Raw genomic sequence first — 56117 nt, 5'->3', positions numbered from 1 at the left:
TCGGCGGTACCCACGACTCCAGTCGCCGGACCACTTCGGCGATGTCGTCCGGGTCGAAGAACGCCGACTCGGCGAAGAACAGCACGCGCGGGCTGCGCAGCTGGCGCGCGTACCGGACCACCTCGTCCAGCAGTTCGTTCGGCGAGGGGAGCAGCACCACCAGCACCACGTCGTCGTTGAGCGCCCGGCTGAGCCGGGGGAAGATGCGCTGCGGGTTGTCGCGGTCGCCGCGCAAAGCCTCCTCCGCGTCCTGCCGCATCGCCCGCGCGTCGACCAGCTGGTCGAACAGCTGGTCGCACACGTGCACGGTGCGCTCGTGGATGGACAGCTCCTCGTCCTCGGGCAGGCACCCCGTCAGGTCCACCACGACGCCGCGCATCCCGCGCCTGCGCAGCTCCAGCACCGTCCAGTCGGCGCACCGGTTGACCAGGGCGGTCTTGCCGCACCCCGAGTCGCCGGTGACCAGCACCAGCCGGCCGTCCTCCAGCAGGCCGGTCAGGTCGCCGATCTCCTGCTGGAACTCCTGGAACGCGCTCGCCGCGCCGTCCACGTCCACGTAGTAGTCGCGGTGCCCCTTGCGCTCCCACGGCCGCAGCGGGCGCATCGGCGTGCGCTCCCAGCCGGGCAGCGGGAACGGGTTGATGGGCCGGCGCGACGTGGTCATGTCGCCCTCGGCCCGGACCGGCGGGTCGGCGGGCGGGGGGCGGGAGTGGCCGCGTCGTCGCGCGGGGTGTGCCGGAGGCCGCTGCCCCCCGTGCGCGGAGCGTGACCTGCGCGGCCTGGGATCACCCGTTCGTGCCGGATGACGTGGGCGAACGCGCTCGACCGCCCGGTGTCGAGCAGAGCGGTGCGGAACGCCGGCGCGCCGGTGAACGGGTCGTGTTGAGGGGTGCCCACCGCCGCGAGCCGCACGGTAGCCGTCCGGTCACGGACGGCTGAGCGGAAAGCCGGGGGAGTCGACGCCGCACGGGATAACGAGGTCACGCACGGCAGGATGACGGCGCGACCCGCCCGCCCGCGACCCATGCCCACCCCCACGCCCGGCGAATCCCGTCAGCCTACCGACGGAGAGTCGCACGCGGGGCCGAATTCGTCGCCGGCCGTACCCGGATGGCCCAGACCCGTTGCTACTTTCCACAGTGGACGGAATCACCACGGCGCGGGCGCGTAGTCCTTCAGGAAGCAGCCGCGGATGTCCTCGCCGAGCTCGCCGCGCACGATCGGGTCGTACACCCGCGCCGCGCCGTCGACCAGGTCCAGGGGCGCGTGGAAGCCCTCGGCGGCGAGCCGCATCTTGGTGGGGTGCGGGCGTTCGTCGGTGATCCAGCCGGTGTCGACGGCGGTCATCAGGATGCCGTCGGTGGTGAGCATCTCCTCGGCGCTGGTGCGGGTCAGCATGTTCAGCGCGGCCTTGGCCATGTTCGTGTGCGGGTGGCCGGGGCCCTTGTAGGCGCGGCTGAACTGGCCTTCCATCGCGGAGACGTTCACCACGTACTTGCGGCGGGCGGGCGAGGCGGCCATCGCCGGGCGCAGCCGGGAGATCAGGATGAACGGCGCGGTGCTGTTGCACAGCTGCACTTCCAGCAGCTCCAGCGGGTCCACCTCGTCGACCCGCTGCACCCAGCTGTTGACCGGGTGCTCGTCGGGCACCAGGCCGCCCGCGTCGATGTCGGTGGACCCGGCGGTGAGCGCCAGCGCGGTGACGTCGGGCAGGGTGTCCCGGACCGCCTCGGCCAGACCGCTGGTCAGCGCGATCGGGTGGGCGGACACGGTGTGCCCGAAGGTGACCAGCTCCGGCAGCGGACCGGACGGCAGCGGGGTGCTCTCGGCGGCGACCAGCGGCGCGTAGGAGCCGGCCGACCGGCGCACGGTCTGCGCGGCGTTGTTGATCAGGATGTCCAGCGGTCCGGCGGCGGCCACCGAGTCGGCCAGCTGCACGACCTGGCCCGGGTCGCGCAGGTCGATGCCGACCACCCGCAGCCGGTGCAGCCAGTCGGCGCTGTCCGGCATCGAGGCGAACCGGCGCACGGCGTCGCGCGGGAACCGGGTGGTGATGGTGGTGTGCGCGCCGTCGCGGAGCAGCCGCAGCGCGATGTACATGCCGATCTTCGCCCGGCCGCCGGTGAGCAGCGCCCGCTTGCCGGTCAGGTCGGTCGTCGCGTCCCGCCTGCTGCGGTTCAGCGCGGCGCACGGCGGGCAGAGCTGGTGGTAGAACGCGTCCACCTCGGTGTACCGGCGCTTGCACGTGTAGCAGGACCGCGCGCGCAGCAGCGTGCCCACGACGGTGCCCGGTGCGGGCTCCTCGAGCAGGATGCCCTTGGTCTCGTCGTCGATCCGGGTCGGCGAACCGGTCGCGGTCGACTCGGTGACCGCGCGGTCGGCGGTCGTGACGGCCTCCCGGCGGGCGGCCTTGCGGCGCTTGCGCACGCTCTTGTAGATGCTGGACGTGGCCCGGCGGATGGCGACCACGTCGGGGTGCTCGGTGGGGAGTTCGTCCACCTGGGCGAGCACCCGCAGGGCGATTTCCATCTCGGCAGGGTCGATTTGCACGGTGAAAAGCCTACCCGGCGAAAAACCGCCACCTGGACGGGTGATATTCGCGTGAGCCGGCGCTAGGGTCGCCCGCATGTCAACCGCGGGACCGCGGGTGCGCCGGCTGGCCCACCCCGACGCCGACATCAGGCCGCGAGCCCTGGGCCTGCCCCGGTCGCGCCCCGTCCTCGCCCTGCTCGGCACCACCGGCGCGCTGGAGACCGGTCTCGCCGCGTCCGTGCTGCCGGTGCTGCGGGCGGTGCTGTCCGCAGCCGCGCAGCGGGACGCCGTCGTGGTGACGGCGGGCGCGGACACCGGGATCACCCACCTGGTCGGCCTGGCCACCGAGGCCCTGGACGGCCGTCGGCCCCGGCTGGTCGGTGTCGCGCCGTCGGGCAGGGTCGCGGCGGACGAGGGCGAGCCCGCCGAGGGCGAGGTGCGGCTGAACGCCAACCACGACACGGCGGTGCTGGTGCCCGGCTCGCACTGGGGCGAGGAGGTGCCCGCGCTGTTCCGGACGGTCGACGCGATCGCGGGGGCCCGGCGCCCCGCGCTCGCGCTGCTGATCGGCGGCGGGGACGTGGCGCGGGCCGCGTTGGTCGACCACCTGAGCCGGGACCGGCCGTTGCTGGTGCTGGCGGGGACGGGCGGGCTGGCGGACGAGGTCGCGGGTGGGAGTCCCGGTGCGGCTGAGCGCACGAGCGCGGGCACGGGTCCGGGTACGAGTGCGGGCGTGGGTTCGGGTGCGGCTGCGCGTACGAGTGCGGGGTCGGGTGCGCGTGCAGGCGCGCGTTCGGGCGACGCTGTGGGTGGTGCTGCCGGGGCGGATGGCGCTGTGAGTGTGGGTGCTCATGCGGCTGTGGGTGCCGATTCGACTGTGAGTGTCGCTCCGGCTCCGGCTTCGAGTGCGGGTGCGGGTGCGCACGCGGCTTCGGACGCAGGTGCTGCTTCGGACGCAGGTGCTGCTTCGGCGGACGACCTCGCCGTGCTGGTGCGCAGCGGGCAGGTGGCGGTGGTGCACCTGGACGAAGGGCCGGACCGGGTGGTCGCGGTGCTGCACCGGGTGTTGGGCGCGAAACCCGGTTCCGAGCTGCACGCCGCAGTGCCGCCCCTGGCGGTGTGGCCGAAACTGCGGTTCCGCGCGCCGGAGCCGCACCCGGTGATCGACCCCGGCTACGTGCTGGACTACCCGTTGCTGGCCGACGCCATCCACGAGGCCAACCAGGTCGTCGCGCCCGTGCTGCACGAGCAGGAGGTGGCGGCGCTGCGGGAACGCGAGCGCGCCCGGCTGCTGGTGGTGCTGGCGATCGCGGCCGGGTTCGCCACCACGTCGTTCGCCGCGTTGCAGGTCTGGCTGCGGGACGTGCCGTGGCCGGGTGTGCTGCTGGCCGTCGCCGGAGCGGGGGCCGCGGTGCTGGCGGTGCTGTCCCGCAACGGCGAGAACCCCGAGGCGCGGATCCGCGCCGAACACCTGCGTGCCCTGTACTTCGACCACCTGGCCGCGCCGCCGGCCGCCGACAGCGCCGAGCGCGAGGAGCGCCTGCGCGAGTTGGCGACCGAGGTGGCCCGGCACCGCCACGAACCGGTGAAGCAGCCATGAGCCTGGTCGACGACCACCGCGAGCAGTTCCTCCGCGCCTACCTGAGGCACCGGGTCGGTGAGCGGCTGGCCGGGTTCGAGCACGCCCAGGCCCGGTACTCGTCGGCCCGGCGGTGGACCACGGTCGGGACCGTGCTGCTGTACACCGGCGCGGGGGCGCTGGGTGCGGTGGCGGTGGCGGATCCCGGTCGGCGTGCGCTGTGGGGGTTCCTGGCGACCGTGGCGGCGGCGCTGGCCACCGCGATCGCGGTGTACGAGGCGGCGTTCTCGTTCCGCGCGCTGGCCCACCGGTCGGCGAACGGCGTGGCGCTGCTGCACCTGCTCCAGGCGCACGGCGCGCCGGCGGGCGAAGACGGCGTCAACGCTTTCCGGACCGAAGTGGAAAGCGTGCTGCGGCATTCGGAGTAGCTATTGCCCCGGCTTATGGATGCGGAATGAGGACTCTGCTCTTCCGGGCTTTTCGGGGCTAAAGTCGGCCGCTCCGCGCCGTTTTCCGTGGAGGTTCCGTGCCACCGAGGATGAAGAAGATCAGGATCCGCCTGTCCGGACCCGTCCCGCCGGCCGAGGTCGGCTGCGTCTTCCCGCCACCGGCGGGCTGAGATGGCCGACCACCTGTGGGTCCGGGGCCGTTGCGCCGCTGATCGGAGGCGTGCCCGCGCCGGGATGGAACTGCCGCCGTTGTTGGCGGCCGTGGACGCGCACCGGCGTTTGCGCGGTCCGTACACCGCCGGCGGATCGTTGTTGCGCGCTGTCGCGGAGGATGCGTTCACGCGCTGCCCGGAGCTTGCCGCACGGCACAACACCGAGATCGCCACGGTCGCGCCCGAACTGGCGGTGAACGTGCCCACGGCGTGGGGCACGTTGGAGTGGACGGTCGGGGACGCGCAGCGGATGCGCTACTACTCGCGGCTGCACACCCGTGACATCGCCAACGGCATCGCGGACTTCCTGCGGGTCTACCTGGCCTCGTTCGGGGATGTGCCGCGGACCCTGGTCGTGGACAACGTGCACCACGCGGACCCGACGGACCGGGAGTTGCTGGCGGTCCTGTTGCGGCGTCCGGACCTTCCCCGGCTGACGTTGGTGTTGGGCACCGACTTCTCGCCGCTGGTGGATCCGCCGGGGGAGGTGGCGGTGTCGCTGACGGAGGTGTTGCCGACGTTCGCCCGGCTGGTGGACGTGGCGGCGGGTCCGGCCGATGGCGGGGACTTCGTCGGCAGTGACGGTACTACCGACGATCCGGGAGCGCCGGCGGCGTACGAGGCGTTGTCGGTCGAGGAGCGTGCGCGGCGGCACGATGCGCGGTGTGCGGAGTTGTACGCGTTGGGGGAGCAGTCTTTGGCGCTCGGCGCGATCCCGTTCCACGCGGCGCGGGGCAGCAGGCCGGGTGTGTCCGGGGTGCAGGCGGTGAAGCACGCGCTGGGGCACTGCCGGAAGGTCGGGCTGTACCACGCCGCGGCCGAGTTGGGATTGCGCGGTCGGTCGCTGGTGGCGCCGGGATCGCCGGAGTGGTGGCATTTCACCGAAGCCGCCGGATCGTCGCTGAGCGCGGCGGGACGGGTGGAGGAGGCGGGCGCGGTCTACGACTCCGCTCGTGCGTTGGCGTCGAACCCGTTGCAGGACCTGCGTTTGGCCTACGGCACGGCGATGCTGCACGTGCGGGGGCCGCGGTTCGACCTGGCGCGGGAGTGGATGAAGAGGGCGGTCGGCCTGGCGGGTGCGGACGGGGGCGGCTTCCAGGCGGCTTTCGTGCGCAACGGGATGGCGTTGGTGGAGCTGGGCGACGGGCAGGTGGAGGAGGCGCTGCGGCTGCTCGACGAAGGGCGGCGGGCGTTGGATCCCGGTGAGCACCCGTTGCTGCGGTCGGTGTTGCGGGTCAACCGGGGGTTGGCGTTGGCGGCAGCCGGGTTGTTGGAGGAGGCGTTGGCGGAGCACAGCGCGAACACCTCGGTCGATCCGGGGTTCTGGGAGCACGAGTTCCACCGCGGCGTGGTGCTGCGGAGGTTGGGGCGGGTGGAGGAGGCGGTGGCGGCGTTCGAGCGGGTGATCCTGCTGTCGCCGCCGTTCCCCGAGGTGCACTACAACCTCGGCGACGCCTGGGTGGAGCTCGGTGACGTGCGGCGGGCGCTGGCGGAGTTCGACCGGGTGGTGCGACTCGACCCGGGTTTCCTCGCGGCGTACGTGAACCGGGCCGGGCTGCGGTGCGAGGTGGGGGACTCGCACGGGGCTTGGGACGACGTGCGGGCCGGGTTGGCGATCGACCCGGAGAACGTGCACCTGCTGTGCGTGCAGGGGCGGTTGTCGGCGGAGGGCGGGGACTCGGGCCGGGCCGTCGATGCGGTGTCGGCGGCGTTGCGGATCGATCCGGGGTTCGCGGCCGGGTGGGCGTTGCGGGGGCAGCTGCGGTTCGAGGCCGGGCAGGTGGAGGGTGCGTTGGCGGACCTCGACCGGGCGGTGGCGTTGGAGGACCGGGCCGAGGTGCGGGCCGAGGTGCGGTTCAACCGGGGGGTGGTGTTGGAGGAGGTCGGTCGGTTCGGGGAGGCGGCGGTGGAATACCGGAGGGTGTTGGCGGTGGTCGAGGACGCGGATGCGCGGGAGCGGCTGGGGGTCTGCCTGCGGAAGGCCTGATCGGCGTTCCGTCGAGCGGGATAGGCTTTTCCGATGGGCTGTTCGGGTACGAACTGTTGCCGCCGGGTCGGCGCGTCGCGATAGTCTGCGCGGCGATTTCCGGGATGTCGCGGGGAAGTGAGAGGAAGAGGGAAAGAGCGCATGGGATCGTCGGCAGTGCCCGCGCGGACCGCGTAGGCCATGGAGATCCGCAGGCTCGACCCGGACGAGCCGGTCCGCGACCAGGGCTTGGTGGCGCGGCGGCTGATGCCGTGGCCGTTGGTGAACGCCCCGTTCGACGGGTCTTGGTGCGTGGTGCGGCCGGGTGCGGAGTCGGGTACCCATGGGCACCGGGAGCACGAGGTATGGGTGGCTGTGGCGGGTGTGGCGGAGATCGTCACGGCGGACGGCGTGGTGCCGTTCGCGGCCGGGGATGTCGTGCACTTCCGGCCGTACGAGGAGCATCAGGTGGTGAACCGGTCGGAGGAGGACTTCCAGTTCTTCGCCGCCTGGTGGGATCTGGAGATGGCGGAGCGGTTCGCGGCTCGGGATGAGGAGTGAAGCGCTGCGGGGTGGGGTGTGGGCGGCGTCCACAAGCGTAAAAGCGTCCTCGCCGGACGGGCAGGCCGCCAAGGATCCTGGAAGGGCCTTCAAGCTCTGCGAGCTTGAAGGCCCTTGAGCTGGGTGGGCAGGGGTTGGGGTGTGCGCGTGGCGCGGCCGGGCCTTGGCGTGTGCTGTGCTCGGCGGGGTCGGCCGAGGTGGTCAGCTGGCGGCTGCGGTGAGTCCTGTGTTGGACAGTTTGCGGGTTTGGGCCCAGACGCGTTCCTGGTAGGCCCTCAGCAGTGCCGCGTGGATGTCCTCAATGTACTCGGCGGCGGCGCATTGTCGTTGCCACACCAGGTTCACCCGGCGTTGGACGGGGCTGCCGACGATCGGTTTCAGGACTACGCCGGGTAGTTCCTGGCCGGTGGGGAAGAAGCAGGCCACGGTGTGCGCGGAGCGCACCAGTTCGGCGGCCGAGGTCGGGTCCACGCCGAAGTGCACGCAGCGGGGGGTGAAGCCGGCGGCTTCGCAGGCGAGGTGGAGGTTGAGCCTCCCGCCGCCGTAGTTCTCCTCCGGCACCGCCCATTCCTCGTCGGCCAGTTCGGACAGCCGGATCTCGGTGCGGGCGGAGAGCCGGTGTCCTGTCGAGATGCCGACCAGCATGGGTTCGGTGACCACCGGACGGCAGTCCACGTCTTCGGGAATCCGCAGAGGACTCTGCGGGAACTCCACCACCAGCGCCACGTCGAGCTTCCCGGAACGCACCAGTTCCAGCACCGCGTCGCAGCTGCGCTCGATGTGCGTGGTCTGCGGCTGGCTCGGCAGCAGGTCGCGCACCACCCCCACCAGCAGCGGGGTCAGCGAGCCTGCCACGCCGCCTAATCGCAGGCCGAGGCTGCCGCTCTCGGCGGCGATCCTGCGCGCCGTCGCCAGCAGGTCGTCGAACCGTTCCACCAGGTCACGTGATCGCTGCACGACGTGGCGGCCGAGTTCGGTCAGCTCCACCCCGTCGGTGCGCCGCAGGAACAGCGGACCGCCGAAGCCGCGTTCGATGCGGCGCAGCTGCGCGGTCAGACCGGCCTGTGCGATCTTCAACGAGGAAGCGGCCCGGCTGATGCTGCCCGCTTCCGCCACGGTCAGCACAACGTGGAGGTGCCTGAGCTCCATGTGCACTTCCGCAGCCTAGGGCAAACCCGCGCGCCGAACACCGACCGAGCGTGTGTGTGGGGTTGACTCTGCGTCGAGGATCCGGTGCCCTCCGATGCTCCAACAGGTGCATAACTGAGGAGTTATCGCCAGGTGCCACCTCCCCGCAAGAGTCGGGTTACACCACGCTGCTCCATGGCCGCCGCCACGACGCCCCAGGAGGTGTGAGCGACATGAGGAAAGCGTTGCGGTTGCGACGGCTTTCCCGCCCGCGTGACGACAGGTACCTCTTCGTCCCGCTGGACCACAGCGTTTCGGATGGTCCAGTGGTGTCGCGCGACCGGTGGCACGACCTGATCCGGTCGGTCGTCGTCGGCGGGGCCGATGCCCTGATCGTCCACAAAGGACGGGTACGCACGATAGACCCGCTGCTGCTGGGCGGTTGCGCGCTCGTCGTCCACCTGAGCGCGGGCACCGCGCACGCGGCCGACACCAACGCCAAGGTGCTCGTCGGCGAGGTGGAGGAGGCGCTGCGGCTGGGGGCGGACGCGGTCAGCGTCCACGTCAACATCGGCTCCGACACCGAGGAGCGCCAGCTCGCCGATTTCGGTGTGATCGCCAACGCGTGCGACGCGTGGAACGTCCCCCTGATCGCCATGGTCTACCCGCGCGGACCGCGCATCGCGGACCCCAAGGACCCGGTCCTGCTCGCCCACGTGGTCAACATCGCCGTCGACCTGGGCGCGGACATCGTCAAGACCAACCTCGCGCTGCCCGTGCCGCGGATGGCCGAGGTCATCGCGAGCTGCCCGATCCCGGTGCTGGTCGCGGGCGGCCCGGCCACCGGCGGCAGCGTCGTCGACCACGCCCGCGACGCCATGGCGACGGGCTGCGCCGGCCTCGCGGTCGGCCGTCGCGTGTTCACCTCGCCATCGCCGAAGTCGCTGGTGGCCGAGCTCGCGTCGGTGATCCACGTGGACCACCACGCCGACCTCGTGCACGCCGTGGCCGGCGTCGTGTCGTGACCCCTCTCGTCCCCCTTCATTGGAGTCTGGCGTGAAGTTCGCCTGGATCGACCTCCGAACCGTCCCCGAGGCGCACCGCGAGTCCGTGGTCGACGCCGCCGTGCACGCCCGCCTGGCCGGGATCGTGTCCGACGACCCCGCCCTGCTGGACACGCTGCCGCCGACGGTCACCCGCGTGCTGGTCACCGACCAGCCCGCGGAGAGCCCGCACCTGGTCGTCGCCGTCGTGGACGACCAGGACCGGCTGGACCGGCTCGCCGCCACCGCCGCGTTCGTCCAGGTGCGCGACGACCGCACGCTGAAGCTGGCCTGCGCGGCGGCGGTGAAGCTGGAGCACACCATCGTCGCGTTCACCGACCCGACGAAGATCCCGCTGGAGATCGTCATCGCCGCCGCCGACGGGGCGGCGGGCGAGCTGGTCACCGTGGTCGCGGACCTGGAGGAGGCCGCGATCGTGCTGGACGTGCTGGAACACGGCTCGGACGGCGTCCTGCTCGCGCCCCGTGACGCGGCCGACGTGTTCAACCTGGCCCGGCTGCTGGAAACCAGGACCGCGCCGCTGACCCTGACCACGCTGGTCGTGGACGGCATCACGCACAACGGGCTCGGCGACCGGGTGTGCGTGGACACGTGCTCGCACTTCCGGGAGGACGAGGGCATCCTCGTCGGGTCGTACTCGTCGGGGTTCATCCTGTGCTGCAGCGAGACCCACCCGCTGCCGTACATGCCGACCAGGCCGTTCCGGGTGAACGCGGGCGCGTTGCACTCGTACGTGCTGGGGCCGGACAACCGCACCAACTACCTGTCCGAGCTGCGTTCCGGCGGCACCGTGCTGGCCGTCGACTCCGAGGGTCGCACCCGCACGCTCACCGTGGGCCGGGCCAAGCTGGAGTCCCGCCCGATCCTCACCATCACCGCGCACTCGCCGGAAGGCGTGGAGGTCAGCCTCACCGTGCAGGACGACTGGCACGTGCGGGTGCTCGGCCCCGGCGGGAAGGTCCGCAACGTCACCGAGCTGCAACGGGGTGACGAGCTGCTCGGGTACGTCGCCACCGAGCAGCGGCACGTCGGCATCCCCATCGGCGAGTTCTGCAAGGAGACCTGACCGATGCGCGAGTTCGTCACCGACCTGTTGCGCCGCCACGGCGACGACGTGCCGGTGTTCAGCCACGACCACACCGTGACGCACGGCAGGCTGCGCGCGTCGGTGGCCGCCGAGGCGGGCCTGTTCGCCGCTTCCGGTGTGAGCGACGGCACCACGGTCGCCGTGCAGCTGCCGCCGAGCTTCACCCAGCTGGAGGTGGTGCTGGCGCTGTGGACGCTGGGTGCGCGGGTGATCTCGCTGGACCACCGGTTCACGCCCGCCGAACGAGCGGTCGAGCACGCCCTGGCCCGCCCGCAGTTCGTGGTGCGCGCCGGCGGCCGGATCGGCCCGGTGTTCCGGGAGCGCCACGAGCTGGTCACCGAGCACCGGCCGGACGGCCTGCCCGCGCTGACCCGGCACCGCTTGGTGCAGTTCAGCTCGGGTTCCACCGGCACGCCGAAGATGATCGGCCGCAGCACGGAGTCGGTCATCCGCGAGGTGGTGCGCTTCGGCGCGGCCGAGGGCATGGTCCGGCACGGCGAGCGGATGATGCTGCTCAACAACACCTCGCGCAGTTTCGGCCTGATGGGCGGGCTGCTGCACGCGCTCGCCGAGGGCGTGCACCTGGTGTTCCCGAAGGGCGACACGGCTCAGGACATCCTGCGCACGGCCGTGACCCACGAGGTCGACTTCATCACCGGCCTGCCGTACCACTTCGTCCGGCTGGTGAACGTGGCGGACCGTTCGGCCCTGCGCACGGTCCGCGCGGCGTTCGCCGGGGCCGAGCCGATGTCGCCGGAGGTGGCCGACGGGTTCGCCCGTGCCTACGGGTTCCGGGTGGGGGAGTGCTTCGGGACGACGGAGACGGGGGCGCTGACCCTGGACGTGGGCGGTGCTTCGCGTCCGGCGGTGGGCCGGCCGCTGAGCGACACCACGCTGCGCGTGCGGGACGGGATGGTGGAGGTGGCGCTGGACGAGTCGCCCTACCTGTGCGACGACGGCGTCACGCGGTACGCGGACGGTTGGCTCCGCACCGGCGACCGCGGCGAGTTCGACGCGCGCGGGAACCTGCGGCTGCTCGGGCGCGGCGACTCGCTGGTGGTCGTGCGGGGCAACAAGGTCGACCTGACCGAGGTGGAGGCGGCGCTGCGGTCGCATCCACTGGTCACCGAGGCCATCGCGGTGCACGACGGGGTCATCGAGGCCTACGTCGGCACGGAGAGCGACTCGCTGTCGACCGAGGACATGGTGCGTTGGTGCCGGCAGCGGTTGACCGGGTACAAGCTCCCGCAGCGCGTCCACGTGCTGCCGGCGCTGCCCCGGACGTCCAGCGGCAAACTCGTCCGCAACCCGCGGACCCTCGCCGCCGCGCGCTGACCGCAGGCGGTGTGGCAGGGTGATCCGCGTGGAACAAGTCGTGCTGCTGGACGAGTCGGGGACCGGGATCGGCGTAGCCGACAAGGCAGACGTGCACCACGCGGACACCCCGCTGCACCTGGCGTTCTCCAGCTACCTGTTCTCCCGGGACGGGCGGCTGCTGCTGACCAGGCGGGCGCTGCACAAGAAGACCTGGCCGGGCGTGTGGACGAACTCCTGCTGCGGCCACCCCGCGCCGGGCGAGGACGCGGCCTCGGCGGTGACCCGCCGGCTGGCGGACGAGCTGGGGTTGACCGACGTCGGACTGGACCTCGTGCTGCCCGCGTTCCGGTACCGCGCGGTCATGGAGAACGGCGTCGTGGAGAACGAGGTGTGCCCGGTGTTCCGGGGCCTGCTCGACCACGACCCGACCCCGAACCCGGACGAGGTGGACGACTTCGAGTGGGTCGACTGGTCCGACTTCGTGCCGGCGGTGCTGGCCGGGGTGCGCCCGATCTCGCCCTGGTGCGCGTTGCAGGTGGAGGAACTGGCCACCCTCGACCCCGACCCGTGGGCCTGGCCCGCCGCGTCGGCGGAGGAACTGCCGCCTGCCGCCAGGCCCGCGTGAAACCGGTCTTCCGGGGCCGCTCCGATCAGTAGTCGTCGCCGCCGAAGAACTGCTCCTCCAGCTGGTCCGCCGTGCCGGCGAGCAGCGCCAGGGGGTCGGTGAACTCGTGGATGTCCAGGTCGACCAACGGCAGCGAGTGGCGCAGCACGACGTGGTCGCCCATGATCGCCGCGCCGCACGCGATGGTCGAGTTGCCGACCTCCTCCAGCAGCGCGCGCAGGTCCACGTTGGCGGCCAGGCCGATCGGCGACGCGATCTGCACCCACTCGTGCAGCTTGTCCAGCATCTCGCGCACCAGGATGATCACCTGCGTGCGCTCGTCGTCCTCGTCGAACTGCTCGAAGTTGAACAGGATGCGGATCTCGTCCTCCTGCTCGGAGATCACGTCGTAGGTGTCGCGGATGTACGCGGCGAGGTCACCCCAAGAAGCCATGCGCTCACCCTAGAGGCGCGACCGTCCCCCACACCGCATCAGCCACCGCATCGCGTGCCCCGGCCAGGTCGAGCACGCCCAGCAGGTACCGGCGCGCGCACTCGTGCGCGGGCCCCATGACGACCGGGTCCAAGGCCCACAACGGGAACTCCCGGACGGAGCCGTCGGCGACGCGCTCGGTGAACCACCGCGCGATCGGGGCGAAGGCAGCCGCTTTCGCGGCCGGATCGGCGGTCAGCGGCGCGTCGTAGAGGAACCTGGCCCGGCCGGGGTTCCCGGCCACCCAGTCGAGGTAGCGGACGGCCAGGTCGCGCACGACCTTCTCGGTGTCCCCCGCCGCCAGCGCGGGCGTCATGGCGGCCACGCAACGCGCGAAGCTGTCGCCGTAGAGCACCTCGAACACGCCCGCCCGGCTGCCGAAGTGGTGGTAGATGCTGCCGTTGGACACCCCGGACCGCGCGGTCAGGTTGCTGATGGTGACCGGTTGCCCGGCCTCCACCAGCGCCAGCGCCGCGTCCAGCACCGCCTGCTGACGATCCGACCGCACGCCCACTAGAGTAGCGCTCTAGAGCACCGCTCCACCGCCTGGAGGTCGCCATGGCCCGTTCGATCCCCGATCTGCTGCGCGAACGCGTGCGCGCGACCCCCGGCTCGGAGGCGTTGCGCCACCGGGTGGACGGCGAGTGGAAGTCGCTGAGCTGGGCGGAGGTCGACGCCGCGGTGCGCGCGCACGCCCTGGGGTTCCGCCAGTTGGGCGTCCGGGACGAGGCGCGGGTCGCGATCATGGCGCAGACCAGCGCCGAGTGGATCATCGCCGACCTGGCCGTGCTCGCCGCGGGCGGCGTGACGACCACCGTCTACCCGAGCAGCACCCGTGACGAGGCCGCGCACATCATCCGCGACTCGGGCAGCGTCCTGGTGGTCGCGGACCCCGGGCTGGTAGACAAGGCGGGCGACGTCCGGGTGGTCACCACGGACGCCCTGCCGACGTCGGACGTCGGCGACTACGACGCGATGGTGGACGACCTCACGCCCGAGCGGCTGGCCACGCTGATCTACACCTCCGGCACCACCGGCGTTCCCAAGGGGGTGGAGCTGACGCACGACAACTGGCTCTACACCGCCGAAGCCGTCGCCGAGCTGGGTGTGCTGCGCGCGGACGACCTGCACTTCCTGTGGCTGCCGATGTCGCACGCGTTCGGCAAGGTGCTCCAGATCGCCATGATCGCGACCGGTTCGCCCACGGCGGTGGACGGTTCGGCGGACCGGATCGCGGACAACCTGAAGGAGCTGCGCCCGACGATCGTGGCGGGCGCGCCCCGGATCTTCGAGAAGATCCACAGCCGGGTGGTCGCCGCGGTGCGCGCGGAGGGCGGGGTGAAGGAGAAGCTGTTCAACTGGGCGGTGGAGGTGGCCGGCCATCCACAGTGGACGGTGCGCCGCAAGATCGCGGACCGCTTGGTGTTCGGCAAGCTCCGGGACCGCGTCGGCGGGAACATCCGGTACTTCATCTCCGGCTCCGCGCCGTTGTCGCCCGAGGTGGGCCGGTTCTTCGCGGGCGCGGGCATCCACATCCTGGAGGGCTACGGCCTGACCGAGTCGTCGGCGGGGTCGTTCCTCAACCGCCCCGGCGAGCAGGAGTTCGGCACGGTCGGCGAACCGCTGCCGGGGACGGAGGTCCGCATCGCGGAGGACGGCGAGGTGCTCATCGGCGGGCGCGGCGTCATGCGCGGCTACCACGGCCTGCCCGACGAGACCGCCGCGACGCTGGTCGACGGGTGGCTGCACACCGGGGACATCGGCGAACTGGACGACCGGGGCCGGCTGCGCATCACCGACCGCAAGAAGGAGCTGATCAAGACCTCGGCGGGCAAGTACGTCGCGCCGCAGTCGGTGGAGAGCAGGCTCAAGGCCGCCAGCCCGTACATCGGGCACGTGCTGGTGCACGGCGACCAGCGCAACTACTGCGTCGCGCTGGTCACGCTCGACCCGGACACCACCCCGGAGGGCCTGGACGCCGACGCCGAGGTGGGCAGCGCGGTCAAGGCGGTCAACGACACCCTCGCCCGGCACGAGACGATCAAGAAGTTCGCGGTGCTGGACCACGACTTCACCGTCGAGGACGGCACCCTGACCGCCAGCCTGAAGATGCGCCGCCGCGAGATCGAGAACCGCTACCGGGACGTGTTGGACCGCCTGTACGAGGGCTGAGCCGCCGCGATCGCCCACACCGCGACCACCAGCACGGAGACGACCTCCACGAGCACCAGCAGCCGCTCGATGTAGCCCAGCGGCAGCACCCGCCACCACGACGTGCCCACCAGCACGTTCACCAGCACCGCGTACAGGATCGGGGTGAAGCTCAACGCGGACAGCAGCCCGAACCGGAACGTCCGGCGGGCGTGCGCACCCCACACCGCGTCGCGCAGCCACGGGCGGGCCAGCAGCAGGGCCGCGATCGGCAGGCTGATGAACGCCACCAGGCTCGCCACGCGGTGGATGCTGCCGCTCATGCTGGGCCCCACCGACCAGTCGTGCTTCGGGAAGACCACCACCAACGTCAACCCCACCGACCAGGCGATGAACGCCAACGACCCGCCGGACGCCCACCGCGTGATGCCCTTGCGCACCAACACGGCCAGGATCGCCAGCGACCCCGCCGCGAGCAGCACCACGGCCGTGTCGAAGACCCAGCGGTACGGGCCCAGCGCGTACTCGGAGATCGTCCGGCGCAGCCCTACCGCGGTGGTGGTCAGCCGGTGCAGGTCGAGCGACCCCACCATGACCACGGTCAGCAGCACCGCAGCGGCACCGCCGAACGCGACGAAGCGGGCCGGAGAACGGGTGGAGGCGGGTCCGTCGGTCAGCACACCGGTCAAAACGGACCAACCCCGAGCCGTGTTCCGCCGTTCAGCGAACCGACAGGTTTCACCGCCGTCCGCCTCGCCCACCCCCGGAGGGCCTCCGCGCTCCTCACGGGTTCGCGGATCGGCAGCCTGATCACCCCCTCGGCTGACCCATTCGGAAGGTGAATCGTGTGACCTCTGCGCCCGGTCGAACCACGCCTACGCTGTCCGCTGTGTACGAGTCGATGACGGTGCAGGTCCGGGCGGGCCTGGGGGAGTGGCGGCTGGTCGAGGCCGTCCAGGTGCTGTCCGGTCGGTACGGGGTGCTGCGTGACGCGGTCGCCGCCGTCCGCCGGGTCGCCAAGCCCGACCTCGCGGCCGTGACGTCGCAGGTGATCGCCGACGCGCCCGGCCTGGCCGCCGCTTTCCAGGCCGTCTGGCTGGACGCCGACGACGAGGGCCGACTGGTGCTGCTGGCCCGCCAGGAGGTGCTGGCCGAACTGCCCTGGCACGTCCTGCTGCCCGAACTCGTCGCGGCCTGGAAGGCCCACGCCCCGATCCTGATCCCGGTCCAGTCGCGCTGAACCCGCGCAATCCGGTTCCCACGACCCTCCAGGTCGCAACCCCCGACAACTTTCGACCAGCCAACACCCACCGCCTGCGCGCGCCGCGCATACTCCTGCCTGCTGTGTGTCATCCCCGTACGGCCTGCGCGCAGCGAACCACCCTTGCCTGGGGTATGCAAGCACGCTTTACCGCTTGCATACCCCAGGCAAGGGTGGTTGTCTTTTGACCAGGCTGTACGGGGATGACACACAGCGCCACGCCCGCAAAGCTCGAAGAGCTTTGCCCTCATCCTTGGTGGTCTGCCCGTCCGGCGAGGACTCTTTTCAGGCTTGATTCCGTGCGGATCCTAGGAATAAAAGCGACGCTCGCCGCTTGGCAGACCTCCGGGGAGGAAAAACGGAAGGGCGTCGTGTTCTCCCCGCATGGCCTGTCAAAGACGACCACCCTCGGTCGGGGAGTGCAAGCGAAAAGCGTGCTTGCGCTCCCCGACCGAGCGCGGTAGCCCTCCGGGCAGGCCATACGGGGAGAACACGAGGCGACAGGTTTGTGCGGGCGCGCACGTGCGTCCGTGCAGCAGGTGCAAGCGCAAGCGGAGGTGGGGTGGGCGGAGGGTAGAAGTCAGGAGACGGGCCAGGTGTGCACGGGTTCGTTGCTGTGCATCAGGTCGCGGTAGGTCCGGAGCATTCGACGCAGCGCTTCGGGGCGGTCCAGGGAAGTGTGGTCGTAGTGTCGGTGGAACGTCCGCGCCTGCCAAGTCGCGCCGTTCACCCCGTTCAGGCACCGGGCCTCGATCACCCCGAGCAGTCGGTCCCGCTCGGCCTGCTCAACCCGGAGCTTCACCAATCCCTCGTGCGCCAACGGCAACAACCGCCGCAGCACCAGTTCCGCCACCGGCACGGTTCCGAGACCGGGCCAGTACACGTGCGCGTCGATGCCCTGCCGCGCGCCGGAGATGAAGTTCTCCTCGGCCGCGCTGAACGACATCTGGGACCAGAGGGGACGTTCCTCCTCGGCCAGCATCCGCACCAGCCCGTAGTAGAACGCCCCGTCGGCCAACGTGTCGACCACGGTCGGCCCGGCCGGCAGCACGCGGTTCTCCACCCGCAAGTGGGGCTGGTCCCGCACGACGTCGTACACCGGTCGGTTCCACCGGTAGATCGTCCCGTTGTGCAGTCGCAGTTCGGCCAGCGACGGCGTGTCGCCGCGCTCCAGCACCTGCACGGGGTCTTCCTCGTCGCAGATGGGCAGCAACGCCGGGAAGTAGCGGACGTTCTCCTCGAAGAGGTCGAAGATCGACGTGATCCACCGCTCCCCGAACCACACGCGAGGCCGGACCCCCTGCTCCTTCAGCTCGTCACTGCGGGTGTCCGTGGCCTGCTGGAACAGCGCGATCCGGGTCTCCCGCCACAGTTCCTTCCCCATCAGGAACGGCGAGTTCGCGCCCACCGCCACCTGCACCCCGGCGATGGCCTGCGCCGCGTTCCAGTACGCCGCGAACGAGTCGGGCGAGACCTGCAGGTGGAACTGGGCGGACGTGCACGCGCCTTCCGGCACGATGGAGTCGGCCGTCATGGCAAGCTTCTCCACCCCGTCGACGGCGATTCGCAGGTCCTCCCCGCGCGCGGCCAGCACCTGCTCGTTGAGCAGCGCGTACCGGGGGTTGCCGGACAACGCGTCCAGCGCCATGTGCTTGGCCTGCAACGTCGGCAGGATGCCGATCATCACCATGTGCGAGCCGACTTCGCGGGCCTTGCGGTCGGCCTCGTTCAGCGACTCCCGCACCACCGACTCGAACTCGGCGAGGCCGCCCGCCGTCAGCTGCCTCGGCGCGACGTTGATCTCCAGGTTCCACTGCCCGAGCTCGGTGACGAAGTCGGGGTCCGCGATCGCCTCCAGCGCCTCCGCGTTGCGCATCGCCGGGTCGCCGGCGTCGTCCACCAGGTTCAGCTCGATCTCCAGCCCGGTCATGGGCCGTTCGAACTCGAACCGCGACTCGCGCAGCATCCGGGCGAACACGTCCAGGCACCGGCGCACCTTCGTGCGGTACCGCGTGCGGTCCTCGCGGGTGAATTCGTGCTTTGCCACCTCGTCGCCCATGATCGCCTCCTAGGTCGTCATGGCAGGTACCGCGATCGCGGTCACCACAAACCCCTCCCGCGCCAGCCAGCGCCCGGTGAACCCGTCCACCGGCACGCCGTCCACCACCGGAGGCTCGACGAGGATGCGCGCGCGGAACGTGCCGTCGTCCGGGTTGATGGTCAACTCCGCGTCCTCGAACCCGAGCCACGCCTGCGTCAGCGGGAACCACGCCTTGTAGACCGTCTCCTTGGCGCTGAACAGCAGCCGGTCCCACGCGACCTTGTCACCCGCCGCGGCCAGCTCCGACACCATGGCCAACTCCGGCGGCAGCGCGATCGCGTCGAGCACGCCGGTCGGGGTCGGCTCGTTCGGCTCGGCGTCGATGCCGATGGTCCACACCTCGCTGGTGCGCCCCACGGCCGCCGCCCGGTAGCCCTTGCAGTGCGTGATGCTGCCCACGACCCCCTCGGGCCACGTCGGCGCCCGCCGGGGCCCCGGCGGGAGCGGCACCGGGGCGAAGCCCAGCCGACCCAGGGCCGTGCGCGCGCAGTGCCGCCCGGTGGTGAACTCCCTGCGGCGTTTGTCCACGGCCTTCGCGATGTGCTCCTCCTCCTCGGGGAACAGCTCCACCTCGTGGTCCTCGAACGTGTCGACGGCCGCCACCGGCTCGGGCAGGATGTCGGAGATCACCTGGCGTCCCCTTCCCTCAGCACGTCCAGCAACGGGGCCTTCGTCCAGCCGCGGGGCTGCCACTCGCGCGGGTATCCCAGCGACACCTCGTCGAACCGCACGCCGTCCTTGCGGATCGTGCGCGGGATGTGCAGGTGGCCGTACACCATGACCGCCGCCCGGTACTTCACGTGCCAGTCGGCGGTGCGCTCGGTGCCGCACCACAGCGCGAACTCGGGGTACCGCAGCACGAACGTGGGGTCGCGCACCAGCGGCCAGTGGTTGACGAGCACCGTGCGCAGCGTCGGGTCGACCGCGTCCAGCCGCCGCTCCGACTCCGCGATCCGCGCCGCGCACCACGCCTCACGGCTCGGGTACGGGTCGAAGTGCAGGAAGTACTCGTCCGTGCACATCACCCCGGCGTCCTGCGCCACGGCCAGCGCTGACGTCTTGTCCGTCGTCCCGGCGGGCCGGAACGTGTAGTCGTACAGGGTGAACAGCGGTGCCACCGCCACCGGCCCGCCCGCGCCCTCGAACACCGCGTACTCGTCCTCCGGCGTGAGCACGTCGATGCTCCGGCACAGCTCCACCAGCTGCTTGTAGCGCACCTCGCCGCGGGACTGGGCCGGGTCGTCCTTCACCGTCCACAGCTCGTGGTTGCCCGGCGACCACACCACCTTGCGGAAGCGTTTGCGCAGCACACCCAGCGCCCACTCGACGTCGTGGAACTTCTCGGCCACGTCCCCGGCCACGATCAGCCAGTCGTCGGGGGAGTGCGGTTCGATCGCCGACACGAAGTCGCGGTTCTGCTGATAGGTCACGTGCAGGTCGCTGGTGGCAAGCAGGCGCGGTGTCACGATCCGAGGGTATCCGGCTTCGCGGTCCGGGAGAGGCCTTCCCGAAACCGACCGCTCGCCCGTTCGTCGCTCCAGAGGAGCCGTTGAGCGGCATTCGGGGCGCCGTGTGACGCTGACTCAACCCGTTCGGCGCGTACCCGGTTACCCGTGGGCGTCCGACTTCCTAGCGTGATGGGCATCACGGACAGTCCTGTGGCGGAGGACCTGATGACCAACCACGCAAGACCCGCGCAGCCGTTCGGCCGGACGGTGGGCGCGGAGATCGCCCGCCAGGCCCAGCAGCACGCGCACCCGGCGGTGGCGCCCCGGCGCGACGAGGCGGCGTTGGCGACCCTGCTGCGCGCCCGCCAGCGCGGCGACGCCCAGCGCCAGGAGCCTTGGGTGCGCCGCGCGCCGGAGGCACCCCCGAAGCCACCGCACGCCGACGTGATCGAGCACCTGGCCGCGCGCCTGGTGCCTTCGTCGCTGTGGGGAGTGGTGGAGCCGCTGATCCCACCGGCGAAGGTCCGCCGACAGGGTGGCGGCCGGAGCCGGGTGTCCGACCGGGCCGTCTTCACGGCCATCGTGTTCGTCCTGACCAGCGGCTGCGCCTGGCGGCACCTGCCCGCCACGTTCGGCGTGACGGTGCCGACGGTGCACCGCCGCTTCCAGGAGTGGACCGACGCCGGGCTGTGGCTGCGACTGCGCCGGGTGCCGGCGGAGGGCAACCCGGCGGAGTCCGAGTGGCTGCGCCTCGTGCTGGACGCCGCCGAGCGCCGGGGTACCCGAGCCGCCGGCTGAGGGGCACCCGGTGGAATGACGAGAGGTGGTCGGGCGTCCCAAGCGAACCGGGGACGCCCGCACCGGCGTTCGTTCAGCGACGATGCTCTCCCCCGTGGCCACACCTGCGTAGTGTCACCGAGCGTGGACACTGTCACTAAGCGTGCACGCCTGCCTGGTACTTCGGCACCCGCACACTGATCTTCGTGCCGAGGCCCTGCGCGGTCTCCACGACGAGGCCGTAGTCGTCGCCGTAACACCGCCGCAGCCGCTCGTCGATGTTGCCCAACCCGATGCCGGCCGTCTCCCCGACCTGGCCCGCGAGCGTGCGGCGCAGGGCCTCGGGATCCATCCCGATGCCGTCGTCCTCGATCGTGATGTGCGCCTCCTCGCCCGCGTCCGCCGCGAGGATCGAGATGTGGCCGGGCCCGACCTTCCCCTCCATGCCGTGCCGCACCGCGTTCTCCACCAGCGGCTGCAGGCACAGGAACGGCACGGTCACCGGCAGCACCTCGGGCGCGATCTGCAACGTCACCTTCAGCCGCTCGCCGAACCGGGCCCGCTCCAGCGCCAGGTACTGGTCGATCGACCGCAGCTCCTCGGCCAGCGTGGTGAAGTCCCCGGCCCGCCGGAACGAGTACCGCGTGAAGTCCGCGAAGTCCAGCAGCAGCGTCCGCGCCCGCTCGGGGTTCGTCCGCACGTAGGAGGCGATGGCCGACAACGAGTTGTAGATGAAGTGCGGCGAGATCTGCGCCCGCAGCGCGCGGACCTCGGCCTCCACCAGCCGCGTCCGCGACCGGTCCAGCTCGGCCAGCTCCAGCTGCCCCGACGCCCACCGCGCCACTTCGTTCGTGGCCCGCACCAACCCGGCGGACGGCTCCCGGCTGTACGCGGCGAGCACACCGACCACCCGCCCCTCCACCGTCAACGGGGCCAGCACCGCGGTGTGCACGGGGCAGTCCGGCCGGTCGCACGCGATGTCGAACGCCCGGGTCCGCCCCGTCCCGAACACCTCGCCGGCCAGCAGCATGGCGTCGTCGGCGTGGTGCTCGCCGCTGCCCTCCCACGCCACGACCTCGGTCTCGTCGGTCAACGCCAGCGCGGGCGTGCCGAGCAGCGTCCGCAGGTGCTTGGCGGACTTCCTCGCCGCCTCCGGCACCAACCCGGCGCGCAACGGAGGTGCGGCGGACCACGCGGTGTGCAGCGTCTCGAACGTGATCCGCTGCTCCTGGGTCAGGAAGTCGTTGCGCTGCCGGGAAGTCCGCCACAGCGTGATCACCACGGCCAGGCCGGCCAGCAGTATCGCGCCCGCCGTCCACACCGCCGTCACAGCCGGTCCTGACTGCGCAGACCCAGGTTCTCCGGCGCGTGCAACCGCACCATGACGTGGTTCACCCCCGGCGGCACCTTGCGCGGCGTCAGCAGCGACACCACGTACATCACGACGAACCCCAGCGGGACGGTCCACGCCGCCGGCCGGGCCAGGAACACGTTGCCGCCACCGGCGCTGATGGTGACCAGCCCCGCCACCAGCGCGGGCACACCGCCCGCCAGCATCCCCGCCACCGCGCCGACCGTGGTGATCCGCGTGCTCCAGATCCCCAGCACCAGCAACGGGCACAGCGACGACGCGGCCACCGCGAACGCCAACCCCACCATGTCCGCGACCGGCACCTTGCCCACCAGCCACGTCATCCCCAACGGCACCAGGACGGCCAGCACCGTGGACACCCGGAAGCCGCGGATCCCGCGCAGCCGCAACACGTCCCGGCTCAGCACACCGGCCAACGACACCATCAGCCCGGACGACGTGGACAGGAACGCGGCGAACGCCCCACCGGCCACCAAAGCGCCCAGCAGCTGCCCGCCCAGCCCGTCCACCATCCGGCTCGGCAACACCAGCACCACCGCGTCGGTGTCACCGGTCATCAGCAGCTCGGGCGTGTAGAGCCTGCCCAACGCGCCGTAGATCGGCGGCATCAGGTAGAAGATCCCCAGCAGCCCCAGCACGATCAGCGTGGTGCGCCGCGCCGCCCGGCCGTTCGGGTTGGTGTAGAAGCGGACGATCACGTGCGGCAGGCCCATCGTCCCCAGGAACGTCGCGATGATCAGCGAGTACACCGCGTACAGCGGGAAGCTCTCGCCGCCGCGCAACGGCAGCGCCCAGGTTTCGTTGGTGTTGAAGGGGATCGACGACACCCGGGGCACCGTCGCGCCATCCGGGAACACCAGTCGCGAGCCGGACGCGATGGTGTGGTCGCCCTCCCGCAGCTCCACCGGCCCGTCGACCCGGTCCCCGTCCACCACACCGGACCCGCGGAACACCACGGGCCGGTCGACGTGGACGGACGTGTCGCTGTCGAAGGTGACCGTCGTCTCCCGGTGGAACACCGGCAGTTCCGGCCCGGTCAGGTCACGCGCCCCGTGCGCCTGCCACGCCATGATCAGGAACACCACCGGGACGGCGATCGCGGTCAGCTTGAGCCAGTACTGGAAGGCCTGCACGAACGTGACGCTGCGCATCCCGCCGGAGATCACGTTCGCGGTCACCACCACCGCCACCAGCAGCGCGCCCACCCAGTCCGGCGCACCGGTCAACGTGTGCAGCGTCAGTCCCGCGCCCTGCAGCTGCGGCAGCAGGTACAGCCACCCGATGCCCAGCGCGAGCACGCTGGCCACCGCCCGCACCACCGGCGACCCGAACCGCGCCTCCGCGAAGTCCGGCAGCGTGTACGCGCCACTGCGCCGCAACGGTGCCGCGACCAGCGCCAGCAGCACCAGGTAGCCCGCCGTGTAGCCGACCGGGAACCACAGCATGTCCGGTCCGTGCGCGAAGATCAGCCCGGCGATGCCGACGAACGACGCCGCCGACAGGTACTCGCCGCCGATGGCGGAGGCGTTCCACCACGGCGACACCGTCCGCGACGCGACGAAGAAGTCCGACGTGGTCCGCGAGACGCGCAGCCCGTACGCGCCCACCAGCATCGTCCCGAACGCCACCGCCAGGACCGCGATGATGCCGTAGGTACTGCTCACGAACGTTCCACCAGCTCGGCGAACTCCCGTTCACCGCGCTCGGCCTGCCGCACGTAGAACCAGCCGGCCAGCACGAACACCGGGAACACCAGCCCGCCCAGCAGCAGCCACGGCAGCGGCAGCCCGAACAGCCGCTGCGCGGTGACCGCCGGCACCAGCGTGAACACCAGCGGCAGCCCGGCGACGCTGCCGCACACCACCGCGCACAGCAGCAGGCCGAGCCGCCGCTGCGCGCGGATCAGCGACCGCATGTAGACCGCGCCCAGCTCGCTCTGCTCGTCGATCTCCCGCGTCGCCGGGTACGGCCGGGGCGCGCGCGGCGCCCGCGTCCGCGGGCTGGTCACCACCACGCGCTGGGTGTGCGGCCGTTGCGGCGAGGTCACGACGGCTGCCGGTTGCGCCGCACCAGCAGCTGCCGCAGTTGCCGGGCGTGCCGCCGGCTGACCGGCAGCACCGCGCCCCCGATGTTGACGCTCAGGTGCCCGTCCTCCAGCCGCAGCTCGTCGATGTGCCCGAGGGATACCAGGTGGCTCCGGTGGATCCGGACGAACCCGGCGGAGCGCCACCGCTCCTCCAGCCCGTTCAACGCGGCCCGGACCAGCCCGCTGCCGGTCGCGGTGTGCAACCGCGCGTAGTCGCCGTGCGCTTCCACGTACCGGATGTCGGCCAGCCGGATGAACCGGGTGATCCCGCCCAGCTCGACCGGGATCACCTCGTCCCCGACGTCCGGCGCCTTGTCCACCGGCGCGGCGGCGACCGGCTCCGACGACTTCGAGTCCAGCACCTCGTGCACGATCCGGTGCACCGACTCGGCCAGCCGCTCCGGTCTGACCGGCTTGAGCAGGTAGTCCAGCGCCTTGAGCTCGAACGCCTCCACGGCCGGTTCCTGGTGCGCGGTGACGAACACGATCGGCGGGGGTTGGGCGAACCGCGACAGCACCCGCGCCAGGTCCAACCCGTCCAGGCCGGGCATCCGGATGTCCAGGAACACCGCGTCGACCGACTGCCCGGCGTCCATGGCCCGGTGCAGCGTCCGCAGCGCCTTGGTCGCGTCCGTCACGGCCTCCACGTGCGCCACCCGCGGATCGGACTTCAACAGGTAGACCAGGTCGTCCAGGGCCGGGGCCTCGTCGTCCACGGCGAGCACCCGCAGCGTGCGCTCCAGCGCACCGCGGCGTTCCGGGCCCTCGCAGGTCGGGCAGGGAAGTCCTGAGGTCATGGAGTTCCAATGCGGGTCGACGGCGTCGGCGATTAGACCACTGGACGGTCATCCTCGCCCCTCGGGCGGCCGAGGGCAATGACCGCCCGGCGTCCCGCCGGCAGCCCGGCGGCACCTCCCGGCGGCCGGGTCAAGGGCCGAACTCGGCGAGCAGTTCGGCGGCGATCCCGACGAACGCGCGGAACCCGCCGCGGTCGGCGAGGTCGCGGCCGGTCCTGGCGTGCCGCAGCGCGTCGCCCGGCCGCCCGTCGTCGACCATCGCCCGCACCAGGTGGAGGTGCGAGCGGGCCACCCCGTACCGGTAGTCGCAGGCGGTGGCCAGTTCCAGCGCCCGCAGGTGGGCGGCCACCGCCCGGCCGGGTTTGCCCAGGTGCCGCAGCACCACCCCCAGCGCGTTGTGCACCTCGCACTCGATGCGCGGGCTGCCGCCCAGCTCCTGCACCAGCGCCAGCGAGCGCTGGGCGGTCCGCAGCGCCTCGGCGTGCTCGCCGCCCAGGCACAGCGCGGTGGCCAGGAACGCCATGCCCTCGGCCCGCGCGTGCCGCGCCCCGGTCCGGTACCAGCCGGCCAACGCGTGCCGCAGCAGCGTCACCGCCTGCGGGTACTCGCCCAGCGCGGTGTGGTAGCGGCCGAGCAGCGACGCGCACGCCGCCTCCAGGTTGACCCCGTCGGCGGCCCGCGCCAGCTCCAGCCCTTCGGCCAGGCGTTCCCGGGCGCGCTCGAACTCGCCGCGCATCAGGTGCAGCGCACCCCACCCGGCCAGGCCGGCGATCCGGATGTAGGCGTTGGTCGGCGACTCCGCACTCAGCTCCATCATCCGGTCGAACGCCGACGAGGCGGCCGGGAACTCGCCGAGTTCGAGGTTCACCACCCCGTCCAGCCCGGCGTGCAGCCACAGCGTCCGCCCGGACGGGTTGGCCGCGCCCAGGTACTCCTGGGCCGTCCGCAGGTTCCCCAGGTTCCGGTGCTCGGCCGCCAGCCACACCAGCATCGCCGTCTCGGCGTCCGGGTCGCCCACCGTGCGGGCCGCGCCCAGCGCGGCGCCGATGGCGCGCACGAACTCGACGTGGTGGCCGTGCGACCCGAAGTACCCGCTGACCGCGTCGATCAGCTGCCACGCCATCGGCAACGGCCCGTACGACGCGCAGTGCTCGGTCGCCGCCAGCACGCTGGGCCGTTCCGCGGTCAACCAGGCCCGCGCCGCGTCCGCCGACATCGTGGGCGGGGCAGCGGGTGGCCGCAGCTCCGGGTACAGCACGTCGCCGACCTCCACCGCCGTCCGCAGGTACCAGTCGAACAGCCGCTGCCGGGCCGCCTCGACGTCCTCGCCGGCGTCGGTGGCCCGGTCCACCGCGTAGTCGTTCAGCAGGTCGTGCATGGCGAACCGGTCCGCACCCACCCGCTGCAGGAGGTGCGCGGAAGCCAGTTCCTCCAACAGCCCGCGCGCCTCGCCCTCGGAGGCGCCCAACAGCGCCGCGGCCCCGGACTCGTCGAAATCCGGGCCCGGCACCAACCCCGCCAACCGGAACAGCCGGGCCGCGTCGGCGTCCAGTGCCGCGTAGGACAGGTCGAACGCGCGCCGCACGGCCGCCGTGTCGTCGTTGTCCACCGCCAAGGCGGCCAACCGGTCCCCACCGCGCAGCTCGTCCACATAGGACGTGATGTCGGTGTGCGGCAGCCCCACCAGGTTCCCGAGGGCGATCCGCAGCGCCAACGGCAGGTACCCGCACAGCCGCGCCAGCTCGGCGATGGCGTCGAACTGCGCCATGGCCGCCTCCGGCCCCAACGACCGGGCCAGCAGCTTCCACGCCTCGTCGCCGCGCAGCACGTCCAGCCGGACCAGCGTGGCGCGCAACGGCTTCCGCAGCTCGTTGCGGCTGGTGATGACGACCGAACACCCCGGCTCACCGGGCAGCAGCGGCAGCACCTGCTCCACCGACGCCGCGTTGTCCAGCGTGATCAGCACCCGCCGCCCGCGCAGCCGCGCCCGGTAGCCCCGGACCAGCTGCTCCTCGTCCACCGGGATGTGGTCCGCCCGCACCCCCATGGCCCGCAGGAACCGGGCCAGCACGGCCGCCGTCGGCAGCGGCGGCGACGTGGAGTGCCCGCGCAGGTTCACGTACAGCTGGCCGTCCGGGTAGCGGTCGCGCACGGCGTGCCCGACGGACGTGGCGAACGCCGTCTTGCCGACGCCCGGCGGCCCGCACACCACCACGGTCGCACCGGCCCGGGTCAGCAGCCCGGTCACCCGCGTCAACTCCGCCCCGCGCCCCACGAAGTTCCCCACCGGGGCGGGCAGTTGCGACACCGGGGCCCACGTGTTCGCGGCGGGCTGGTGCAGCGCCGGATCGCCGGTGAGGATCGCGTAGTGCACCGAGCGCAGCCCGTCGCTCGGGTCGACGCCGAGCTCGCGCGCCAGCGCCGTGCTCGCCTGCCGGTACGCGTCCAGCGCGTCCGCCTGCCGGTCCGCCCGGTACAGCGCCACCATCAGCTGCGACCAGAACTGCTCCCGCAGCGGGTGCTGGGCGGTCAGCCGGCGCAGGTCCGCGATCACCTCGTCGCACCGGCCCAGCCGCAGCTTCACGTCGATCAGCTCGGAGATCACCCGCAGCCGCTGCTCGGCCAGGTTCGACGCCTCGGTCTCGTGCAGCGACTCCGACGGCACGTCCGCCAGCGCCGTCCCGCGCCAGTGGCCCAGCGCCTCCTCGTACACCGCGCACGCCGCGGCGAAGTCCTCCTCCGCCGCCAACTCCGCGCCCCGCTCGGCCAGGTCGCCGAACCGGTGCAGGTCCAGCGCGTCGTGCGGCAGGTCGATCCGGTAGCCGGTGGGCGTGGTGTGGATCAGCTGCGGGTCGCCCAGGGCGCGGCGCAGCCGCATCACGTACACCGGGAGGGTCTGCGCGGCGCGGTCGGGAGGCACCTCGCCCCACACCCGGCGGATCAGGTCGCCGGCGGGCACCGAGCGGTTCGCGCCCAGCAGCAGCGTCGCCAGGACGATCCGGTGCTTCGCGGCGGTGATCGGGACCATCCGACCCTCTCGGCGGACCACCAGCGGTCCGAGCACGCCGAACTCGTCCTGCGACAGGGCCAATCGCCTCCGCTCCCTCCCGACCTTGACATGCTGGTACCCCGGTCGGTGCCGGAGTACCACCGGATGGCCCGAAGATTTACAGCAGGCCCACTTCGGTGATCCGCAGCGCGGCCGTGCCGGTCTCGTCGGACGCGGCCAGGTCGACCTCGGCGGTGAAGCCCCAGTCGTGGTCCCCCGCCGGGTCGTCGAAGACCTGCCGGACGATCCAGCGGTCCGGCTCCTCGGTGATCACCAGCAGCGCCGGGCCGCGCGCGTCCGGGCCGATGCCGATCCGGTCGTGCTCCTCGAAGTAGGGGTCCAGCGCGTCCTGCCAGTCCTGCGCGGACCAGCCCGCGTCACCGTCCAACTGCCCGAGCTCGTAGTAGTCGCGCCGCGCCGCCAGCTCCACCCGGCGGAACAACGCGTTGCGCACCAGCACCCGGAACGCGCGCACGTTGCGCGTGACGGCGGGCGGGGCCTCGTCCAGCACGGCCGCGGTGTCGTCGGCGCCGGGGTTGCGCAGCTTCTCCCACTCGTCCAGCAGACTGGAGTCCACCTGGCGCACCAACTCGCCCAGCCACTCCACGAGGTCGTTGAGCTCCTCGGTCTTCGCGTCCTCGGGCACCGTCTGCCGCAGCGCCTTGTACGCGTCGGCGAGGTAGCGCAGCACCAGCCCTTCCGAGCGGGCCAACTGGTAGTAGGACACGTACTCGGTGAACGTCATCGCGCGCTCGAACAGGTCCCGCACCACGGACTTCGGCGACAGGTGGTGGTCGGCCACCCACGGGTGCCCGCGCCGGTAGGTGGTGAACGCGGCCTCCAGCAGTTCGGCGAGCGGCTTGGGGTGCGTCACCTCCTCCAGCAGCTCCATCCGCTGGTCGTACTCGATGCCCTCGGCCTTCATCGCGCCGATCGCCTCGCCGCGCGCCTTGTGCTCCTGCGCGGACAGCACCTGGCGCGGGTCGTCCAGAGTGGACTCCACGATGGACAGCATGTCCAGCGGGTAGCTCGGCGACTCGCGGTCCAGCAGGTCGAACGCGGCCAGCGCGAACGGTGACAGGGGCTGGTTGAGCGCGAAGTTGAACTGCAGGTCCACGGTCAACCTGATGTGCGAGCCGTCCCGCTCGACCACGCCGGCCGCGAGCAGCGCCCGGTACATGGAGATGGCCCGCAGGATGTGCCTGCGCTGCGCGGGCCGGTCCTCGTGGTTGTCCTCCAGCAGGTGGCGCATGGCGGCGAACGTGTCGCCGGGGCGGCCGATCACGTTGAGCAGCATGGCGTGGCTGACGGTGAAGCTGGAGGTGAGCGGCTCGGGCTCGGCGTTCTTCAGCCGCTCGAAGGTCTGGTCGCTCCACGAGACGAACCCCTCGGGAGCCTTCTTGCGCACCACCTTGCGCCGCTTCTTCGGGTCGTCGCCGGCCTTGGCGAGCGCCTTCTCGTTCTCCACCACGTGGTCCGGGGCCTGGACGACGACGGTGCCGATCGTGTCGTAGCCCGCGCGGCCGGCCCGTCCCGCGATCTGGTGGAACTCGCGGGCCTTGAGGTGGCGGGTGCGGGTGCCGTCGTACTTGGACAGCGCGGTGAAGACCACCGTGCGGATCGGGACGTTGATGCCGACCCCGAGCGTGTCCGTGCCGCAGATGACCTTCAGCAGACCGGCCTGGGCGAGCTGCTCGACCAGCCGGCGGTACTTGGGCAACATGCCCGCGTGGTGCACGCCGATGCCGTGGCGGACCAGGCGGGAAAGCGTTTTCCCGAAGCCGGAGGTGAAGCGGAAGCGGCCGATCATCGCGGCGATGGCGTCCTTCTCGGCGCGGGTGGCCACGTTGACGCTCATCAGCGACTGGGCGCGTTCCAGGGCGGAGGCCTGGGTGAAGTGCACGACGTAGATCGGCGCTTCCCGGCCGTGCAGGAGCTCTTCGATCGTCTCGTGCAGCGGGGTGGTGACGTACTGGAAGTTCAACGGCACCGGCCGCTCGACGGACCGGACCGTCGTGGTGGTGCGCCCGGTGCGGCGGGTCAGGTCCTTCTCGAAGAACGAGACGTCGCCGAGCGTGGCGGACATCAGCAGGAACTGCGCCTTCGGCAGCTCGATCAGGGGAACCTGCCACGCCCAGCCGCGATCGGGCTCGGAGTAGAAGTGGAACTCGTCCATCACCACCTGCCCGACATCCGCGTCGGCGCCGTCGCGCAGGGCGATGTTGGCCAGGATCTCGGCGGTGCAGCAGATGATCGGGGCCGACTCGTTGACGCTCGCGTCGCCGGTCATCATGCCGACGTTCTCCGCGCCGAAGGTCTCGATGAGGGCGAAGAACTTCTCCGACACCAGGGCCTTGATCGGGGCGGTGTAGTAGGTCTTCTTGCCGTCGGCGAGAGCGGCGAAGTGCGCCCCGGTGGCGACCAGGCTCTTGCCCGAGCCGGTGGGCGTGCTGAGGATGACGTTCGACCCGGAGACGATCTCGATCAACGCCTCCTGCTGCGCGGGGTACAGCTCAAGCCCCCGGTCGTGCGCCCACTCGGCGAAGGTTTCGTAGAGGAGGTCGGGGTCGGGGGTGGCCGGCAACAGGTCGGTGAGAGTCATCGCAGGCAGATCATAGGGGGTTGGCTTGTCGAGGGCTTCCGCCGAACCTCCGACATCCCGGCAGGCCTCCTACCAGCCCTGTCGGGGGCCGGCGGGTCTGTGGGCCGCCCGAGGGTGTGGGCTCTTGCCGGGGTGGATCCGGCGAGGACCCGGTCCGCGAGTGCCCGTCCGGCTGCGAGTGCCCGTCCGGCGACTGCCGGCCCGGTGAGGTCCCGGCCGGTCCGGCTCGACGGGGCCCGCTCGGCGGGGTGCGGCTCGGCGGGGTGCGGCTCGACGGGGCCTGCTCAGCAGGGTGCGGTCCGGCGGGTCTGGTCTGGTGGGCCCGATTCGGCGGGGCCGGTTCCGTGTGGCCTGCTCCGGTGGGCCCGGTTCGTTAGGCCCGGTTCGGTGGGGCCGGCCCGATGAGGCCTGCTCCGGCGCGCCCGGCCCGGCCCGGCAGGATCCGGCCGCCGGGGCCTGGACTGGAGCTGCCGGTCCTGAGAGTCAGCGGCTGCTCGATGGGCCGGCATCTTGTGCCGAGGCCTGGCGGGGCTGTGGATCCGGCGCCTGGCGGGGCTGTGGATCCGGCGGACGTGTGGGCGGGCCTGGCGGGCGAGCTGGCGGCTGGACTGGCTGCCGGACGGTGGGCGGTGGTCGATGGGCGAGCGGTCGAACAGCGGGGCGGTTCGTTGGTCGCGAGGCTGGGCAGGGCGGTCGGCTCGGCAGTGCGTTCGGCTGGGCAAGGCGTGTGCAGGGCGGCTGTGCAGGGCGCGCGGCTGGACAGGGCGTTCGGTGGCGCGGTATCGACGGGCTCCGGTGTGTGGTGCTGGGTGGTGGTGCTGCTCCGGGGCGGCGGGGGACGGTGGCGGCGGGGACGGTGGGAGCGATGGGGGCGATGAGGGCGGTTCGGGGTCGTCTCCTGTTCTGCGTTGTGGGTGGGTGTGAGTCGGCTTGAGCAGCGGGTCGGTGTGGTGGCCTGCACACCGGAGCCCGCCGGGATGCCGCGCCTCGTTTTTGTCCGGCAACGAACGACGAGGCCGGATCGTGCCTGGTCAAGGGCGGGTTCACCACATCTGGCGACAGTTGTCGCGCGAGGCAACCTGACGGCCGTCCCAAGGACCAGGCTAGGCGAAGCGGGTGGTCGTTGCTGTGTACGGAGCATTGTTGTTGCACCGTGCTGGCCATAGCTGGGTAGTGGCAATTACCGTGTTGGCGTGTCCGAACCGGTAGCAATGCACATGAGCGACGGTCTGCTCAACGCGCCGACCTCGTTGGCCTTCGTCGCCGTGGCCGTCATCGGGGTCGGGGTGGCGTTGGCCAAGGCCCGCGGCGACCTCGACGACCGCACCGCGCCGATGGCCGGGCTGGTGGCGGCCTTCGTGTTCGCCACCCAGATGCTGAACTTCCCGGTCCTGCCGGGCGTGAGCGGCCACCTGCTCGGCGGTGCGCTGGCCGCGATCCTGGTCGGCCCCTGGGTCGGCGCGCTCTGCGTGACGATCGTGCTGGTCGTGCAGTCCCTGTTCTTCGCGGACGGCGGCGTCACGGCCCTCGGCGCCAACGTCACCAACATGGCCCTCATCGGCACCGCCGTCGGCTACCTCACCGCTGTCGCCCTGCGCCCGCTCGCCAAGCGGAACAAGGGCGGGCTCGCCGCGGTGGCCTTCGTCTCCGCGTTGGTCAACACCGTGCTCGCATCGTTCGGCTTCGTCCTCGAATACGCGATCGGCGGCGCGGGCGGTGTCGGGTTCGGCACCGTTGCGGGGGCCATCCTCGGTGTGCACGTGCTGATCGGCATCGGCGAAGGTCTGATCACGGCGGTCACGGTGACCGCTGTCGCGGCGGCCCGGCCGGACCTCGTGTACCTGCTGCGCGGCGTGCCGCAGAAGTTGGAGCTGAAGGCGTGAAGCGCTTCTTCGTCTGGTTCGCGGTGGTCAGCCTCGTCCTTGCGGGCGCGGTCTCGTACTTCGCCAACTCCAACCCCGATGGCCTCGACTACGTCACCGAGGAGCACGGGATCGCCGAGCACGCCCAGGATCACCCGTTGGCGGACGGGCCGCTCGCGGACTACGCCGTGGGCGGTGACGACCGGCTCACCGGGCTGGCCGGCGTGGTCGGCGTGATCCTCACGCTGCTGGTCGCGGGTGGGTTGTTCTGGTTGCTGCGCAAGAAGTCCCCGACGTCGGAGAGCGGGACGACGACCGACGCGAAGGCGTGAGCGCCGGGCACGGGTTCCTGCACCGGGCCGGTGACTCACCGGTCCACCGGCTGGCCCCGCAGGTCAAGATCGCCGCCGCGGTGCTCGCCGTGCTGTGCGTGGTGGCCACGCCGCGTGAGGCGTTCTGGGCGTTCGGTGTCTACCTGCTCGCGATCACGTCGGTGTGGTTCGTCGCGCGCATCCCGGTCGGCTGGTTCGCGTCACGGGCGTTGATCGAGGTGCCGTTCGTGATCCTGGCGCTGGTGCTGCCGTTCGCCGGGCACGGCGAGCGGGTCGACCTCCTGGGGATCCCGGTGTCGCCGGAAGGCACCTTGGCCGGGTGGAACATCCTCGCCAAGGGCACCCTGGGCGTCCTGGTCTCGCTCACCCTCGCCGCCACCACCGCCCCGCAGGACCTGCTGCTCGGCCTGCAACGGCTGCGGATGCCGTCGGTGATGGTCACCATCGCCACGCTCATGCTCCGGTACGCCGAGGTCGTGGTCGCCGAGGCCAAGCGGATGAGGGTGGCGCGGATCTCGCGCGGCGACGACCCCCGGTTCCTCTGGCAGCTGGGCGCGACCGCGCGCGGCGTCGGCAGTCTGTTCATCCGCTCCTATGAACGCGGCGAACGCGTGCACCTGGCTATGGTGTCGCGCGGCTGGACGGGCCGGATGCCCGACGGCCGGGTCGACGGCCGGGGGAGCGCCGCAGTGGAGGCAGTGGAGTCCGGGCAGTCCGGGCAGGCAGTGCCGACCGCACCCGCCTTGCTGGTGGCGAAGCTGGCGTTCGCCTACCCGGACGGCCACCAGGCGCTGTTCGGGGTGGACCTGCGGGTCGAGCCGGGGGAGCGGGTCGCGCTGCTCGGGCCGAACGGCGCCGGCAAGACCACGTTCGTGCTGCACCTCAACGGCGTGCTGGGCGGCGGCAGCGGGCTGATCGAGGTGGCCGGGCTGCCGGTGGCCAAGGAGCACCTGAGGGAGATCCGGCGCCGGGTCGGCGTGGTCTTCCAGGACGCCGACGACCAGCTGTTCCTGCCCACCGCGCGGCAGGACGTGGCGTTCGGGCCGGCGAACTTCGGGCTGCGCGGCGCCGAGCTCGACGCACGGGTGGCGCAGGCCCTGGAGGCGGTGGGCATGGCGGAGGTCGCCGACCGGTCACCGCTGCACCTGTCCGGCGGCCAGCGTCGGCGGGTGGCGCTGGCCACCGTGCTGGCGTGCGACCCGGAGATCCTGGTGCTGGACGAGCCGTCGGCGAACCTGGAGCCGGTGGCCCGCCGTGAGCTGGCCGAGGTGCTGCTCGGCCTGGACCGCACCATGCTGATGGTCACGCACGACCTGCCGTACGCGTTGCAGCTGTGCCCGCGCAGCGTGCTGATCGACGGCGGGGTCGTGGTCGCGGACGGGCCGACCCGGGAGATCCTGGCCGACACCGAACTGCTCGCCCGGCACCGGCTGGAGCTCCCGTTCGGGTTCCGCCTGGACTAGCGAGCCGGTGCGAGACCCGTGCGGATCAACGGGCCGTTCCGACGTCCTGGCGGACGCTGGGGGATCGCTCTCGCGCCAGTTCCACGCGGCCCTGGTGCGGGCTGAGCCGGCGCATCCCGGCCGTGACGCAGCGCCGCACCACGGCCGGCTGTTCGCGCAGCAGCCGCAGGCCCCGGCGGAACAGGAACGGGACCGGCTTGCGAGCCTCCGCGACGTCACGGGCGAAGCGGCGCACGAACGTGGTGAGAGCGTTGGGCGCCAACACGATCGCGTCCTGGAGGACACCCGCTTCCCGGCAGCCCGCCACCAACCGGTCGGCGAACAGGCCTTCGGCGATGAACGGCCCTTGCGCCTCCACCACGTGGCAGCCGACCCGCCGGTCCTCGCCGATCGCGTAGACCGGTGCCTCCACCCGGCCCGTGCGGGCCAGTTCGATCACCGCGTCCAGCGCGCTCCGGGTGTCCCACGACTCCTCGGCGTCCCAGTCCGGGCGGCCGGCCTCGTCACGCGGCAGCAACGGGTCGTCACCCTCGCGGTAGAAGTCGTCCAGCCTCAGCACCGGCCAGCCCAAGTGAGCGGCGAGGGTGGACTTGCCCGAGCCGGAGGGGCCCGCGAGCAACACGACGCGTGCATGAACGGCGGATGACGGCACGGAGGACGATTCTCGCACAGGGTCGAATCCCGGCGTCGGATCACAGGGGCGGATCACGGTGTCGGACCGCGCCGGGGCCGGGGTTCTCACAGCTATCGGATCGCGGCTGAGGGCGAGGTGCTCGCGACCGCCGACGCGACCGCCGGTTTGTCCGATCGTGCACGGCCGATGCTCCTGTTGTGCACCCGGTCTGGTCGTCGTCGCCCGCGCCCGTCACGATGGGCGTCATGGAGAGGGTGCGTGGCATCGAGGACGCCAAGCGGTTGCGCGACGAGCTCGACGACGACCGGCCACGGCGACATGCGCCGCTGCCGCCGGCGGTCGCGCCGCCGGCCGGGGTGGGAGCGATCGTCCCGCAGGACGGCGACCGGATCGAACTCGACTTCAGCGACCTCAACGACGCCCTGGGCAAGCTGGACCGGCTGCACAGCACCCTCTACGAGCACCTGGACCGGGCCGACGTGCTGTCGCAACCGTTCGGTGACGGCAAGGGGCCGGTCGCGCTGCACATGCGCAGGGCGTTCGGGTTGCGGGCCGGTGAGATGGACGGCGGCGTGAAGACCGCGCTGAAGTCCTACCTGCGCGAACTCGAACTGCTGCGCGACGCGTTGCGCCAGGTCGGAGCGACCCACCAGGCCGAGGACGAGGCCGTGGCCGAGGCGATGAGGAAGCTGTGAACGAGCGCAGGCACCGGTTGCACTCCCAGGACCACCCGCCGACCGCGCGGCAGCGGCGGCAGGCGCGCAAGGTCGCCAACCGCAGGAAGGCCAACCGGCGGCTGGAGAACTTCGGCCGCATCAACTGGGACATCTACTCGCACCGCGCCCTGTGGGACATGGTCAAGTCCGCCGACCTCGGCCGGATGGGGCACCGCACGCACGACTGGAAGGCACTCGCCGGCGACATCGCCCAGGCCACCAGGGACGTGCACGGCCTGGTCGACCGGCTGGTGCACTCGTGGCGCGGCCCGTCGTCGGTGGTGGCCGCCCAGTCGGTGACCACGCTCACGCAGTGGGCCGACGACGCCGCGCTGCGCGCCCACCGCGTGGGTGACGGGCTCGGCGCGTACACGTCGGTGGTGCAGGAAGCGGCGCTGCGGATTCCCGAACCCGTGCACCCGACCGCCGAGAAGTGGTTCCGCGACGGGTACGACGTGACCACGCTGGACGGGCCGCAGGGCGCGTACATGCTGGACCAGCTATTGGACGACCACATGCCGTCCAAGAAGGAGCAGCAGCAAGCCAAGGCCGAGGCCGTGCGCGTGATGCGGGAGTACGAGGACGCGAGCCGGTCCGTGCACGACGTGCTGCCGACCTTCGACGACGCGCCGCCCGGCACCAAGCCCGAGCCGGACCACCGGCCGGATCACGTGGGCCCCGAACGGGTGCCGGAGCCCGACAGGAACCAGGGGCCCATGCCCTGGCCGCCGGACCGGACACCGGATCGGATCGCCCCACCGGACCAGCCGCCGTCAGAGCGTGTGCCAGACGGGCGTGGTGAGGGCACGACGAGCGTCGCGGCGGCCGGTGGCCCGACCGGCTTCGGCATCCCGGGGCTGCCCGGCGGCGCGGCGGTGCCCGGCGGGTACGCGGCCGGTTCGCCCGGCGGTCACGGTGGGTTCGGCCCCGGCGCGTTCGGTCCCGGCGGCCAGGGCGGGTTCGGCCCGGGGGGCTTCGGGCCGGTCGGTCCCGGCGGGTCGTCGGGCGTGATCGGTGCGGTGCCCGGCGGCGCGGCGGCCCGGGGTGGGGTCGGGCCGGTCGGCGCGGGCGGGCCGCACGGCTTCGGGATGTTCCCGCCGGCCGCGCAGGGCGGGCGCGACGAGGACCTGGAACACCGCAACCGCTACGACAACGGGCTGGACCTGCTGGACGACCTGCCGCCCGCCTTCCCGCCGGTACTGGGCGAATGAGCGGCGGTCGCGCGTTCGGGCGGGTGTGCGGGTCGGCACGGGCGGTCGGCCGATGAGCGACGGCTACCGGGTCGATCCCGACGAGCTGGTCGCGTTCGCCGGCCGGCTCGACGACACCGCCGACGAGCTGCGCGCCGTCCTGTCCACCTTGGACGAACCGGTCGGCGACCTCGGCCCGGAAGGCATCGCGGAGGCCCTGTCCGGGTTGCTGGCGCAGTGGTCGGACGCGGTGCGGGGCCTGGACATCGCCCCCGTGGCGGACGACGTGCGCGCGGCGGGCGAGGCCTACCGGCAGGCCGACGAGCTGCCCCGTGGCTGACTACCGGGGCCTGGGCTTCGATCCCGCGCCGGGCAACGCGGAGGCCGTCGCGGCGGCCAGTGCGCGGTGCGTGTTCGACGTGGTCGTGCCCGGTGTCCCGGAAGGCTGGACGGGTGCGGCGGCCGACGGGTTGACGACGCGGTTGGAGGCGGTGGTGTCGGAGCTGACGGCGGTGCGGCGCGCGATGCGGGCGGCGGCGGAGGTGCTCGACGCCTGGGCTACCACGCTGCTCGGCAACCAGCGGCGGGCCGAGGACCTGGACCGGCGGGCCGTGCGGTTGCGCCGGGAGTTGGCCGACGCCGCCGACGAGGCCGACCACGCGGGCGCGCTGGCCCGGTTCACCCCCGCGCACGCCGAGGTGCACGCCGCCGCCGTGGCCAGGCGCGACGAGCTGGCCCGGGAGCTGGACGAGGTGCTGGAGGAGGCGCGCCTGCTGGCCCGCGACCACCACGCGGAGGCCCGGCGGGTGGCCGAACGGCTGCGCTCGGAGGAGCCGTCGACCGCCTTGGCGGACACCCTGGCCGGGTTCTCCGCGCTCACCGCGGAACTCGCGTCGGTGCTGCTCGGACCACCCGCACCGGCCGCCACGCGCGGCGCCGCGGCGGCGTTCGCGGCGGGCCTCGGGTGAGACTCGCTCCCGTGCCGGGGGTGACCCCGGTGGCCCTCGGCTCACCCGAACGCACCGCCGGCGAACTGCTGGCGGTGCTGCGCCGGATCAAGGGCACCCGCGATCCGGGGTTGGAGGTCTCCGCGACGCAGGCCGCGGAGATGGCGCACCGGCACGGCTTCGGCCTGCTCGCCGTGGTCGAGCACCGGGACGCCGACCCGGGCCTGCTGATGGCGGGCGTGGTGCCGGTGGACCGGCCGGTCGACCCCGCGCTCGGCGTGCGGCTGGACGGCCCGGCCATCCGGGACGTGACGAAGGGCGTGACCGCGACCGGCTACCCGGTGGTCATCGTGGAGCGCATCCCGGTCACCGGCACGGGCGCGCAGCTCCAGGTCGTGGTGACCGACCCGGCGCAGCCGCGGGTCGCGGTGTTCACCCTGCACTCGCCCACCGGGCGCGGCTGGCTGGACGTGGCCGGGCTGGCGGGCCGGTTCGTGTCCGGGGTGGAGTTCTAGCGGCCCCGGAACTCGCTCGGCGTCCGGCCGACCACCTGGCGGAACGTCCGGGAGAAGTGCGCCGCGCTGACGAAACCGCAGTCCCTGGCGATCTCGCCGATGCCCCGGCCCGCCTTGGCCGGGTCGGACAGCAGCGCCTTGGCCCGGTCCACGCGCAGGCCCCGGATGCGCTCGGACACGCCCTGGCCGTCGTCGAACAGCTGGTAGAGGCGGCGGCGGGAGATGTGCAGGGCCTTGGCGATCACGTCCGCGCCCAGCTCCGGGTCGGACAGGTGGGCGCGCATGTAGTCCACCGCGTCCCGGCGGCGCGCGGCGAGCGCGTCCACCCGGTCCAGTTCGGCCTTCAGGGCGCTGCGCAGCACCAGTTCGGCCAGCCCCAGCAGGTGGTGGGACAAGCCGTGCGGGTCCAGCACGTGCGCGGCGGCCAGGACGTGCGCGACCGCGCCGGAGAACACCGAACGCAGCGCCGCGTCCACCGGCACCGGTTGGAACATCAGGGGTTTCAGCTCGGCGAAGCCGATGGTGAGCTTCGTCTCGGCGACCGTCAGCAGCACCGCCCCGGCCGGCGCCACGTGCAGCGAGCAGTCGGGGAACCGCAGTTCCGCTCCGCTGCCCGGCAGGCCCTTGGGCACCGTGCAGCCCATCAGCAGCTGGATGTGCTCGGGCGTGCCGGACGAGCCGTTGAGCGCCGCCCTGGCCGCCGCTGCGCCCGAGGCGCGCACGGTGAGCAGTCCGCCGGCGACGTCCACGGCGGTCAGCGTACGGCCCCGGAATCGGCCGACGTCCGCACACCACGGGCCCCGGACCGCTATCTTCGGCCGATATGGCACGCCGTTCAGCGACCACGGTCGTCCTGTCCCACCTGGAATTCGACCTGCTGTGGGAGGACCTGGGGGTGGGCGACCCGCCGTACCCGCTGGAAGTCGACTCGCACGGGGAAACCCTGGCCGAACGCGACGACCTCGGCGTCGACGTCTTCCGCTCGCTGGCCTCGGCCGGCCTGGCCGACGGCGACGACGTCGCGCCCGAGCTGGAGGAGCTGTTCGGCTACCTGACCGGCAGCACGCTGTCCGCCGACGCCCTGGTGTTCCGCCCGCAGCCGTGGCGGGTGCTGGCGGCCGTGCGGGGCGGCCGGGGCGTGCTGGCCGTGCTCAACGACCAGGAGGTGGCCCTGGAGCCCATCGGGGACCTGGTCGGCGCGATGGCCAGGGTGATCGGCGACGAGCGGCCGGGGCCGGGTGAGCAGCTCCGGCTGCCCAGGTCGGTGTTCTCCGCCGCGATGCAGGCCTACGCGACCGCCGGCTACCCGGCGCTGGAACGCGCGCTGGCGGTCGGCGGCGTGACCGGCCGGGCCACCAGGGCGATCACCACGCTGGTGGAGTCCGGGCGGGGAGCGGCGGGCCAGCTCGCGTGCACCGGCCCGTCCGGCCGGTCCCCGGTGCTGAGCTGGACCGACACCACCGCCGGCCGCTACGCGATGGCGAACGAGGACGTGGCCGGCGAGCCCTGGGTGCTGGTCACCCCGGCGGACGGCGCGTGGCTCACCCGCCGGCTGACCGGACTGCTGGCGGACGTGCGCTAGGCGAGCTCCAGCCGGTCCTCCGGGACGACCTCGGCCACCACCGCCACGCCCTGCGCCAGCGCGTCGGCCGACGCCCGGTCGGCCAACCGCCGGACGACACCGGCGAGCACCTCCGGGCGCAGCGCGTACGCCTCCCGCGTGAACGACAGGTCGACCGGCTTGCCGTGCAGGTCCACGGTCACCGAGACCCCGTCGCCGGACGCCTGGCCCCGGATCGCGTCCAACCGTTCGCCGAGGCCCATCAGACCCTCCAGGTGGTCGGTGTGGTGTCTTCCACCGTCTCCGAGAGCCGCGCGTCCACCGCGAGGCCCAACTCGGTCAGGTCGCCCAGCGCGTGCGCGGCGCGGGAGTTGGCCCGTGCGGTGGCGGTGTCCACCAGCGAGAGGATGGTGCGGGCCAGGTGGGGGCCCATGGCCCGGCTGTCCAGGGTCAGGTCGCGCAACGCGCCGCCCGGACCCACCTCCACCGCGACGCCCCGGTCCGGGTCGTGGGCCTGTGCGCTGATCACGGGTGCACTCCTCCGTAGAACTTGCCCGAGTCGAGCCGGTGGGTGTTGCGCCGGACGGCGTCGCCGGAGTTGCCCTCGATCAGGGTGACGGTGTTGCCGGACACCTTCTCCACGATGCCGATGTGGGTGCTGGTCGCGGGGCTCTGCGGGCCGCTGCCGAACAGCAGCACGTCACCGGGGCGGGCGGCGGCGAGCTTCGTGTACGCCTTGCCGTGGCGCTGACCCCAGCGGTAGACGTCCCCGGTGAACGGCAGCACCGGGATGTCCACGCCGGCCTTGCGCCACATGGACGTCGCGAACGACGAGCACCACGCGGCGGTCGGCCCGTACGGGTTGCGGTTGCTGCCCGGGGGGTTCTCGCGGACGCCGAGCTGGCTGCGCGCCGACGACACGATGGTCCGCGCACGGCCGCGTTCCCGGGCCTTGGCCGGCCTGGTGCGGCCCTTCGTCGGGTCGGCCCGCGCGTCGGCCACACCGTCGTGCTCGACCTCGCGTTCCAGGGCGCGGAGCTTGCGCGCCGCGTCCTCCAGCTCGCTGCGGGCGTGCCGGACGGCGGCGGTGGTCTCCTTGGTGTAGCGGGGTTCCAGGTCGGCCGCCGCCGCGACCGCCTTGAGCAGCGCGGCCTGCGAACCGACCGCCACCCCCGCGTCGAGCAGCCGGGTCGCCTTGTCCAGGTACTCGTCCACCGCCTGCCGCGCCCTGGTGTGCCCGGTGGTCAGCACCCCGCTCACGCCGGCGACGATCTTCTCCGCGTCCCGCGCGGCGTCGGCGGTGGTCTTGAGCTGCCTGCCCAACCGGCCGGAGCGCTTCTCGAAACCCTCGGAGTTGCTGCCCCGCCAGTGCTCCAGGACGGTCCTCGACGCCTTGTGGTGGTCCTCCTGCCGGTCGGTGAGGCCGGTCGCGGTCTGGTGCAGGGCGTACTGCACCTTGACCGCGTCCTCGGCCTTGCCCGCCAGCGAGTTGCGGTGCCCGATCATGCTCTCCGCGAAGTGCCGGGCCATCGCGCGTGTGTCCACAGCAGGTCTCCAGTCCTTCAGCGCGGGTTGCCCAGCGAGCGGGCGATGTCGTCCTCCTGGTCCCGGTACGACCGGGCGGCGCGGGTGGCCGACGAGGCGAGCGTGTCGGTGTTGTGCGCGACGGCCTTGACCTGCTTGCGCAGCGCCGCCCCGAAGCCGTCCAGGGCCTCGGCGAAGCCGGACTGCTTGCCGATGCGGCCGAAGCTGTCCTCGGCGATCTCCCGGACCTCGCGGACGTGCTTGCGCCCCAACGCGGTCAGGTCGTCGGCGGTGTTCCGGGTGCGGCGCGCGTAGTCGCGCAGGATGCCGACATCGACGGAGAACCCGCCGTTGCCACCCGGACCGCCGCGTCCACCGCCGGAGCCGCCGCGCCCGCCGGAGCCGCCGCGCCCACCGCCCGAACCGCCACCTCGCCCGCCGGAGTCGTTGCGCCCCAACGCCTTCACGCCGCGCCGAGCCTCGTCCAGGTGCTTGCGGTACGCGCCGTTGGTGTAGGTCGACCACGGCGTCCAGGACCGCCCGTCCCCGGAGATCCGGTTGGCCGCCTTGGCGTTCTCCGCCGGGTCGAACAGCTCGCGGTTGGACTCCAGCCCGAACTGGCGCCGCCGCTCGGGGCCCATCCCGCCCAGCATGTTGATCTGCCACAGCCCGTAGGAGTTGTCCGGCGGGGTGGGGTTGTGGGCGCGCGGGTCGCCGCCGGACTCGGCCAGCGCGACCGCCACCGCGATCGTCAAGTCCTCGCCGCGGAACCCCGCGTCGTGGGCGTACCGGGCGATCTGCTCCGGACTCAGCCTGCTCATGCCGCCACCCTGGCGCGCCCGCCGACCGGGGCGGAACCACCGTTGCACGCTCGGACAGCGGGACTGCACAGGCGAGCTACAGTCGAACACGTGAACGAAAGGCTGTTCGACGAGGGCTTGTTCGGCGTGGACCCGGATGAGCGGGCGCAGCGCATCGCGGCGAACGCCCCGCTGGCCGTGCGGATGCGTCCGCGCACGCTGGACGAGGTGGTCGGCCAGGGGCACCTGCTCGGACCGGGTGCGCCGCTGCGTCGGCTGGTGGAGGGCTCGTCGCCCGCGTCGGTCATGCTCTACGGCCCTCCCGGCACCGGCAAGACCACCCTCGCCACCCTCGTCTCACAGGCCACCGGACGCCGCTTCGCCGCCCTCAGCGCGCTGTCCGCGGGCGTGAAGGAGGTGCGCGCGGTCATCGACGACGCGCGCCGCCGGCTGGTCCGGTCCGGCGAGTCGACCGTGCTGTTCATCGACGAGGTGCACCGGTTCTCCAAGACCCAGCAGGACGCGCTGCTCGGCGCGGTGGAGGACCGGATCGTGCTGCTGGTCGCGGCGACCACGGAGAACCCGTTCTTCTCGGTCGTCTCGCCGCTGCTGTCCCGGTCGCTGGTGCTGCAGCTGCGCCCGCTGGGCGACGACGACGTGCGCGCCCTGGTCCGCCGGGCGGTGACCGACGAACGGGGCTTGAACGGGGCGATCACCGTCGAGCCGGACGCCGAGGACCACCTGGTGCGGCTCGCGGGCGGTGACGCGCGGCGGGCGTTGACCGCGCTCGAAGCCGCCGCCGACGCGGTGTCGGGAACCGGGGTGCTGGACCTGGCGACGCTGGAGGCCACGGTCGACAAGGCGGCCGTCCGCTACGACCGCCAGGGCGACCAGCACTACGACGTGACCAGCGCGTTCATCAAGTCCATCCGGGGCTCGGACGTGGACGCGGCACTGCATTACCTGGCCCGGATGATCGAGGCGGGGGAGGACCCGAGGTTCATCGCGCGGCGGCTGGTGATCCACGCCAGCGAGGACGTCGGGATGGCCGACCCGACCGCGCTGCAGACCGCCGTGGCCGCCGCGCAGGCCGTGCAGCTGATCGGCCTGCCCGAGTGCGCGCTGAACCTGGCCCAGGCGACGGTCCACCTGGCGACCGCGCCGAAGTCGAACGCGGTGACCTCGGCCATCGGCGAGGCCATGTCGGACGTGCGGAAGGGCGCGATCGGCGCGATCCCGGCGCACCTGCGGGACGGCCACTACCCCGGCGCGGCGAAGCTGGGCAACGCGCAGGGCTACCGGTACCCGCACGACGTGCCGGACGGCGTGCTGAACCAGCAGTACCCGCCGGACGAGCTGGTCGGCCGCGACTACTACCGGCCGACCGGCCGGGGCAACGAGCGGTACATCGCGGAACGGCTGCCCAGGCTGCGCCGGGTCGTCCGGGGCCAGGAACAGTCGGACCGCGATTAAATCCGGTGCCGATCAGGGCCGGATCTGCCAGCGTGTGCGCCGTGACGGATGCTCCGGCCAATGGCCATGCCTATCTCGACTTCAACACGCCGTTGTCGGACACGAAGGCGTACGACCTGATCAACAGCCTCGCCCCGCTGCGTGACGCGACCGTGGTGGACTACGGCTGCGGCTGGGCGGAACTGCTGCTGCGCGCGGTGGAGCACGAGCCGGGTGCCACCGGCCTGGGCGTCGACTCCGACCGCTACGCCATCGACCGCGGCAACGCCAACATCCGGGCCCGGGGCCTGGGCGAACGCGTCCGGCTGGAACTCGCGGACGTCACCTCGTGGGAGACGCCGGCGGCGGACGTGGCGATCTCCATCGGTTCGTCCCACGCGTGGGGCGGCACCAGGCAGACGCTGGAGGCGATGCACGCCCGGCTCAAGCCCGGCGGACGGCTGCTGCTGGGCGACGGGTTCTGGCAGAGCGAGCCGAACGCCCGCGCGCTGGAGATCTTCCAGAGGGACGAGTTCGGGACGCTGGACGAGTTGGTGGACCTGGCCATGGCCTGCGGCTACCGGCTGCTCAACCTGGCCACCGCCTCGATGGACGAGTGGGACAGCTTCGAGTCCCGCTGGTGCGCCGGCCGGGAGCGCTGGCTGCTGGACCACCCGGACCACCCGGAGGCGGCCGAGGTCCGGGCGATCGTGGACGACCACCGCGACGGCTGGCTCAAGGGGTACCGCGGCAGTTTCGGCCTCGCCTACCTCACGCTGGCCCGCCGGTAGGGGCACGTCGTCCCGCCCGGCCGGGGATACCGGGCGGGACGACTCGCCGCCCGGGGACCGCCGGATCGCGACCGGGGTCTGTTCAGGCCGTGACCAGGGTCTTGATGGTCCGGGTCGAGTAGGCGGGCGGTGCGATCACGCCCGAGCAGCGGCTGTTGCCCGACGGTCCGGCCTCGTTGCGGTGCACGGTCACCTCGTAGACGTGGTCCATGCCCTGCACGGTCACCACGCGCGTCTCGCCGTCGTCGTCCGGCTCGACCGGCCGTTCCGCCACCGCCAGCGCCGCGTCCAGCCCGCGCAGCCCGAGGTGCTTGCGCAGCGCGATCTCCGCGAACTGCGCCCACGGGCTCGGCGCGGACGTCCGCCCGCGCAGCTGCTCCGGCTGCACCTGCCCGGCCAGGGCCGCCTTCGCGACCAGCGACGCCTCACCGGGGTCGAGCTGCCCGTGCAGGAACCCGTCCGGCACCACCAGCAGGTTGCCCGCCCACCGGTCACCGCCCAGGTGGCTGACCTCCCACCCGCGGCCGGGGTGGTTCTCGCCCAGCACGCCCGCCAGCGGGCGGCCCAGCACGGCGCAGCACATGTCCTTCGTGCCGTGCGTGCACACCAGGAACAGCGGGCCGTCGACGCGTTCGCCGTGGCCGGGGACGCCCGCCGCCACCGCGGCGAGGTCCAGTGACGCGAGGTCGGCGAAGTCCACCCGCTCCAGCCACCGGTTGCCCGGCACGCCGCTGGCCACGTACACCGCACGCGGCCCGGACACGAACCGCTGGTGCTTGCCGGGGCGGCGGATGAGCAGCGGGCGCAGCCCGGCGGCGCGCGGGCCGTCCAGCTGCCCCGGCGCGAACACCGAGGCCAGGGTCTGCTCCAACGCGTCCGCGGGCCAGGGGCCCGGCTGCTCGATGAGCAGCCACGACGTCATGCGCGCCGCGGTCCCGGCCGGGTTGCCGCCCAGTTGGCGCGTGAGGATCGCGCAACCCGGCAGCCCCGAACTTACGTTAGGCATACCTAAGCTTATCGGATCACTCCGGCCCGAGCACGCCCTGCGTGACCAATTCTCCGAGCAGTGCTCGCACCGTCTCCCGGTCCAGGGTGGGCGCACCGGCCTCCACCAGCGACTTCACCGAGTGCCGGGCACTGCCGACGAGCAGTTCCAGCACGGGCGCCGCCGCCGCCGCGAACACCAGCCGCCTGCCCGCGGCCGCCAGGACGACGCTCTCCGGTCCCACGGTCAGCACCGCGCGCGGGGTCAGCAGCCGCACCTCGGCCTCGTCCTCCACCGGCAGCAGCTCGCGCGTCGCCGTCCACGGCATCCCCACGTGCGGGATCGCCGGGGCCTGCGCGTCCCGGTCCGCCAGGAACCGGTCCACCACGCCCGCGTCCATCAGCTCGACGACCCGGGCCCGCAGCACGTCCGCGTGCGCAGCCCGGGCGTCCTCGGACGCGAACCGCGGCAGGTCGGTGCGGAACACCTCGTCCGCCCGCAGCCGGTCGGCCAGCCACGCCACCAGGTCCACCCCGGTCGCCCGGTTGAAGCCGATGGTCAGGTGCAACGACTCCTCGCCCACCGCCGACACGTCGTGCCAGTGCCCGCGCGGCACGTAGAGGACGTCGCCGTCCTCCAGCAGGAAGTCCTCCAGCGGCTCGCCCGCCGGCCGTTCCGGCAGCTCCACGTCCCGCTGCAGCGGCGCGGGCCGGGTCACGCCGTGCACCCGCCACCGCTTGCGGCCCGAGACCTGGACGATGATCGCGTCGTGGTCGTCCCAGTGCACGTCGAAACCGTGCGTGACGCCCCACCCGGCGTACAGGTTGACCTGCACCCGCTCGCGCAGCTCGTGCTCCAGCGCCACGGCCAGCTCACCCACCGGCCCGAACAGCTCGTGCACCGAGTCGATCACCAGCGTCGCGCCGCCGCGCATCCTCTCCGCGAACGCCGCGGGCAGCAGCCGGGGCACCAGCCCGGTGCGCCGGGTCTCCACCAGTTCCGAGTAGGTGTGCGCGGGGACGACCTCGCCGCCCTGCGCGAGCCGCAGCCGGGGGAACTCCAGGCGGTGCTGCCGCAGCACCCGGTTGACCTCCGACCACGGCAGCAGGTCGGCGAACCGGCCCGCCCGGCCGGGGAACCGCCGGTGGGCCCGGCCCTGCACCGCGTCGAAGAACTGGCTGACCCCGACCGGTGCGACGAGGTCAGCCAGGGACGGAACGGTCACTCAGTCGTTGCCGTCGTTGTCGGCGACCGCGCCGTTGGCCTTGCCGCGGTCGACCGCGCCGGTCAGCGTCTCCGCGCTGAGCAGCAGGCCGCTGGACGGGGCCTCGTAGGTCTCGTTCTCCTGAGCCATGCCGTGTCCTCCTCATGTGGATACGAACAGCGATGATCACGCTACGGCAACGAAACGGCCCAGGTCATCGGTCATCCGAGTAATTCTCACAAGTTGGGCGGCCCTCCGTGCGCGGCTCACCCGCCTCGGCTGAGCCCGGGCGGATCCGACACGCTAACCTTGGTCACCCGACGCCCCCCAGCAAAGTCCCTCAGGAGGATCCGTGTCGCCAGGGCAGATCGCCGCGCTGGTCGCCGCCGGTGCGTTCGTGCTGCTGGTGATCCTGCTGGCCATCCCGCTGATCAAGCTGGGCCGCACGCTGGACGAGGCCACCATCGCCATCCGCAAGGCGCACCAGAACAGCGACCCGCTGTTCACCGGCGCGAACACCACCATCACGCACGTGAACACCCAGCTGGAGCGGGTGGACGGGATCACCGCCAACGCGCGCGCGGTCACCGGCAACGTGTCCGCGCTGACCTCGCTGTTCACCGCCACCCTCGGCGGCCCGCTGGTGAAGGCCGCCGCGCTGTCCTACGGCGTCAGCAAGGCCGTCCGGGCGCGCCGCAACGCCTCCCAGAAGCCCACGAAGCACTCCCGGCGGGGCAAGCGATGAGGCGGCTGTTCTGGTTCGGCCTGGGCATCGCCGCCGGCGTGTTCGCCACCCGCAAGGCGGGGCAGGCCGCGCACGCCGCCACCCCGGCGGGCATCGGCGCGAACGTCGGCGAAGGTCTGCGCGAACTGGCGGGCGCGATCGGCTCGTTCGGCGCCGAGGTGCGCGCGGGAATGTCCGAGCGCGAGCACGAGTTGCAGGAGACCGTGGAACGGCGGACGGGCTTCACGCCGGGGCGGCGAGCGCGTGGGGCGAACGACCGCTAGAGGTCGTTCGCCTCGTCGTGCCCCGATCCCAACCTCGCACCCAAGGACCCGACCCGTGCAGACCCACGAGATCATCAAGCGCTTCCGCGAGCACTTCGAGAACGCCGGCCACACCTACGTGCCCAGTGCCTCGCTCATCCTGGACGACCCGAACCTGCTGTTCGTCAACGCCGGCATGGTGCCGTTCAAGCCGTACTTCCTCGGCGAGGCCCCGCCGCCGTACAAGCGCGCCACCAGCATCCAGAAGTGCGTGCGCACGCCGGACATCGACGAGGTCGGCAAGACCACCCGCCACAACACGTTCTTCCAGATGGCGGGCAACTTCTCGTTCGGCGACTACTTCAAGGAAGACGCCATCCGGCTGGCCTGGGAGCTGATCACCAGGTCCCAGGACGACGGCGGCTACGGCTTCGACCCGGAGCGCATCTGGGTCACCGTCTACCTGGACGACGACGAGGCCATCGAGCTGTGGAAGAAGATCGCCGGCCTGCCGGAGGAGCGCATCCAGCGCCGCGACGGCAAGGACAACTACTGGGACATGGGCGTGCCCGGTCCCGGCGGCCCCTGCTCGGAGATCTACTACGACCGCGGCCCCGAGTACGGCAAGCCCGGCGGTCCGGTGGTGGACGAGGACCGGTACCTGGAGATCTGGAACCTGGTCTTCATGCAGGACGAGCGCGGCGAGCTGAGCCCCAAGCTGGGCCACCCGCCGGTCGGATCGCTGCCGCACCGGAACATCGACACCGGCATGGGCGTGGAGCGGGTCGCGTTCCTGCTGCAGGGCGTGGACAACGTCTACGAGACCGACCTGGTGCTCCCGGTGATCCGCGCCGCCGAGGAGCTGTCCGGCCGCAAGTACGGCGACAACCCGGTCGACGACGTCCGGTTCCGGGTCATCGCCGACCACGCCCGCAGCGGCGTGCTGATCGTCGGTGACGGCGTCACCCCCGGCAACGAGGCCCGCGGCTACGTGCTGCGCCGGCTGCTGCGCCGGATCGTCCGCTCGGCCCGGCTGCTGGGCGTGACCGAGCCGGTGCTGGTGCGGTTCGCCGAGCTGGTCCGGGACGCCATGGGGCCGACCTACCCGGAGCTGGTCAGCGGTTTCGCCCGGATCGCCCAGGTGCTGCAGGCCGAGGAGGACACCTTCCTGCGGACGCTGGAGGCCGGGTCGCGGATCTTCGAGACCGCCGCCGCCGAGGTCAAGGGCGCCGGCCGCGCCACGCTGCCCGGCGACCGGGCGTTCCAGCTGCACGACACGTACGGCTTCCCGATCGACCTCACCCTGGAGATGGCCTCCGAAGCGGGCCTGACCGTGGACGAGGACGGGTTCCGCAAGCTGATGGCCGAGCAGCGCGCCCGCGCCAAGGCCGACGCCGCCGGCAAGAAGACCGGCCACGGCGACCAGACCGTCTACCGGGAGCTGCTCGAACTCGGCGCCACCGAGTTCACCGGCTACCAGGAGCTGGCCTCCGAGGCCACCCTGCGCGGCATCGTCAGCGACGGCAAGCGGGTGCGGTCGGCCCGCGAGGGCGAGATCGTCGAGGTCGTGCTGGACCGCACCCCGCTGTACGCCGAGTCCGGCGGCCAGGAGAGCGACGCCGGCACCATCGTGTCCGGCAACGCCGAGCTGGAGGTCGTGGACGTCCAGAAGGTGGCCCGCAAGCTGTGGGTGCACCGGGTGCGGGTGCTGTCCGGCGAGATCGCCGAGGGCGAGCACGTCGAGGCCAGGGTGGACCCGGAGTGGCGCGTCGGCGCCCGCCAGGGCCACTCCGGCACGCACGTCGTGCACGCCGCCCTGCGCCAGGTGCTCGGCCCGTCGGCGTTGCAGAGCGGCTCCTACAACAAGCCCGGCTACCTGCGGCTGGACTTCGCCTGGACCGGCGGCCTGTCCGACGCGACGCGCAGCGAGATCGAAGAGGTGTCCAACCTCGCGGTCCGGCGCGACCTGCCGGTGAAGGTCGTCTACACCGACATGGGCGGCGCCCAGGAGATGGGCGCGGTCGCCCTGTTCGGCGAGACCTACGACGAGACCGTGCGGGTGGTCGAGATCGGCGGCCCGTGGTCGCGTGAGCTGTGCGGTGGCACGCACGTCGAGCACTCGTCGCAGATCGGCCCCATCACCGTCATCGGCGAGTCGTCGATCGGCTCGGGCGTGCGCCGGCTGGAGGCCTACGTCGGCATCGAGGCGTTCCAGTACCTGGCCCGGGAGCGGGCCCTGGTGCAGAACGTGGCCACGCTGCTGAAGGTGCCCGACGCCGAGGTCCCGGCCCGGGTCGAGGCCCTGGTGGAGCGGCTGCGCACGGCGGAGAAGGAGCTGGAGCGGGTCAGGGCAGCCCAGTTGCTGTCCAGCGCCGGCTCGCTCGCCGAGCAGGCTTTGGACCTGCGCGGGGTCGCCCTGGTGGCGGTCACCCTGCCGGAGGGCGTCGCGGCCGGCGACGTGCGGACGCTGGCCGGCGAGGTGCGCAACCGACTCGGCGAGCGGCCCGGTGTGGTCGCCCTGTTCGCCCCGGACGGCGACAAGGTGAGCTTCGTGGTGGCCACCACGGCCGCGGCCCGCTCGCTGGGGCTCGCCGCCGGCAAGCTGGTGCCCGCGTTCGCCCCCGCCGTCGGCGGTCGGGGCGGCGGCAAGCCGGACCTGGCCCAGGGCGGCGGCACCGACCCGGCCGGCGTGAACGAGGCCCTCGCGGCCCTGCGCGCCGAGGTGGACCGCGCCGTTGAGCAGCACTGACCGCCCCGGCGCCGACGACCCCGGCCTCGGCAGGAGGCTGGGCGTCGACGTCGGAGCGGTGCGCGTCGGGGTCGCGCTCAGCGACCCGGGCGCATTTCTCGCCACTCCGCTGGTTACCCTCTCGCGTGACGAGAAGTCCGGTCGGGACCTCGCGGACCTGGCCGGACTCGTCGCCGAGCACGACGTGGTCGAGGTCGTGGTCGGTCTGCCCCGTACGCTGGCCGGGCGACACGGGCCGGCAGCGGAGTCGGCGACGGCGTACGCTGCGGCGTTGGCCGAGCGCGTCGCCCCGGTGCCGGTTCGCCTGCACGACGAGCGGCTGACCACCGTCACGGCGAGCCGGGTCTTGGCCGAGCGCGGGGTGCGAGGCAAGAAGCAACGTGCTGTCGTGGACCAGGCCGCCGCCGTCGAGATCCTCCAGGCCTGGCTGGACGCACGGGCGCGAAACGTGGCCCGTTCCGCCGACGAGGAGCGAGCCCCCGGAGCTAAGGACCGCACGTGAGCGACGACCTCGGGTTGTTCAGCGAACCTGACGTGCACCACGACGACAAGCCGCGCGGCAAGGGCAGGGGCAGAGGGGCCACGGCGGCCGCCCGCCGGAGCAAGCGCAGGCGCAAGCGGACCGTGCTGTGGCTGGTGGTCGCGCTGGTCCTGGTGGGCGGCGGGGTCGGCGCCTACTACGGCTACCAGACGCTCAGCGGCATCGGCTCGTACGAGGACTACCCCGGCGCGGGCGAGGCGGACGTGGTGGTCGAGGTCAAGGACGGCGACCTGGTGACCACCATCGCGGGCACCCTGCGCGAGCAGGACGTGGTGGCCAGCTCGCGGGCGTTCACCGAGGCGGGGAAGAACGACACCAGGGTCACCGCCATCCAGCCCGGTTTCTACCTGATGAAGACCAGGATGTCCGGTCGGGCGGCGGTCGACCGGATGACCGACCCGAAGACCAAGGTCGTGCCGCTGGAGGTCAAGGGCGGCAACGTGCTGCACGACATCACCGGCGTGGACGGCAAGGTGTCCCCGGGCATCCTGACCAAGCTGTCCGAGGCCTCCTGCGCGGAGCTGGGCGGCGTGAAGAAGTGCGTGACGCCGCAGGAGCTGCGGGACGCCGCGGAGAACGCCGACGCGGCGGCGCTGGGCATCCCGGACTGGGCGCTGGCGGACTTCAACCGCGCGCCCCGCGAGCACCGGCTGGAAGGCATGATCACCCGCGGCCTGTACCACCTGAAGCCGGGCGCGTCCGCCCCGGAGCTGCTCAAGAGCGTCATCGAGACGTCGAACACCAGGCTGCAGGGCTACGGCATCCCGGCGGGCACCAAGACCACCGGCTTCCGGCCGTACGAGGTGCTGACCATCGCGTCGCTGATCGAGAAGGAAGGCCTGGAGAAGGACTTCGGCAAGATCTCCCGGGTCATCTACAAGCGCCTGTCGATCGACCAGAAGCTGGAGTTCGACTCGACGGTCAACTACAAGCTGGACCGCCCGATCGTGACCACCAGCGACGCGGACCGCGACCGCTCCGGCCCGTACAACACCTACCGGGTGTCGGGCCTGCCGCCGACGCCGATCGGCTCGCCGAGCCGGGAGGCGATCACCGCGGCGATCAGCCCCGAGGTCGGTCCCTGGAAGTTCTTCGTGAAGTGCCAGAAGGACGGCACGTCGTGCTTCTCGGAAAACCTGGACGAGCACGAGCGCCTGGCGGCGAAGGCCCGCAAGGAGGGTGTGTTCTGACCCGGCACGCCGCGGTCATCGGCTCGCCGGTGTCGCACTCGCTGTCACCCGTGCTGCACAACGCGGCGTTCGAGGCCCTGGGCCTGACCTCGTGGTCGTACACGCGGATCGAGTGCGAGGCCGACGACGTCGAGCCGTTGGTGCGCGGGCTGGACCCGTCGTGGGCCGGTCTTTCCGTGACGATGCCCGGCAAGCGGGCGGCGCTGGCCGTCGCCTCGTCGGCGACGCCGCGCGCGGTGCTGGTCGGTGCGGCGAACACCCTCGTGCCGGTGGCCGGTGGCTGGCGGGCCGACTGCACGGACGTGGACGGCGTGGTGGGCGCGCTGCGTGCGTCGTGCGGGTTCACCGGCGGTTCGCACGCCGTGCTGCTGGGTGCCGGCGGCACGGCGACGGCTGCCCTGGTGGGTCTGGCGTCGGTCGGCGTGGAATCGTTCTCTCTCGTGGTCCGTTCGGCCGCCCGTGCCGCCGAAGCCGAGGCGTGCGCCGCCCGTGCGGGTGTGTCGTTGCGCGTGATCCCGTGGGAGGCAGCGGAGTTCGCCGACCTGGCGGCCTCTTCCGACGTCCTGGTGAGCACCGTGCCGCCGTCCGCCACGGAGCCGATCGCCGCCGAACTGGCCGAAGCGCCGTGCGTCCTGGACGTCGTCTACCACCCGTGGCCGACCCCGCTGGCCTATGCGGTGGAGAAGCGCGGCCGGAGCCTGGCGACCGGCCTGGACATGTTGCTGCACCAGGCCTTCGGCCAGTCCGAGCAGTTCACCGGGCAGCCCGCGCCCCGGTCGGCGATGCGGGACGCCCTGCGTGCGGCGACCGGTGGGATCCTGCCGCTGCCGCTGTAGGTCTCGCGCTGTAGGTCTCGCGCTGTAGGTCTCGCGCTGTGGGTCGAAGTCCTTGCGGGCGACCGCAATCCTCGAACGCAACGGGGCCCTGCTCGCGCGAGGGTGCGAGCAGGGCCCCGTCGTTCTCGGGGAGTGACCGGATCAGCCTTCGTCCAGGTCGGTGGCGATGATCTCCGCGATCGCCTCCAGCGCGGCGTCCGCGCCTTCGCCGTCCGCGCTGAGCACGACCTCGTCGCCGTGCATCGCGCCCAGTGTCATCAGGCCCAGCACACTGGACGCTTCGACCGGCTGGCCCTCCTCCTTGCGGATGGTGACCTTCACCGGCTGGCCCGCGGCCGCCTTCGCCAGCAGTGCGGCAGGGCGGGCGTGCAGTCCGACTTTGCTCGCCACGGTGACCCGTCGCTCAGCCATGATCCGTCCTCTCGTCGTTCCTCAGGCCTCGTTCGCGTTCGTCAGGCCTTGTCCGGGCGCGGGGAGTCCCTGCGCCGGACTTCTTCCTTCTCCTCGACGCCGCTGCCCTCGACGACGCTGGCGTCCGCTGCGGGGTCCTCGTCGTCGTCCCGGCCGGGCGTCCTCAGGTTCCACTTGGTGATGACGAAGCGGAACAGGAAGTAGTAGATCACCGCGTAGACCAGGCCGATGATGATCAGCAGCCAGGGCTTGGTCGCGATGCCCCAGTTGAGGATCATGTCGATCGCGCCCGCCGAGAAGAAGAACCCGTCGTGGATGTCGAGCGCGTTGGTGATCGCCAGCGAGGTGCCGGTCAGGACCGCGTGGATCAGGTACAGCGGCCACGCCACGAACATGAACGCGAACTCCAGCGGCTCGGTCACGCCGGTGATGAACGCGGTCAGCGCGGCGGAGCCCATGATGCCGGCGATGAGCTTCTTCTGCGCCGGCCGCGCCGTGTGCACGATCGCCAGGGCGGCGGCGGGCAGCGCGAACATCATGATCGGGAAGAAGCCGGTCTGGAACGTGCCGGCGGTCGGGTCGTGGGCCAGGAAGCGCGGGATGTCGCCGTGGACGACCTTGCCCGTGGCGTCGGTGTACTCGCCGAACTGGAACCACACGACGTTGTTGATGATGTGGTGCAGGCCCAGCGGGATCAGCAGGCGGTTGACCACGCCGAAGACGCCCGCGCCGATGATCGTGCTGCCGGTGACCGCCTCGCCGAGGCTGCGGATACCGCTGTTGAACGCCGGGTAGACCAGGCCGAGCAGGACGGCCACCAAGAGCATCACACCGGCGACCAGGATCGGCACGAACCGGCGACCGCCGAAGAACGCGAGGTACGGCGGCAGCTTGATGCGGTGGTACTTCTGCCACAGCACGGCGGTGATGAGGCCCACGACGATGCCGCCGAGCACCCGGTAGTCGATCAGCACCGGCGCGGCGGCGGGGTCCGTCGGCTGGTCGAGCACCAGCGGCGACATCGCCTTGAACACGCCCTGCATCACCACGTAGCCGACGACGGCGGCCAGGGCGGTCGAACCGTCACCCCGGCGGGCGAACCCGATCGCGATGCCCACCGCGAACAGCAGCGGCAGGTTGCTGAGGATGGAGTCACCCGCGTTGCCGATGACGGCCGCGACCTTGTCCCACCCCAAACCGTCTTTACCGAGCAGGTCGGGCTGGCCCAACCGGGCCAGGAGACCGGCCACCGGCAGCGCGGCGATCGGCAGCATGAGGCTGCGACCGAACCGCTGCAACGTGGCGAGTCCCTTGATGTCACGACCGCCGACGGCTTGTGGGGCGCTGGCGCTCATGGGTTACCTCCCTTTGGCGGAGAACGGGCCGGAATCCGGGTCGGTCCGGTCCAATTGCATGGTCACCTGGTAGAGATCGCCCCGGTACCAGGACGTCATGTCTTCGACGGGCCGGCCCGCTGAGCTGGTGACCCGGCGGAAGACGAGGAGTGGGCTGCCGGTCCTGATCCCCAGCAGCTTCGCGGTCTCCGGGTCCGCCCCCTCGGCCCAGACCGTCTGCCGGGCGTGGTCGAGCTGCACGCCGTAGGTGTCGGCCAGGATCGCGTAGAGCGAGCCGGTGAGGTCGTGCCGCTGCAGTCCGGGCACGATCCCGGGGTGGTACCAGCCGCGTTCGACAGCCAGCGGCACCCCGTCGGCCCGGCGCAGGCGGACCAGGTGGCAGGCCGGTTCGTGCGGGGGCAGGCCGAGCGCGGACGCCGCGGCCGGTGGCGGCACCTCGTCGGCGCACCGGTGCACCTCGGTCGTGGGGAGCAGTCCGCGCCGGCGCATGTCGTCGGTGAAGGACTCCAGGTAGAGCTGGACGTCCATCCGACGCCGGGCGGTGAAGGTGCCCCGGCCCTTGGCCCTGGTCAGCAGCCCTTCGGCGACGAGCTGCCCGACCGCGGCGCGGACCGTGATCCGGGAGACCCGGTACTGCTGCGCGAGGTCGCGCTCGGACGGGATCGGCGAGCCGGGCGGCAGCTCCTGCTCGGCCATGCGCCGCAGGATGTCCCGGAGCTGGGCGTGCTTGGGCTTGGGCCCGTCGACGATCTCGTCGCGGTTCATGACACCTCCCCCGTGCTCGCCCCGTGGTCGCGCGGTCGAACCGCGATTGGTACTTTCCGGTCTAGACCAGTTGGTGCGGGGAGGATGCTCCGCGCGCCAAGCGGGTGTCAACCGCCGTTACGGGACCGTGCCCGAGCGGTGGCACCCTCCCTCCAGGTGTCGAGAGAGGACTTGAAGTGGCGGACAAGGCGGAGAAGATCGTCGCCGCGCTCGGCGGGGCGGACAACATCGTGGAGATCGAGCCCTGCATCACACGCCTGCGCTGCGAGCTGGAGAACGGCGACCTGGTGGACGAGAAGGCGCTGAAGTCGCTGGGCGCCCACGGCGTGATGAGGTCGGGCAACATCGTGCAGGTCGTGGTCGGCCCGGAGGCCGACACCATCGCGAGCGACATCGAGGACCTGCTGTGACGTTGCGCGTGGCGAGCCCGGTCGGCGGGCGCGTGGTGCCGCTGGCCGAAGTGCCGGACCCGGTGTTCGCCCAAGCCATGGTGGGCCCCGGGATCGCCGTGGAGCCGGACCGGGTGGCGGGCGAGGTGGTGTCCCCGGTGGACGGCACGGTCGTGACGCTGCACCCGCACGCGTTCGTGGTCGCGACCGCGGACGGTGCGGCGGTGCTGGTGCACCTCGGCATCGACACCGTGAAGCGCAAGGGCGAGGGCTTCACCCTGC

Annotated in this window: 56 protein-coding genes and 2 pseudogenes (2 of these 58 cut by a window edge); 31 read left to right on the top strand and 27 right to left on the bottom strand. The window is 72.3% G+C overall.

Going from position 1 to position 56117, the window contains the following annotated elements; translation table 11 throughout:
- On the bottom strand, positions 1–664 hold the 5' portion of the coding sequence (locus FHS29_RS28510) for an ATP-binding protein (protein ID WP_184695815.1). It extends 275 nt beyond the left edge of the window; only the first 664 of its 939 coding nucleotides appear in the window; the start codon lies at positions 662–664; its stop codon lies beyond the left edge, outside the window.
- A gap of 485 nt (positions 665–1149) precedes the next feature.
- Complete coding sequence (locus tag FHS29_RS28505) at positions 1150–2550, bottom strand: SDR family NAD(P)-dependent oxidoreductase (protein WP_312865140.1); 1401 nt, start codon at positions 2548–2550, stop codon at positions 1150–1152.
- 76 nt (positions 2551–2626) lie between these two features.
- On the opposite strand from FHS29_RS28505, the gene FHS29_RS37155 reads away from it, so the two are divergent.
- From FHS29_RS37155 to FHS29_RS28480, 4 genes are all read left to right on the top strand, one after another.
- Positions 2627–4132 (top strand): hypothetical protein, encoded by a 1506-nt coding sequence (locus FHS29_RS37155; RefSeq protein ID WP_246440927.1) that lies wholly within the window; start codon positions 2627–2629, stop codon positions 4130–4132.
- Complete coding sequence (locus FHS29_RS28490; protein ID WP_184695813.1) at positions 4129–4539, top strand: hypothetical protein; 411 nt, start codon at positions 4129–4131, stop codon at positions 4537–4539. The genes FHS29_RS37155 and FHS29_RS28490 overlap by 4 nt, the downstream gene beginning before the upstream one ends.
- A 255-nt stretch (positions 4540–4794) precedes the next feature.
- Positions 4795–6759 (top strand): tetratricopeptide repeat protein, encoded by a 1965-nt coding sequence (locus FHS29_RS28485; RefSeq protein WP_281391748.1) that lies wholly within the window; start codon positions 4795–4797, stop codon positions 6757–6759.
- A 180-nt stretch (positions 6760–6939) separates the two neighbouring features.
- Positions 6940–7299, top strand: coding sequence for a cupin domain-containing protein (locus FHS29_RS28480; RefSeq protein ID WP_184695810.1), 360 nt, complete (start codon positions 6940–6942; stop codon positions 7297–7299).
- 201 nt (positions 7300–7500) lie between these two features.
- Here FHS29_RS28480 and FHS29_RS28475 read toward each other — a convergent pair whose 3' ends face one another.
- The gene (locus FHS29_RS28475) at positions 7501–8448 is read right to left on the bottom strand and encodes a LysR family transcriptional regulator (RefSeq protein WP_184695808.1); all 948 of its coding nucleotides are present in this window, start codon (positions 8446–8448) and stop codon (positions 7501–7503) included.
- A gap of 212 nt (positions 8449–8660) precedes the next feature.
- On the opposite strand from FHS29_RS28475, the gene FHS29_RS28470 reads away from it, so the two are divergent.
- The 4 genes from FHS29_RS28470 to idi are packed head-to-tail and all read left to right on the top strand — an operon-like array spanning position 8661 to position 12520.
- Positions 8661–9452: a 2-amino-3,7-dideoxy-D-threo-hept-6-ulosonate synthase gene (locus tag FHS29_RS28470; protein WP_184695807.1), complete on the top strand. Its 792-nt coding sequence runs from the start codon at positions 8661–8663 to the stop codon at positions 9450–9452.
- A 31-nt stretch (positions 9453–9483) separates the two neighbouring features.
- Positions 9484–10557 (top strand): 3-dehydroquinate synthase II family protein, encoded by a 1074-nt coding sequence (locus FHS29_RS28465; protein WP_184695805.1) that lies wholly within the window; start codon positions 9484–9486, stop codon positions 10555–10557.
- A gap of 3 nt (positions 10558–10560) precedes the next feature.
- Complete coding sequence (locus FHS29_RS28460; RefSeq protein WP_184695803.1) at positions 10561–11913, top strand: class I adenylate-forming enzyme family protein; 1353 nt, start codon at positions 10561–10563, stop codon at positions 11911–11913.
- Positions 11914–11941: 28 nt separating this feature from the next.
- Positions 11942–12520 (top strand): isopentenyl-diphosphate Delta-isomerase, encoded by a 579-nt coding sequence (gene idi, locus FHS29_RS28455; RefSeq protein WP_184695801.1) that lies wholly within the window; start codon positions 11942–11944, stop codon positions 12518–12520.
- A gap of 25 nt (positions 12521–12545) precedes the next feature.
- Here the strand turns inward: idi and FHS29_RS28450 are convergent, their stop codons facing one another.
- Together FHS29_RS28450 and FHS29_RS28445 are read right to left on the bottom strand one after the other, a co-directional pair.
- On the bottom strand, positions 12546–12953 hold the full coding sequence (locus FHS29_RS28450) for a type III secretion system chaperone family protein (RefSeq protein ID WP_184695799.1): 408 nt from the start codon (positions 12951–12953) through the stop codon (positions 12546–12548).
- Positions 12954–12957: 4 nt separating this feature from the next.
- Positions 12958–13500 carry a TetR/AcrR family transcriptional regulator gene (locus tag FHS29_RS28445; protein ID WP_184695797.1) on the bottom strand — a complete coding sequence of 181 codons (543 nt, stop codon included), beginning with the start codon at positions 13498–13500 and terminating at the stop codon, positions 12958–12960.
- A 50-nt stretch (positions 13501–13550) separates the two neighbouring features.
- Between FHS29_RS28445 and FHS29_RS28440 the strand changes: the two genes are divergently transcribed.
- Positions 13551–15164, top strand: a complete 1614-nt coding sequence (locus tag FHS29_RS28440; RefSeq protein WP_184695795.1) for an AMP-dependent synthetase/ligase — start codon at positions 13551–13553, stop codon at positions 15162–15164.
- On the opposite strand, the gene FHS29_RS28435 is transcribed toward FHS29_RS28440, so the two are convergent.
- Positions 15128–15823 carry a DUF998 domain-containing protein gene (locus FHS29_RS28435; protein ID WP_312865152.1) on the bottom strand — a complete coding sequence of 232 codons (696 nt, stop codon included), beginning with the start codon at positions 15821–15823 and terminating at the stop codon, positions 15128–15130. The two genes, FHS29_RS28440 and FHS29_RS28435, sit on opposite strands and share 37 nt — an antisense overlap.
- Positions 15824–16032: 209 nt before the next feature.
- Between FHS29_RS28435 and FHS29_RS28430 the strand changes: the two genes are divergently transcribed.
- Positions 16033–16383 carry a hypothetical protein gene (locus tag FHS29_RS28430; protein ID WP_184695792.1) on the top strand — a complete coding sequence of 117 codons (351 nt, stop codon included), beginning with the start codon at positions 16033–16035 and terminating at the stop codon, positions 16381–16383.
- A 601-nt stretch (positions 16384–16984) separates the two neighbouring features.
- Here FHS29_RS28430 and FHS29_RS28425 read toward each other — a convergent pair.
- Genes FHS29_RS28425 through FHS29_RS28415 form a run of 3 tightly spaced genes read right to left on the bottom strand, consistent with a single transcriptional unit; the run spans position 16985 to position 19974 of the window.
- A complete protein-coding gene (locus FHS29_RS28425) occupies positions 16985–18463 on the bottom strand; it encodes a glutamate-cysteine ligase family protein (protein WP_184695790.1) in 1479 nt (492 codons plus the stop codon).
- A 9-nt stretch (positions 18464–18472) separates the two neighbouring features.
- Entirely contained in the window at positions 18473–19135 is a 663-nt protein-coding gene (locus FHS29_RS28420; RefSeq protein WP_184695788.1) for a 4'-phosphopantetheinyl transferase family protein, read from the bottom strand.
- Entirely contained in the window at positions 19132–19974 is an 843-nt protein-coding gene (locus FHS29_RS28415) for a metallophosphoesterase family protein (protein WP_312865151.1), read from the bottom strand. The genes FHS29_RS28420 and FHS29_RS28415 overlap by 4 nt, the downstream gene beginning before the upstream one ends.
- Before the next feature lie 423 nt (positions 19975–20397).
- On the opposite strand from FHS29_RS28415, the pseudogene FHS29_RS28410 reads away from it, so the two are divergent.
- Positions 20398–20739 (top strand): annotated as a pseudogene (locus FHS29_RS28410) (transposase); the annotation flags it as partial.
- A 148-nt stretch (positions 20740–20887) separates the two neighbouring features.
- Here FHS29_RS28410 and FHS29_RS28405 read toward each other — a convergent pair.
- The 6 genes from FHS29_RS28405 to FHS29_RS28380 form a co-directional block, all read right to left on the bottom strand.
- Entirely contained in the window at positions 20888–22060 is a 1173-nt protein-coding gene (locus tag FHS29_RS28405) for a histidine kinase (protein WP_184695784.1), read from the bottom strand.
- Positions 22057–23766 (bottom strand): sodium/solute symporter, encoded by a 1710-nt coding sequence (locus FHS29_RS28400; protein ID WP_184695782.1) that lies wholly within the window; start codon positions 23764–23766, stop codon positions 22057–22059. Before FHS29_RS28400 ends, FHS29_RS28405 begins: the two co-directional genes overlap by 4 nt.
- Positions 23763–24149 (bottom strand): DUF485 domain-containing protein, encoded by a 387-nt coding sequence (locus FHS29_RS28395; protein WP_184695780.1) that lies wholly within the window; start codon positions 24147–24149, stop codon positions 23763–23765. Before FHS29_RS28395 ends, FHS29_RS28400 begins: the two co-directional genes overlap by 4 nt.
- The gene (locus FHS29_RS28390; protein WP_221456749.1) at positions 24146–24985 is read right to left on the bottom strand and encodes a LytR/AlgR family response regulator transcription factor; all 840 of its coding nucleotides are present in this window, start codon (positions 24983–24985) and stop codon (positions 24146–24148) included. The genes FHS29_RS28395 and FHS29_RS28390 overlap by 4 nt, the downstream gene beginning before the upstream one ends.
- A 130-nt stretch (positions 24986–25115) precedes the next feature.
- Positions 25116–28076: an AfsR/SARP family transcriptional regulator gene (locus FHS29_RS28385; protein WP_184695778.1), complete on the bottom strand. Its 2961-nt coding sequence runs from the start codon at positions 28074–28076 to the stop codon at positions 25116–25118.
- Positions 28077–28152: 76 nt separating this feature from the next.
- Complete coding sequence (locus tag FHS29_RS28380; protein WP_184695776.1) at positions 28153–30636, bottom strand: DEAD/DEAH box helicase; 2484 nt, start codon at positions 30634–30636, stop codon at positions 28153–28155.
- A 1193-nt stretch (positions 30637–31829) separates the two neighbouring features.
- Here FHS29_RS28380 and FHS29_RS28375 point away from each other — a divergent pair.
- The 4 genes and pseudogenes from FHS29_RS28375 to FHS29_RS37145 all read left to right on the top strand — a co-directional run bounded on the left by FHS29_RS28375 (position 31830) and on the right by FHS29_RS37145 (position 34293).
- Positions 31830–32519: an energy-coupling factor ABC transporter permease gene (locus FHS29_RS28375; RefSeq protein WP_312865139.1), complete on the top strand. Its 690-nt coding sequence runs from the start codon at positions 31830–31832 to the stop codon at positions 32517–32519.
- Positions 32516–32830 (top strand): PDGLE domain-containing protein, encoded by a 315-nt coding sequence (locus tag FHS29_RS28370; RefSeq protein ID WP_184695774.1) that lies wholly within the window; start codon positions 32516–32518, stop codon positions 32828–32830. The genes FHS29_RS28375 and FHS29_RS28370 overlap by 4 nt, the downstream gene beginning before the upstream one ends.
- Positions 32827–33465: pseudogene (gene cbiQ, locus FHS29_RS37150) on the top strand (cobalt ECF transporter T component CbiQ); the annotation flags it as partial. The gene FHS29_RS28370 and the pseudogene cbiQ, both read left to right, overlap by 4 nt.
- A gap of 90 nt (positions 33466–33555) precedes the next feature.
- Entirely contained in the window at positions 33556–34293 is a 738-nt protein-coding gene (locus FHS29_RS37145) for an energy-coupling factor ABC transporter ATP-binding protein (protein ID WP_312865150.1), read from the top strand.
- Positions 34294–34318: 25 nt separating this feature from the next.
- Here FHS29_RS37145 and FHS29_RS28360 read toward each other — a convergent pair whose 3' ends face one another.
- Entirely contained in the window at positions 34319–34915 is a 597-nt protein-coding gene (locus FHS29_RS28360; protein ID WP_312865138.1) for a uridine kinase family protein, read from the bottom strand.
- A 257-nt stretch (positions 34916–35172) separates the two neighbouring features.
- Here FHS29_RS28360 and FHS29_RS28355 point away from each other — a divergent pair, with 257 nt between their 5' ends.
- Genes FHS29_RS28355 through FHS29_RS28335 form a run of 5 tightly spaced genes read left to right on the top strand, consistent with a single transcriptional unit; the run spans position 35173 to position 38295 of the window.
- Positions 35173–35622, top strand: a complete 450-nt coding sequence (locus tag FHS29_RS28355; protein ID WP_184695768.1) for a hypothetical protein — start codon at positions 35173–35175, stop codon at positions 35620–35622.
- The gene (locus FHS29_RS28350) at positions 35619–36854 is read left to right on the top strand and encodes a PPE domain-containing protein (RefSeq protein WP_184695766.1); all 1236 of its coding nucleotides are present in this window, start codon (positions 35619–35621) and stop codon (positions 36852–36854) included. The genes FHS29_RS28355 and FHS29_RS28350 overlap by 4 nt, the downstream gene beginning before the upstream one ends.
- Positions 36855–36906: 52 nt before the next feature.
- On the top strand, positions 36907–37173 hold the full coding sequence (locus FHS29_RS28345; protein WP_184695763.1) for a WXG100 family type VII secretion target: 267 nt from the start codon (positions 36907–36909) through the stop codon (positions 37171–37173).
- A complete protein-coding gene (locus FHS29_RS28340; RefSeq protein ID WP_184695762.1) occupies positions 37166–37801 on the top strand; it encodes a hypothetical protein in 636 nt (211 codons plus the stop codon). Before FHS29_RS28345 ends, FHS29_RS28340 begins: the two co-directional genes overlap by 8 nt.
- A gap of 11 nt (positions 37802–37812) precedes the next feature.
- Positions 37813–38295: a hypothetical protein gene (locus FHS29_RS28335; RefSeq protein ID WP_221456748.1), complete on the top strand. Its 483-nt coding sequence runs from the start codon at positions 37813–37815 to the stop codon at positions 38293–38295.
- Here FHS29_RS28335 and FHS29_RS28330 read toward each other — a convergent pair.
- Entirely contained in the window at positions 38292–39044 is a 753-nt protein-coding gene (locus tag FHS29_RS28330) for a helix-turn-helix transcriptional regulator (RefSeq protein ID WP_312865137.1), read from the bottom strand. The two genes, FHS29_RS28335 and FHS29_RS28330, sit on opposite strands and share 4 nt — an antisense overlap.
- A gap of 74 nt (positions 39045–39118) precedes the next feature.
- Here FHS29_RS28330 and FHS29_RS28325 point away from each other — a divergent pair, with 74 nt between their 5' ends.
- Positions 39119–39877, top strand: a complete 759-nt coding sequence (locus FHS29_RS28325; protein ID WP_184695758.1) for an ESX secretion-associated protein EspG — start codon at positions 39119–39121, stop codon at positions 39875–39877.
- On the opposite strand, the gene FHS29_RS28320 is transcribed toward FHS29_RS28325, so the two are convergent.
- From FHS29_RS28320 to FHS29_RS28305, 4 genes are read right to left on the bottom strand one after another with little or no spacing between them, the layout of a single operon-like run.
- Positions 39874–40119, bottom strand: a complete 246-nt coding sequence (locus tag FHS29_RS28320; protein WP_184695756.1) for a hypothetical protein — start codon at positions 40117–40119, stop codon at positions 39874–39876. The two genes, FHS29_RS28325 and FHS29_RS28320, sit on opposite strands and share 4 nt — an antisense overlap.
- Positions 40119–40385 carry a YbaB/EbfC family DNA-binding protein gene (locus FHS29_RS28315; RefSeq protein WP_221456747.1) on the bottom strand — a complete coding sequence of 89 codons (267 nt, stop codon included), beginning with the start codon at positions 40383–40385 and terminating at the stop codon, positions 40119–40121. The genes FHS29_RS28320 and FHS29_RS28315 overlap by 1 nt, the downstream gene beginning before the upstream one ends.
- Positions 40382–41401: a CHAP domain-containing protein gene (locus FHS29_RS28310; RefSeq protein ID WP_184695754.1), complete on the bottom strand. Its 1020-nt coding sequence runs from the start codon at positions 41399–41401 to the stop codon at positions 40382–40384. The genes FHS29_RS28315 and FHS29_RS28310 overlap by 4 nt, the downstream gene beginning before the upstream one ends.
- A 17-nt stretch (positions 41402–41418) precedes the next feature.
- The gene (locus tag FHS29_RS28305; protein WP_184695752.1) at positions 41419–42201 is read right to left on the bottom strand and encodes a transglycosylase SLT domain-containing protein; all 783 of its coding nucleotides are present in this window, start codon (positions 42199–42201) and stop codon (positions 41419–41421) included.
- 90 nt (positions 42202–42291) lie between these two features.
- Here FHS29_RS28305 and FHS29_RS28300 point away from each other — a divergent pair, with 90 nt between their 5' ends.
- Together FHS29_RS28300 and FHS29_RS28295 are read left to right on the top strand one after the other, a co-directional pair.
- The gene (locus FHS29_RS28300; protein WP_184695750.1) at positions 42292–43653 is read left to right on the top strand and encodes a replication-associated recombination protein A; all 1362 of its coding nucleotides are present in this window, start codon (positions 42292–42294) and stop codon (positions 43651–43653) included.
- A 41-nt stretch (positions 43654–43694) separates the two neighbouring features.
- Positions 43695–44423 carry an SAM-dependent methyltransferase gene (locus FHS29_RS28295; protein ID WP_312865136.1) on the top strand — a complete coding sequence of 243 codons (729 nt, stop codon included), beginning with the start codon at positions 43695–43697 and terminating at the stop codon, positions 44421–44423.
- Positions 44424–44505: 82 nt separating this feature from the next.
- On the opposite strand, the gene FHS29_RS28290 is transcribed toward FHS29_RS28295, so the two are convergent.
- Genes FHS29_RS28290 through FHS29_RS37835 form a run of 3 tightly spaced genes read right to left on the bottom strand, consistent with a single transcriptional unit; the run spans position 44506 to position 46762 of the window.
- The gene (locus FHS29_RS28290; RefSeq protein WP_184695745.1) at positions 44506–45429 is read right to left on the bottom strand and encodes a ferredoxin family protein; all 924 of its coding nucleotides are present in this window, start codon (positions 45427–45429) and stop codon (positions 44506–44508) included.
- Between the two features lie 16 nt (positions 45430–45445).
- A complete protein-coding gene (locus FHS29_RS28285; RefSeq protein WP_184695743.1) occupies positions 45446–46633 on the bottom strand; it encodes a cupin domain-containing protein in 1188 nt (395 codons plus the stop codon).
- A complete protein-coding gene (locus FHS29_RS37835; protein WP_281391746.1) occupies positions 46634–46762 on the bottom strand; it encodes a hypothetical protein in 129 nt (42 codons plus the stop codon).
- Positions 46763–46964: 202 nt separating this feature from the next.
- Between FHS29_RS37835 and FHS29_RS28280 the strand changes: the two genes are divergently transcribed.
- The 6 genes from FHS29_RS28280 to FHS29_RS28255 are packed head-to-tail and all read left to right on the top strand — an operon-like array spanning position 46965 to position 52915.
- On the top strand, positions 46965–47357 hold the full coding sequence (locus tag FHS29_RS28280; RefSeq protein WP_184695740.1) for a DUF948 domain-containing protein: 393 nt from the start codon (positions 46965–46967) through the stop codon (positions 47355–47357).
- A complete protein-coding gene (locus FHS29_RS28275) occupies positions 47354–47620 on the top strand; it encodes a hypothetical protein (protein WP_184695738.1) in 267 nt (88 codons plus the stop codon). Before FHS29_RS28280 ends, FHS29_RS28275 begins: the two co-directional genes overlap by 4 nt.
- 55 nt (positions 47621–47675) lie before the next feature.
- Positions 47676–50348, top strand: a complete 2673-nt coding sequence (gene alaS / locus FHS29_RS28270) for an alanine--tRNA ligase (RefSeq protein ID WP_184695736.1) — start codon at positions 47676–47678, stop codon at positions 50346–50348.
- Positions 50335–50850 (top strand): Holliday junction resolvase RuvX, encoded by a 516-nt coding sequence (gene ruvX, locus FHS29_RS28265; RefSeq protein WP_184695734.1) that lies wholly within the window; start codon positions 50335–50337, stop codon positions 50848–50850. The genes alaS and ruvX overlap by 14 nt, the downstream gene beginning before the upstream one ends.
- Positions 50847–52079: an endolytic transglycosylase MltG gene (gene mltG, locus FHS29_RS28260; protein WP_184695732.1), complete on the top strand. Its 1233-nt coding sequence runs from the start codon at positions 50847–50849 to the stop codon at positions 52077–52079. The genes ruvX and mltG overlap by 4 nt, the downstream gene beginning before the upstream one ends.
- Positions 52076–52915, top strand: a complete 840-nt coding sequence (locus FHS29_RS28255) for a shikimate dehydrogenase (protein WP_246440949.1) — start codon at positions 52076–52078, stop codon at positions 52913–52915. The genes mltG and FHS29_RS28255 overlap by 4 nt, the downstream gene beginning before the upstream one ends.
- Before the next feature lie 141 nt (positions 52916–53056).
- Here FHS29_RS28255 and FHS29_RS28250 read toward each other — a convergent pair whose 3' ends face one another.
- Genes FHS29_RS28250 through FHS29_RS28240 form a run of 3 tightly spaced genes read right to left on the bottom strand, consistent with a single transcriptional unit; the run spans position 53057 to position 55446 of the window.
- Complete coding sequence (locus FHS29_RS28250) at positions 53057–53326, bottom strand: HPr family phosphocarrier protein (RefSeq protein WP_184695728.1); 270 nt, start codon at positions 53324–53326, stop codon at positions 53057–53059.
- 41 nt (positions 53327–53367) lie between these two features.
- Positions 53368–54681 carry a PTS transporter subunit EIIC gene (locus tag FHS29_RS28245; RefSeq protein ID WP_184695726.1) on the bottom strand — a complete coding sequence of 438 codons (1314 nt, stop codon included), beginning with the start codon at positions 54679–54681 and terminating at the stop codon, positions 53368–53370.
- 3 nt (positions 54682–54684) lie between these two features.
- Positions 54685–55446 (bottom strand): GntR family transcriptional regulator, encoded by a 762-nt coding sequence (locus FHS29_RS28240; RefSeq protein WP_184695724.1) that lies wholly within the window; start codon positions 55444–55446, stop codon positions 54685–54687.
- Positions 55447–55622: 176 nt separating this feature from the next.
- Between FHS29_RS28240 and FHS29_RS28235 the strand changes: the two genes are divergently transcribed.
- Positions 55623–55856 carry a PTS sugar transporter subunit IIB gene (locus FHS29_RS28235; protein ID WP_184695722.1) on the top strand — a complete coding sequence of 78 codons (234 nt, stop codon included), beginning with the start codon at positions 55623–55625 and terminating at the stop codon, positions 55854–55856.
- A protein-coding gene (locus tag FHS29_RS28230; RefSeq protein WP_184695720.1) for a PTS sugar transporter subunit IIA crosses the window boundary here: on the top strand, positions 55853–56117 show its 5' portion. 191 nt of this gene lie beyond the right edge of the window; only the first 265 of its 456 coding nucleotides appear in the window; it begins with the start codon at positions 55853–55855; its stop codon lies off the right edge, out of view. Before FHS29_RS28235 ends, FHS29_RS28230 begins: the two co-directional genes overlap by 4 nt.

It is taken from the genome of Saccharothrix tamanrassetensis, assembly GCF_014203665.1.
In the GTDB taxonomy this organism is placed as follows: Bacteria; Actinomycetota; Actinomycetes; order Mycobacteriales; family Pseudonocardiaceae; genus Actinosynnema; species Actinosynnema tamanrassetense.
This window is presented reverse-complemented; position numbering and strand designations above follow the sequence as displayed.

Bases quoted from the DNA above. Each gene is read 5' to 3' on its own strand.
- FHS29_RS37155 (WP_246440927.1), top strand. From the start codon at position 2,627: ATGTCAACCGCGGGACCGCGGGTGCGCCGGCTGGCCCACCCCGACGCC.
- FHS29_RS28490 (WP_184695813.1), top strand. From the start codon at position 4,129: ATGAGCCTGGTCGACGACCACCGCGAGCAGTTCCTCCGCGCCTACCTG.
- FHS29_RS28485 (WP_281391748.1), top strand. From the start codon at position 4,795: ATGGAACTGCCGCCGTTGTTGGCGGCCGTGGACGCGCACCGGCGTTTG.
- FHS29_RS28480 (WP_184695810.1), top strand. From the start codon at position 6,940: ATGGAGATCCGCAGGCTCGACCCGGACGAGCCGGTCCGCGACCAGGGC.
- FHS29_RS28475 (WP_184695808.1), bottom strand. From the start codon at position 8,448: ATGGAGCTCAGGCACCTCCACGTTGTGCTGACCGTGGCGGAAGCGGGC.
- FHS29_RS28470 (WP_184695807.1), top strand. From the start codon at position 8,661: ATGAGGAAAGCGTTGCGGTTGCGACGGCTTTCCCGCCCGCGTGACGAC.
- FHS29_RS28460 (WP_184695803.1), top strand. From the start codon at position 10,561: ATGCGCGAGTTCGTCACCGACCTGTTGCGCCGCCACGGCGACGACGTG.
- FHS29_RS28450 (WP_184695799.1), bottom strand. From the start codon at position 12,953: ATGGCTTCTTGGGGTGACCTCGCCGCGTACATCCGCGACACCTACGAC.
- FHS29_RS28440 (WP_184695795.1), top strand. From the start codon at position 13,551: ATGGCCCGTTCGATCCCCGATCTGCTGCGCGAACGCGTGCGCGCGACC.
- FHS29_RS28425 (WP_184695790.1), bottom strand. From the start codon at position 18,463: ATGGGCGACGAGGTGGCAAAGCACGAATTCACCCGCGAGGACCGCACG.
- FHS29_RS28390 (WP_221456749.1), bottom strand. From the start codon at position 24,985: ATGACCTCAGGACTTCCCTGCCCGACCTGCGAGGGCCCGGAACGCCGC.
- FHS29_RS28380 (WP_184695776.1), bottom strand. From the start codon at position 30,636: ATGACTCTCACCGACCTGTTGCCGGCCACCCCCGACCCCGACCTCCTC.
- FHS29_RS28355 (WP_184695768.1), top strand. From the start codon at position 35,173: ATGGAGAGGGTGCGTGGCATCGAGGACGCCAAGCGGTTGCGCGACGAG.
- FHS29_RS28345 (WP_184695763.1), top strand. From the start codon at position 36,907: ATGAGCGACGGCTACCGGGTCGATCCCGACGAGCTGGTCGCGTTCGCC.
- FHS29_RS28325 (WP_184695758.1), top strand. From the start codon at position 39,119: ATGGCACGCCGTTCAGCGACCACGGTCGTCCTGTCCCACCTGGAATTC.
- FHS29_RS28320 (WP_184695756.1), bottom strand. From the start codon at position 40,119: ATGGGCCTCGGCGAACGGTTGGACGCGATCCGGGGCCAGGCGTCCGGC.
- FHS29_RS28305 (WP_184695752.1), bottom strand. From the start codon at position 42,201: ATGAGCAGGCTGAGTCCGGAGCAGATCGCCCGGTACGCCCACGACGCG.
- FHS29_RS28290 (WP_184695745.1), bottom strand. From the start codon at position 45,429: ATGCCTAACGTAAGTTCGGGGCTGCCGGGTTGCGCGATCCTCACGCGC.
- FHS29_RS37835 (WP_281391746.1), bottom strand. From the start codon at position 46,762: ATGGCTCAGGAGAACGAGACCTACGAGGCCCCGTCCAGCGGCCTGCTG.
- FHS29_RS28275 (WP_184695738.1), top strand. From the start codon at position 47,354: ATGAGGCGGCTGTTCTGGTTCGGCCTGGGCATCGCCGCCGGCGTGTTC.
- FHS29_RS28250 (WP_184695728.1), bottom strand. From the start codon at position 53,326: ATGGCTGAGCGACGGGTCACCGTGGCGAGCAAAGTCGGACTGCACGCC.
- FHS29_RS28245 (WP_184695726.1), bottom strand. From the start codon at position 54,681: ATGAGCGCCAGCGCCCCACAAGCCGTCGGCGGTCGTGACATCAAGGGA.
- FHS29_RS28240 (WP_184695724.1), bottom strand. From the start codon at position 55,446: ATGAACCGCGACGAGATCGTCGACGGGCCCAAGCCCAAGCACGCCCAG.